The sequence below is a fragment of the Pseudomonas sp. 18173 genome, from assembly GCF_050432945.1.
Lineage (GTDB): Bacteria > Pseudomonadota > Gammaproteobacteria > Pseudomonadales > Pseudomonadaceae > Aquipseudomonas.
In genome coordinates, this window is the sequence record NZ_JBKFTN010000029.1 from 1 (window position 1) to 55,839 (window position 55,839).

Here is a 55,839-nt window from a genome sequence, read left to right on the forward strand (position 1 = left end):
ACTGCTGTCCGGTGCCTACACCATGGACCAGCATTTCCAGACCGCCCCCTTCGAACAGAATATGCCGGTGCTGCTGGCCTTGCTCGGCGTGTGGTACGGCAACTTCTGGGGCGCGCAAAGCCACGCGATCCTGCCGTATGACCACTACCTGCGTAACATCACCAAGCACTTGCAACAGCTGGACATGGAATCCAACGGCAAGAGCGTGCGCCAGGACGGCAAACCCGTGTCCACCGACACCGGCCCGGTTATCTGGGGTGGCGTTGGCTGTAACGGCCAGCACGCTTATCACCAGCTGCTGCACCAGGGCACCCAGTTGATCCCGGCGGACTTCATTGTGCCGATCGTCAGCTTCAACCCGGTGTCCGACCACCACCAGTGGCTGTACGCCAACTGCCTGTCGCAAAGCCAGGCGCTGATGCTCGGCAAGACCCTGCCGGAAGCCCAGGCCGAGTTGCGTGACAAAGGCATGAGCGAAGCGGACGTGCAGAAGCTTGCGCCGCACAAGGTGATCCCGGGCAACCGTCCGAGCAACACCCTGGTGGTCGAGCGCATCAGCCCGCGTCGCCTCGGCGCACTGGTGGCGATGTACGAACACAAGGTTTTCGTGCAGAGCGTGGTCTGGGGCATCAACGCCTTCGACCAGTGGGGCGTGGAGCTGGGCAAAGAGCTGGGCAAAGGTGTCTACAACCGCCTGGTCGGCAGCGAAGAAACCCCGGCCGAGGACGCCTCGACCCAAGGGCTGATCAACTATTTCCGCGGCCGTCACCGCGGATAAGCTGAAAAAGCCTGCTACCAACTGAGGGAGCGAGCCTGCTCGCTCCCTCAGTTGTTTTGTGTACGACTTGAACCCATTGGTCACTCGGCGCATCTTTATCCTTGTCGCAAAACAAGCATAAGGAACCGTCATGTTCGATATCAGCACGTTCCCCAAAGCCGATGCCGTCCGCCGGGCTGCACAACTGAGTCAAGACGACTACCACCGCCTGTACCGCGAATCCATCGAACACCCCAGTACGTTCTGGGCCGAACAGGCCACGCGTTTTCTCGACTGGAGCAAACCGTGGGACACCGTCCAGCGCTACAACCTGAAAACCGGTGAAGCCAGCTGGTTTGCCGGCGCAAAATTGAACGTCAGCGTCAACTGCATCGACCGCCACCTGGAGAAACGCGGCGATCAGGTTGCCATCATCTGGGAAGGCGACGACCCTGCCGAATCCACGCAAATCACCTACAAAAAACTCCATCACTACGTCTGCCGCCTGGCCAACGTGCTCAAAAGCCGTGGCGTGAAGAAAGGCGATCGGGTCTGCATCTACATGCCCATGATCCCCGAAGCAGCCTATGCAATGCTCGCCTGCACGCGCATCGGCGCTGTGCATTCGGTGGTGTTCGGCGGATTCTCCCCGGACTCGCTGCGTGACCGGATCCTCGACGCCGACTGCCGCACCGTGATCACCGCCGACGAAGGCGTGCGCGGCGGTAAATTCGTGCCGCTCAAAAACAACGTCGACAAGGCCCTGCAAAGTTGTCCAGGCGTCAGCAGCGTGATCGTGGTCGAGCGTACCCAGAACCAGGTGAATTGGGTTGAAGGCCGCGACCTCTGGTATCACCAGGCGCTGCGCGACGTCGGCGACGATTGCCCACCCGAACCAATGGACGCCGAAGACCCGCTGTTCATCCTCTACACCTCCGGCAGCACCGGCAAACCCAAAGGCGTGCTGCACACCACCGGCGGTTACCTGCTACAAGCGGCGATGACCTTCAAATACGTGCTCGACTACCGCGACGGCGAAATCTTCTGGTGCACCGCCGACGTCGGCTGGGTCACCGGCCACAGCTACATCGTGTACGGCCCGCTGGCCAACGGCGCAACCACGCTGATCTTCGAAGGCATGCCGAGCTACCCGAGCACGTCGCGTTTCTGGCAAGTGATCGACAAACACAAGGTGAACATCTTCTACACCGCCCCCACCGCCCTGCGCGCCCTGATGCGCGAAGGTCCCGAGCCGTTGAAGGAAACGTCGCGCCAAAGCATCAGATTGCTCGGTACCGTTGGCGAACCGATCAACCCGGAAGCGTGGGAGTGGTACTTCCATGAGGTCGGCGAAGAGCGCTGCCCGATCGTCGATACCTGGTGGCAGACCGAAACGGGCGGCATCATGCTCAGCCCCCTGGTCAGCGCACAGCGGATAAAACCCGGTTGCGCCACGCAACCGATGTTCGGTGTGCAACCGGTGCTGCTCGACGAGCTGGGCAAGGAAATCAAAGGTGCCGGCAGCGGTGTACTCGCCATAAAATCCAGCTGGCCTGCACAGATCCGCAGCGTCTATCGCGACCCGCAACGCATGATCGACACCTATTTCAAGCCGTATCCCGGTTATTACTTCACTGGCGACGGCGCGCGGCGCGATGAAGATGGCGATTACTGGATCACCGGGCGAATCGACGATGTGATCAATGTGTCCGGCCACCGCATCGGCACCGCCGAAGTGGAAAGCGCCCTGGTACTGCACGAAAGCATCGCCGAGGCCGCTGCAGTCGGTTACCCCCACGACATCAAGGGCCAGGGCATCTATGTCTTCGTCACGCCCATGAACGGCGTCGAAACCAACGATGAACTGAAGAAGCAATTGCTGGCCCTCGTCAGCCAGGAAATCGGCAGCTTCGCCAAGCCGGATTTGATCCAGTGGGCACCGGCCTTGCCGAAAACCCGCTCAGGAAAGATCATGCGGCGCATTCTGCGCAAGATCGCCTGCAATGAGCTCGATAGCCTGGGCGACACATCGACACTGGCTGACCCGAGCGTGGTACAAGGCTTGATCGATAAACGCCTGAATCAATAACGTGCTGGCTTTTGTAGGAGCGAGCTGGCTCGCGATGAACTCCGACACACCGCGTTTACTCAGGAAACACGCGTTATCGTTAACGTCCATCGCGAGCAGGCTCGCTCCTACAGAAAATTACAGAGTGACCATGGAATTCATCCGCACCCGCATCGAAACCCAGATCATGAGCCTGAGCGGTTTGTCCCTGGGCAAACTCGACCTGGAAAACCCCAAGGGCGACCCCGGGCTGTTCGGGCCAGACTCGGTGAGCTGGCAAGTCCATGGCGATTTCAGCAGCATGCTGATCGGTGGCATCGCCGCCCTGATGCTGCAGGCCCTGCACCCGCTGGCATTGGCCGGGGTCTGGGATCATTCGAATTTTCGCGAAGACATGCTCGGCCGCCTGCGCCGCACCGGGCAGTTCATCTCCGGCACCACTTTCGGTTCCCGACAGGATGCCGAGTGGCTGATCGAAAAAGTCCGCACCATCCATCTGCAGGTTACCGGCACGGCGCCAGATGGACGCCCCTACGCCGCCAGCGATCCCGAATTGCTGACGTGGGTGCACGTGGCAGAAGTCAGCAACTTCCTCGCCGCGCACGTGCGCTACCGCAACCCTCATCTTTCACACGCCGACCAGGATCGCTATTACGCCGAAATCGCCTTGGTCGCCGAACGCCTGGGCGCCCGGGATGTGCCACGTTCACGACGGCAAGTTGCCGACTACCTCAAGCGCATCCGTCCACAACTGCTGTGCGACGAGCGCAGTCGAGAAGTCCTGCGCCTGCTGCTGAACGCCCCCTCTCCCAGTCGCCTGGCCAAGCCTTTCGGCAGTTTGATGATGCAGGCCGGGATCGATCTGCTGCCGGACTGGGCCAGTGACATGCTCGGCGTCAGCCAGAACCCGCTGCAACGCAAGCTGATCCGCGCCAGCGTCAATCGCAGCGCGCCGATGCTGCGCTGGGCGGTGCGTAATGGATCGGTTCAACGCGCTAAGCGAAGGATGGGCCTGTAGGAGCGAGCTTGCTCGCGAAAAACGCCTGGAACATGCGATCACTCAGACAACACACGTTATCGTTGTCGACCATCGCGAGCTCGCTCCAGGTTGCGCTCCAAGCTGTTAAACTCCCGCGCCCAATTCCTCCTGCAAGGCGCCCAGCATGTCTTCCTTGAATCAGGCGCTGCGCGCCGCCCTCGATCAACGCCAGGACCTGCTCGCCGAACTGCACCAGCAAGGTACCGATTGCTATCGCCTGTTCCACGGCAGCCAGGAAGGCGCCGGTGGCCTGACCATCGACCGCTACGGCCCGCAATTGCTGGTGCAAAGTTTCCACCAGCCGCTGGAACGCGAGACGCTGCTGCAACTGCACGAAGCAATCAATCAGCACCTGGGTTTTGACACCCTGCTGGTCTACAACGACCGCTCCCGTGGCAACTCGCGCATCGATCGCGAAGACATCGTCTACCGCGCCGACGAAGCCGCCCTGCAAGACCTGGTTGGTCACGAATGGGGCCTGAACTATCGGGTACGTGGTCGCCATGCCGGACAAGACCCGCTGCTGTTCCTCGACTTGCGCAACACTCGGGGCTGGGTCAAGGACCACAGCAAACACAAAAGCGTCCTGAACCTGTTCGCCTACACCTGTGGTGTCGGCCTCAGCGCCGCCGCCGGCGGCGCGCGCGAGGTCTGCAACCTGGACTTCGCCGAAGGCAACCTGGCGGTCGGTCGGGAGAACGGCTTACTCAACCCGCAGTTGCCGACCATGGAATTTATCCAGTCCGATTACTTCCCGGCCATTCGCCAACTGGCCGGCCTGCCGATCAGCCAGCGCCGCGGGCAAAAACTGCCAGGCTATCAGCGCCTGGAACAGCGCCAGTACGACTTGGTGCTGCTGGACCCGCCAGCCTGGGCCAAGAGCGCCTTCGGCACTGTCGATCTGCTGCGCGACTACCAGAGCCTGCTCAAGCCGGCCCTGCTGACCACCGCCGACAACGGCGTGCTGATCTGCTGCAACAACCTGGCGAAGGTCAGCATGGACGACTGGCGCGAGCAGGTATTGCGTTGTGCAGAGAAGGCCGGGCGGCCGGTGCGTGAGTGGACCGTGATGAAGCCCGGTGCCGACTTCCCGTCGATGGATCAGCAACCACCGCTGAAAACCCTGATTCTGCAGCTCTGATCACCGTGGGATAAATCTGAAATTTACTGAACAGGCCGATCACTTCGGAACCGGAAACGCGTGCCATACTCCAAGGCACTCCGATCCAGACAGATGAAGCCGCACATGTACAAAGGATTGATTCGCGCCATCGGCGCCTTGTTGACTGCTCTGGCCCTCTACAGCTTGCTGGGCTTTCTGATTTTACCGGGGGTGGCGTTGCGCGTTGCCAACCAGCAACTGGCCAACTACGCCACCACCCCCGCCACGATCCAGCGGATCGAATTCAATCCGTTTAGCCTTGAACTGACCCTTTGGGGCTTGAATATCGGCGAGCCCGGCAAGGAGCAGGTCGGTTTCGAACGCCTGTACGCCAATCTGCAATTCGACAGCCTGTGGACAAAAACCGTGCACTTGTCTGATGTCGAACTGGACAAGCCCAAGACCGAAATCCTGTTCAGCAAGGACGGCAAACTCAATCTGCTGGGGCTGTTCAATCTGCCAGCGAGCGAATCCACACCCGCCGACCCGAATGCCAAGCCGTTCCCGATGCGCATCGAACGGATCAAACTGGCGGGCGGCGTCGTGCACTTTGAAGATGCCCGCCCCAGCGAGCCCATCGAGTTTCTCTACGACAAACTCGACTTCGAGCTGAAGAACCTCAGCACCTTGCCAGAAGACAGCGCCAACATGACCCTGATGGCCGTCGGCCCGTACGGTGGGCAGATCGACTGGACCGGTAACTTCAGCCTGATTCCGTTCGCCTCCGAAGGTAAGCTGAAAATCACCGATGGCAAGATGAAAGCCTTCTGGCCCTATGTGCGCGATGCCGTACCACTGGACCTCGAAAACGGCGTCATGAGCATCAGCACCGACTACAAGCTCAGCCTGGCCAAGGAAACCGAGCTGCTGTTGAGCAATCTGGCGGTCAACATTGCCCCCTTCGCGATCAAGGCCCCGGATGGCCGGCCGTTGGCGAAGCTTGAACGCCTGGACGTCAGCGAAACCACAGTGGACCTGGCCAGACAGCAAGTGGTGGTCGGCAAGATCCGCAGCAACAAGCTGGAAACCTGGGCCGCGCTGGAATCGGACGGCCAACTCGACTGGCAGAAACTCTTCGCCAGCCAACCGTCAAAAGTCTCCGCCAAAGCCAAGGCGGATGCCGAACCGGCCAGTGCTCCGGCGGCCGCAGACTCACCGAAGCCTGAACCGGCCGCGCCAGGCAAACCCTGGCAGGTGCTGCTCAAGGATGTGCAGTTGCGCAATTACCAGGTACATCTGGCTGACCGCAAGGCACAACCTGCAGTCGCCCTGGACCTGAGCCCGCTGAACCTCGACCTGCAAAATTTCGACAGCCTCAACGGCTCGCCCTTTACCCTCAAGCTCGATACCGGGGTGGGCAAGCAAGGCAAGATCATCGCCGACGGCGAGGTCAACCTGGCCCCGGTCAGCGCCCGACTGAAGGTACAGACCAAGGACATCGACCTGCGGGTTGCCCAGTCCTACATCACGCCATTCATTCGCCTGGAACTGCGCAGCGGCATGCTCGGCAGCGATCTGGCGGTCAATCTGAAAAGCACCGAGCCTTTGGCGTTCAACGTCACCGGCCGCGCCCAGGTCGATCAGTTGCATACCCTGGACACCCTGAAAACCCGCGATTTCCTCAAGTGGCAACAGGTCGTGGTCGAAGGCCTCAACTATCAGCACGGGGACAGCCTGTCGATCGACAAGGTCAACCTGTTCCAGCCCTATGCCCGCTTCATGATCAACGATGATCGCACCACCAACATCGATGACCTGCTGATTCCGCAGCCGCCGGACTCCGGGGCAAAACCGGCAGCGAACAAACCAGCCAGCAACGAAAAACCGCTGGGCATCCATATCGGTGGCATTTTCATCAATGATGGTTCGGCCAACTTCGCCGACTTCAGCCTGACCCCGAACTTCGCCACCGCCATCCAGCAACTCAACGGGCAGATCGGCACCATCGACAGCCGCCAGCCGAAACCGGCCGGTGTCGACGTCAAGGGCAAGGTCGATCGCTACGCACCGGTGACCATCAAGGGCGCCGTCAATCCGTTCGACCCGATGGCCAGCCTCGACATCGCCACCAGCTTCAAACGCGTGGAACTGACCACGCTGACGCCCTACTCCGGCAAGTTCGCCGGCTACCGAATCCGCAAGGGCCGGCTCAATCTCGACCTGCACTACCAGATCACCAAGGGCCAGCTCAAAGCCGAAAACAAAGTGGTGGTCGAACAGCTGCAACTGGGTGAAAAAGTCGACAGCCCGGATGCCGTGAGCCTGCCGCTGAAGCTGGCCATTGCCTTGCTCAAGGACGTCGACGGCAAGATCTCCATCGAACTGCCGGTGACCGGCGACCTGAACAACCCCCAGTTCAGTGTCATGCCGATTATCTGGCAGACCCTGCGCAACCTGATCGTCAAGGCCGCGGCAGCACCGTTCAAGCTCATAGGCGGGCTGATCAACGGCGGTGGCGCGGAGGATCTGGGCAGTGTGTCGTTCGCAGCGGGTTCCAGCGACCTGAGCAAGGACGCCGAAGGCGCTTTGGACAAACTGTCCAAAGCGCTCAAGGAACGCCCGGCACTGCGCCTGGAAATCGAAGGCACCGCCGCCCAGAGCAGCGATGGCCCGTTGATCGCCGAACAACGCCTGGAACGTGAATATCAGTACAACTACTACAAAATGCTCCAGCGCCGCGGCGACAAGGTCCCGGCCCAGGCGTCGTTGCTGGACGTGCCGGACGGGGAAAAAGGCCCGCTGCTCGAAGGTATCTACCGCACCCGCCTGAAAACCCAGCCCCCTGCCGAATGGAAGGATCTGGGCAAGGAAGAGCGCACCGCGAAAATGCGTGCCGAGGTGATCAAGTTCTGGAGCACCAGTGACGTGCTGTTGCGTCAATTGGGCCAGGAACGCGCCAGCAGCATCAAGGATTACCTGGTCGACAAGGGCCAACTGGAAGATGACCGGGTGTATTTCGTCGACGCCAATCTGGGCGAGGCGCAAAGTGACGGCAGCGTGGTGACACCGATGCATCTGGATGCCGAGTGATGATTCAGCGGCTGCTGACGGGCCTGATTCTGGCGCTGGCCGCCAGTCAGGCCTGGGCGGCCGATACCCTGCGTTGTGGCAGCCAGTTGATCAGCGTTGGTGATCGCTCGAGCGAGGTCTTGCACAAATGCGGTGAACCGGTCAGTCGCGATTTGCTGGGCTACAAACGCAGTGCAGACCGGCGCGAGGAGTTTCAGGTCGAGGAATGGACCTACGGACCGAATGGCGGCATGTATCAATACTTGCGGTTCGAAGGAAATCGGCTGAAACAGATCACCAGTAAACGTGGCAACTAATCAGGCACACCTCCACAATGGATTTGCAGCCCTGCAAATAGAACAGGCCCCGGCAAAAATGCGCGGGGCCTGTAGTGGCCAGATTCCGTCTGGCCGTTCGCATGAACTCTCAGGTTGCAACAGACGTATGACTCGGCCCGTCTGTCGCGCCCTCTCCCGGTCCAGGCGAGAAGCCTGCCTTATTCGGCTTTGAGGCCGTCAGCGGAGACCGCCTTGACGCCTTTGATTTTCTTGGTGATCGCCACGGCGGTGGATTTCTGAGCTTCGGTAACCGCGACCGTCGACGACAGCGATACAACCCCTTGGTTGGTTTCAACTTTGATGTCGGTACCTGGAATGCCTTTTTCGGTCATCAGGTCACTTTTAACTTTGGTGGTGATCCAGGTATCGGAAGTAGCTTCTTTAGCCTTGGTCATTTCACCCGCCGCCAGGGTCATTGGTGCCTGGGTGGCTTGAGTGGTCTGGGCGAATGCCGCGTTTGCCATGGTCAGAGTCAGCGCGGTAGCAGTAGCGGCAGCGATAGCGAACTTCTTCATACGAGTAACTCCTGTTTTTCTGAAAAGTCTGCCGGATGTCTTGTTGGCAGGGTTACCTAAAATATAGCGAACGCTGTGCCAACTTTGATGAAGACAATAAAACCTTATGAATCAATAAGTTATAAATTTAGCTGATTTCCGGAATCATGCAAAATGCACGAGGGGCGCAAACTCTGCGTGCAAGTTGCGGGTTTATGAAAAGTTCCTAAGATCCTGAATTTCTAAGCTTTCTCCGAAGCTTTTGACGACTGGTCGAACCCCGCAATGGCGGTAATGATCCTCTGTAGGAGCGAGCTTGCTCCGGGCGGCGTTCCGACGATGGATTCAAGAGCGCTGCGTTTAGTCAGTAAACACGCGGCATCGTTAACGACCATCGCGAGCAAGCTCGCTCCTACAGAATCCTTGACTCAACAGCATTGGAGCAATGGCGGGGATTTGATTCAGCTATTCATGTCGCGGAACCGGAACACCCTTTCGGCAAGTAATCATGGGAAACGGTGCTTCTGCACGACCAGCCTTTGGTTTCGTCCCGTGTCAGGATGACGGTCTTGCCCAGGACTTCTCCCGGGGCATTCTGCAAGGTACAAACCATTGATCCCGCACCACCTGGAGCGTTAGCCGTCACCGCCAGGGCGCAGTGGGTAGTCGATGACGCGCCGGCAGGCGCCACGTTGGCAATTGTCGGGGTGTCCCCCTGATTGATCACATCCTCGAACGGCACCTTCATCGCAGTCAGCTCGGCGAGCGCCGCCGTGACCTTGGCCCGAGCCTGGTATTTGGAATACATCGGCAGGCCCAGTGTTGTCAGGATCCCGATGATCGCCACCACGACGAGTAACTCGATCAGGGTAAAACCTTTTTGATTCATAGACAGGCTCCATGCATGAGTCGAAAGCTCATGACCTGCGCCTTGGCAGCACAGCCTGTGCCAAGGCAAAAATCCCCTGCTGGCGGGGGCCGAGGCGCCTGCAAAGCCCTTTCCTACTGCCAGGATCAGCACTAACTGACGTTTTTTGTCACCTCCCCCTTTCTGGTTTGGCTCCGTCGTTTGACTAGGCTATAAGAGCAACTCAACCGGATTACCCAGGACTGAACATGGCGGTCAAGGCAGCGAAAATCAGCGTGTATGCATGGGAAGGCGTCGACCGCAAAGGCACCAGGGTAACCGGTGAGCTCAGCGCGCAAAACCCGGCGCTGCTCAAGGCGAAGCTGCGCAAGCAAGGCATCAATCCCGGCAAGGTTCGCAAAAAAAACCATCCGGTTTTCAACATGGGCAAGCGCATCAGCCCCCAGGACATTGCCCTGTTCACCCGACAAATGGCGACGATGATGAGGGCCGGCGTACCGTTATTGCAGTCGTTCGACATCATCGGCGAAGGCTTCGACAACCCGGCCATGCGCCAACTGGTGGACGAACTGAAACAGGAAGTCGCGGCCGGCAGCAGTTTCGCCACCGCCCTGCGCAAGAAAACCCGGTATTTCGATGAACTGTATTGCAACCTGGTGGATGCCGGCGAGCAGGCCGGCGCCCTCGACACCCTTTTGGAGCGGGTCGCGACCTACAAGGAAAAAAGCGAGAGCCTCAAGGCCAGGATCAAAAAAGCCATGACCTACCCGCTGGTGGTGGTGTTCGTCGCGGCGATTGTCACCGGGATTCTGCTGGTCAATGTCGTACCGCAGTTCGAGTCGGTGTTCAAAGGCTTTGGCGCCGAACTGCCGGCCTTCACCGTGATGGTCATTGGCCTGTCGCAATTCATGCAGACCTGGTGGTGGACGGTTCTTGGCGTGCTGATCGCCATTACCTTCGGCGTGCGCCACGCCCTCGGGACATCGCCGGCCTTTCGTGACCGGATGGACACCTGGCTGCTGAAACTGCCGTTGGTGGGTACGTTGATGTACAAGTCCGCCGTGGCGCGGTTCGCCCGTACACTGTCGACTACTTTCGCTGCCGGCGTGCCGCTGCTGGAGGCCCTGGAATCAGTGGCCGGTGCGACCGGCAATAGCGTGTTCAAGCGTGCCGTGCTGCGCATCCGGCAAGACGTTTCGACCGGCATGCAATTGAATTTCGCCATGCGCACCTCTGGCGTATTTCCGAACATGGCCATACAGATGACCGCCATCGGCGAAGAGTCCGGCACCCTCGACGATATGCTCGACAAAGTCGCGGGGTTCTACGAAGACGATGTCGATAACATGGTCGATAACCTCACCAGCCTGATGGAGCCGTTCATCATGGTGGTGCTGGGTGTTATCGTCGGAGGACTGGTAGTTGCCATGTACCTGCCCATCTTCCAACTCGGCTCAGCGATCTGACATGCCCTTGAATGAAATCCTGATTCACTATCCGCTGGCCTTCGTTCTTCTCGCAGGTATCACCGGCCTGCTGGTCGGCAGTTTCCTCAATGTGGTGATCTGGCGCCTGCCGAAAATGCTCGAACGCGATTGGCGTGTGCAGGCCCATGACATTCTCGGGCTGCCCGGCGAAACGCCTGTGCCGACCTATAACCTGCTGCTGCCCCACTCCCAGTGCCCGCATTGCGGCCACCGGATCCGCGCCTGGGAAAACATCCCGCTGCTCAGTTATGTGTTTTTGCGCGGGCGCTGTTCAGCCTGCGCGGAAGCGATCAGCCCGCGCTATCCGTTGATCGAGCTGGCCTGTGGCGCGCTGTCGGCGTTTGTGGCCTGGCACTTCGGCTTCGGCTGGCCAGCGTGCCTGATGCTGGTCCTGAGTTGGGGGTTGCTGGCGATGAGCCTGATCGATGCCGAACATCAGATATTGCCGGACGTACTGGTGCTGCCGTTGATATGGCTGGGGTTGATCGTCAACAGCTTCAGCCTGTTCGTGTCGTTGCACGAGGCGCTTTGGGGGGCAATCGCCGGCTACAGCGTATTGTGGGCGGTGTTCTGGCTGTTCAAGCTGATCACGGGCAAGGACGGCATGGGCTACGGTGATTTCAAGCTGCTGGCGATGCTGGGCGCCTGGGGTGGCTGGCAGATTTTGCCACTGACCATCCTGCTGTCCTCGCTGGTGGGGGCCATTATCGGGTTGATGGTGCTGCGCTGGCGCCATGCAAAAACCTCGACGCCGATCCCTTTCGGTCCCTATCTGGCCATTGCCGGCTGGATTGCGTTGCTCTGGGGTGGTCAAATAACCGACCTTTATTGGCAGTTTGTCGGTTTGAAATGAATAGCCCTGTGGAAAAACCCTGGATTCTCGGCCTGACCGGCGGCATCGGCAGTGGCAAAAGTGCGGCCGCCCAGCACTTCATCGATCTTGGCGTGCATGTGGTCGATGCCGATCATGCCGCTCGCTGGGTCGTTGAGCCTGGCCGCCCGGCGCTGGCACAGATCGCCCGGCACTTCGGCCCGGGCGTGTTGCAGAGCGACGGGCAACTGGACCGTGCAGCGCTGCGTACATTGATCTTCGAAGTGCCTGAAGAACGCCGCTGGCTGGAGGCCCTCCTGCATCCATTGATCGGCGAGGAAATCGCTCATCACCTGGCGCTGGCAAAATCGCCTTATGCGATTCTGGTTTCGCCGCTGCTGATCGAGTCCGGGCAATACGCCATGACTCAACGAGTATTGGTAATCGATGCCCCGGAACAGTTGCAGATTGAACGCACCCTGCAACGTGACCAGACCAGCGAACAGCAAGTCCAGGCGATCCTGAAGGCCCAGTCCAGTCGCCAGGATCGCGTGAGCCATGCCGACGACGTCGTGGTCAATGATCGCGACCTTGCCTGGCTGCACAGCGAGGTCGAACGCCTGCATCACTTTTATCTTACTTTGCGTGGAGGCCAGTCATGAGCCAACCAACAACCGTTGAATGCCCAACCTGTGGCGCCCCCGTGGAATGGACCGCCGAGAGCAAATTCCGGCCATTTTGCTCCGACCGCTGCAAACTGATCGACCTGGGTGCCTGGGCGTCCGAAGAACACAAGATACCAGTGGCTCCCGATGCCGAGGATGAACTGTTCAGTGGCGATTTCGACCCGCGTCACTGATTCCGACGGTGGCGATTCCAGGTTTTGATGGGGATCAGGACTTGGGATCGTCGTCCTTCCAGGGAGCCGAGAGGTAGCGTGTGCGATTGAACGTCTCCAGCCACTCCGGACAGAACACCACCAGCGCACTGACGATCATGCCGTTGATAAACGCCTCGGGGAAAATGATCAGCCACAGGTAACCGACAAAATCCTCGAGCCAATACGGCATCTCGAAACGCTCGTCGAACCACAGCAACCACAGCCCCAGCAGCAGGCACAGCAAGGTCGACAGCGCGGCGGCAAAGAATCCGGAAACGAATATGTACACGAAGGGATTTCGCGGCTGTGCACGCTCCACCAGAATCGCGCAGCATTCGGTGACCAGCACCGGCAGCGCTATGAACAACGCACCATTGACCCCGACCGCCACCAGGTCCTGTCGGCCGAGCAACACCAGCCCCGTTTGTGCAACCAACCCGCCGACCAGTGCCAGCGGCCAGTCCAGCAACAGGGTCACCGCCGTCATGCCGATGAGGTGATAAGACACGCCGGTATCGAAATCCTGCCGCACCAGCCACAGCAGAAACAGCGCAAACACCGTTCCAAACAACAGATGCTGACGACGGCTGTCGGTGAACAGCTCAACCCACGGCGCGCGACAGACCGCCCAGATCAAAACCGGCAGGTAAATCAGCCAGCCGACTGACAGTGTTTCCGGTGACAGCAACTCTGCGCCGATCACCTGAGCAATCCTCTGTCCTTCACCGCAAACTCCCTGGTTGTTCAGGCCCGATACCTGGCAGTCTACTACGGCGATGAAGTCGCTCCAGCCGATGCAAAGCTTTCTGCTTGTCGCAATTGAACGCTAAGCTTGGGCCTATGGATGACTCAGATTATTTACGCCTGCTGACCATCGCGGCCGAGCAAGCCAACGCGTTCCTGTCCAATGCCCGCAAATGGGAGCGTGAGCGTTGGGTTTGCCAGCGCCTGCTGCAAGGCTTGAACATTCCCTATCGTGCCGATGAATTCACCCCCGCCGGGGAACCACCGGATGTGTTGTTTCGCGATGCCAGTTTCGAGGTGTTCTTCGTGCTCGACGAGGGCCGGCGCCTCAACGATGAATGGCGCGACGAATTGCAACGCCGACGCAGCGCGTTTTCCCTGAGCCAGCTGGTGCGCCGCGAGGCCAAGCCACGACGCATCCCTGCCAACGAATTCTTGCTGCGATTGGCGCCGACCTTGCGCAAAAAGGCGCACAACTACAAAGAGCGCGGCATGGATCTGGGGGAGCTGGACATCATTGCCTTCGCCAGCCTCAAGCGCGAAGTGCTGGACCTCAACAGCCATTTCCCGCCGCCGACCGAATACCTGCGCCAGGGCTGGCGTTCGCTGTCATTGGTCGGGCCGACATTTGCCCGCGTGCTGTTCGCTCACCCCGATGCGCCGGACTTCTTGCGCAGCAACCTGGGGCGCAGCATTGTTTTTGATGTCGGGATCAGCCTGTGAGCCCGTTGCAGGAGCTGATCGCCGAGGTGCCGCAACAAGGTCGCGTGCGCTGGATCGGCGTGCGCCCGCAATCACGTGCGCCGATGCTTGAGCTCGAGGCCGTGGAAGCGCGCCTCGAGGCCGGCCTGACCGGCGACCACGCCCGCCCCGGCGTGCGCAATGCGCGGCAGGTCACGCTGATTCAGTGGGAACACCTGGCGGTGATCAGCTCGTTGATGGGCCGTGCCCACGATCATCCGGTCCGGCCTGAAGATCTACGGCGCAATCTCGTTATCAGTGGCATCAATCTGTTCAGCCTCAAGGGTCGCCGCTTCCGGATTGGCCAGGCAACGTTCGAAACCACCGGCTGGTGCCAGCCTTGTGCGCGTCTGGAAAGCAACCTGGGCATCGGCACCTTTCAGGCCGTGCGCGGACATGGCGGAATCACTGCCCGAGTGTTACAAAGTGGAATCATTCGCCTGGACGATACGGTGAGCGTCGAGCCCCTGCCGGACAGCGGCTATGCTCCGTTCAACGTTCGTTAACTCAGCCTGTAGCTTCTGCACCTTTAGCTACGTCTACCTGACGAGGCCTTTATGACCAGCCGCCTGAACCCAGACGACCAAAAGCATGTCGAAGAGTACCTGCAGTTGTCCCAGCACCAAGTCGAGCGCCGGCCTTTCCGGCCGTGGATGCTCCTTGTACTGGTCTTGGCAGTGACCATTGGCCTTGGCCTGTTGAGCCGACTTATCAGTTACCTGACGCTATGAGCTGCCTTGCGCTCGCTCGGGTAATTGCACCGATTTCCTTTAGCCTTGCGAGTTATCCCCATGTCCCATCGTATTGTCATTGTCGGCGGCGGCGCCGGCGGTCTGGAGTTGGCTACCCGTCTGGGTAAGACTCTGGGCAAGCGTGGCACGGCCAGTGTGATGCTGGTCGACGCGAACCTGACCCACATCTGGAAACCGTTGTTGCACGAAGTGGCGGCCGGTTCCCTGAACTCTTCCGAAGACGAACTCAACTATGTCGCCCAAGCCAAATGGAACCACTTCGAGTTCCAGCTGGGGCGCATGAGCGGGCTCGATCGCGCGAACAAAAAAATCCAGCTGGCGGCTACCTATGACGAAGCCGGCCTGGAACTGGTGCCAGCCCGCGAAGTGCCTTACGACTCGCTGGTGATCTCCGTCGGCAGCACCACCAACGATTTCGGCACCCAGGGCGCTGCGCAACACTGTCTGTTCCTCGACACCCGTAAACAGGCCGAGCGTTTCCACCAGCAACTGCTCAATCACTACTTGCGCGCCCACGCCGGTCAGACCGACACCGTCGAGCAAATCAGCGTGGCCATCGTCGGTGCCGGTGCCACCGGGGTCGAACTGGCCGCCGAGCTGCACAACGCCGCCCATGAACTGGCGGCCTATGGCCTGGACCGGATCAAGCCGGAAAACATGCACATCACCCTGATCGAAGCCGGGCCACGCGTCCTGCCGGCGCTGCCAGAGCGAATTGGCGGACCTGTGCATAAAACCCTGGAGAAACTCGGGGTCAACGTCATGACCAATGCAGCAGTCAGCGAAGTGACGGCCGACAGCCTGATCACCGCCGACGGCAACGTAATCAAGGCCAGCCTGAAAGTCTGGGCCGCGGGGATTCGCGCACCGGGTTTCCTCAAGGACATCGATGGCCTGGAAACCAACCGCATCAATCAGCTGCAAGTGCTGCCGACCCTGCAAACCACCCGTGACGAGAACATCTTCGCCTTCGGTGACTGCGCCGCCTGCCCTCAACCGGGCAGCGACCGCAATGTACCGCCACGTGCCCAGGCTGCTCACCAGCAGGCTTCGTTGCTGGCCAAATCGCTGAAACTGCGCATCGAAGGCAAGGCACTGCCGGAGTACAAGTACACCGACTACGGCTCGCTGATTTCGCTGTCGCGCTTTTCGGCTGTGGGTAACTTGATGGGCAACCTCACCGGCAGCGTGATGCTCGAAGGCTGGCTGGCGCGGATGTTCTATGTGTCGCTGTACCGCATGCACCAGATGGCGCTGTACGGGCCGTTCCGCACGGCGATGCTGATGTTGGGCAGCAAGATCGGACGCGGTACCGAGCCACGCCTCAAACTGCACTGATAAGGCGTGCTTTCTGTAGGAGCGAGCTTGCTCGCGAAGATCGTTAACGAAAACGCAGCGTTTCTGGTTTAACGCGGCGCTCTCAGGTTCTTCGCGAGCAAGCTCGCTCCTACAATTGAGCCGCGGCAAGCAATTAACGGGCAAAAAAAAATCCCCGTATCTTTCGATACGAGGATTTTTAATATGGTCGGGGTAAGGGGATTCGAACTCCTGACATCCTGCTCCCAAAGCAGGCGCGCTACCGGACTGCGCTATACCCCGGTAAAAAAAAGGCACCTTCGAAAGGCGCCTTCTGCGAACAGAGCTTTTGGCGTCTGATCTTAAGATTCGATTCCAGTGTTAACTGGTTTCAAAAATGGTGGGTCGTGTGGGATTCGAACCTACGACCAATTGGTTAAAAGCCAACTGCTCTACCAACTGAGCTAACGACCCAAAAATGGTCGGGGTAAGGGGATTCGAACTCCTGACATCCTGCTCCCAAAGCAGGCGCGCTACCGGACTGCGCTATACCCCGGTTTGAAATTGGCTCCGTGACCAGGACTCGAACCTGGGACCCAATGATTAACAGTCATTTGCTCTACCGACTGAGCTATCACGGAACTACACATTTCAATTTACAACTTTGAAGCTTTACAGCGTTCTCTTCAACCCTGTTCGCATCGCTGCGTTCGTGTGTCTGAGGCGCGCTATTCTACAATCTTCAGAACCTCTGTCAACCCCCTAAATTGCTTTCAAGTTAATGATTTGCAACTTATTTTGGATTCCTGCCTGGTGGGCGGAAACCCTGGCGGGTGACTTACTGCGGGGCGCACTTTACAAGCCTTTTCCTTTGAGTTCAACAGCCTAACGAAAAAAAGGCCTCGTTATGCGAGGCCTTTTCAATTTTGTTGCCGATCTGGATCAGACGAAGACGATTTCGTCGTTTTCCACCACGCCGTGAGCGGTATCGCCCGGCATGAATCGACCGGACAGGATCAGCTGTGCCAGCGGGTTCTCGATCCAGCGCTGGATCGCTCGTTTGAGCGGCCGTGCGCCGTATACCGGGTCATATCCAACAGCGATCAGCTTGTCCATGGCTTCAGGGCTGAGTTCAAGCTTCAGCTCCCGCTCGGTCAGGCGGCTGCGCAGACGACCCAACTGGATCTCGGTAATGCCAGCGATCTGATCCCGCGCCAATGGCTCGAAGATCACCACTTCGTCGACCCGGTTGATGAACTCCGGCCGGAAGTGGCTGGAAATCGCATCCATCACCGCTGCACGCTGCGCCTCACGATCACCGACCAGTTCCTGGATCTGCACCGACCCCAGGTTGGAGGTCATGACAATCACGGTGTTCTTGAAGTCCACCGTGCGGCCATGGCTATCAGTCAGGCGACCGTCTTCGAGCACTTGCAGCAAGATGTTGAACACATCCGGGTGCGCTTTCTCGACCTCGTCCATGAGGATCACCGAATACGGCTTGCGACGCACCGCCTCGGTCAGGTAACCGCCCTCCTCATAGCCCACGTAGCCCGGTGGCGCACCGATCAGGCGAGCCACGGAGTGCTTCTCCATGAACTCGGACATGTCGATCCGCACCATCGCCTCTTCAGTATCAAAGAGGAATTCGGCCAGCGCCTTGCACAGCTCGGTTTTACCGACACCGGTCGGGCCGAGGAACATGAACGAGCCGCTCGGGCGATTCGGGTCGGACAACCCGGCTCGCGAACGCCGCACCGCGTTGGAAACCGCCACGACCGCTTCGTCCTGGCCGATCACACGCTGATGCAACAGGCTTTCCATCTTCATCAGTTTTTCGCGCTCGCCTTCGAGCATCTTCGACACGGGAATACCGGTCCACTTCGATACGACTTCGGCGATTTCTTCCTCAGTCACCTTGCTGCGCAGCAACTGGTTTTCAGCTTTGCCATGCTGGTCGACCATTTGCAGACTGCGTTCCAGGTCCGGGATCACCCCGTACTGCAACTCGGCCATGCGGTTCAGGTCGCCTTTGCGGCGGGCCGCTTCCAGCTCCTGACGGGACTGCTCGATTTTCTGCTGGATCTGCGCAGAACCCTGGACTTCGGCTTTTTCCGAATTCCAGATTTCTTCAAGATCCGAGTACTCACGCTCATGACGAGCGATTTCGTCCTGCAGTTTTTCCAGACGCTTTTTCGCCGCGTCGTCGCTTTCTTTCTTCAGCGCCTGGGATTCCACCTTCAGCTGAATAAGGCGACGCTCCAGACGGTCCAGCACTTCCGGTTTGGAGTCGATCTCCATGCGGATGCGGCTGGCCGCCTCATCGATCAGGTCGATGGCTTTGTCCGGCAACTGCCGGTCAGTGATGTAACGATGACTGAGTTTGGCCGCGGCAATGATCGCGCCGTCGGTGATCGCCACCTTGTGGTGAACCTCATAACGTTCCTTGAGGCCACGCAGGATGGCGATGGTGTCTTCTTCGCTCGGTTCATCCACCAGCACTTTCTGGAAACGTCGCTCCAGAGCGGCGTCCTTCTCTATGTATTGGCGGTACTCGTTGAGCGTCGTGGCGCCCACGCAGTGCAGCTCACCGCGGGCCAGGGCTGGCTTGAGCATGTTGCCCGCATCCATCGAGCCTTCGCCCTTGCCGGCGCCGACCATGGTGTGCAGTTCGTCGATGAACAGAATGATCTGCCCTTCCTGCTTCGACAGTTCATTGAGCAACGCCTTGAGCCGCTCTTCAAACTCACCGCGATACTTGGCACCGGCAATCAGCGCCCCCATGTCCAGGGACAGCAGGCGCTTGCCCTTGAGGCCATCCGGCACTTCGCCATTGATGATGCGCTGGGCCAGGCCTTCGGCGATGGCGGTTTTACCCACGCCAGGCTCACCGATCAGCACCGGATTGTTCTTGGTACGCCGTTGCAGCACCTGGATGGTCCGGCGAATTTCATCGTCACGACCGATCACCGGATCGAGCTTGCCGTCTTCGGCGCGCTTGGTCAGGTCGACAGTGTATTTATCCAGGGCCTGCCGCGCCTCTTCGTGGTTAGGGTCGTTGACGGCCTCGCCACCGCGCAGGTTGTTGATCGCATTTTCCAGGGCTTTCTTGCTCACACCCTGGCCGAGCAACAGTTTGCCGAGCTTGCTGTTCTCGTCCATGGCGGCAAGCAGCACCAGCTCGCTGGAGATGAACTGGTCGCCTTTCTGCTGAGCCAGACGGTCGGCCTGGTTGAGCAGACGCGCCAGATCCTGCGACATGTTCACGTCGCCGGTCGGGTTCTGGATTTTCGGTAGCTGGTCGAGCTCTTTGGTCAGCTCTTTACGCAGGCTGTTGACGTCGAAGCCCACCTGCATCAGCAGGGGCTTGATCGAGCCGCCCTGCTGTTCGAGCAAGGCTTGCATCAAGTGCGCCGGTTCAATGGCCGGATGATCGTGGCCGACAGCCAGGGATTGGGCATCGGACAACGCTAACTGCAATTTGCTGGTTAAACGGTCTATACGCATGGGTCACCTTCCTTTTGAGCAGGCCGGACCTATAAAACATCCTGAATGAAGAAACCTGCCAGATAACACAATAGATGCGGTCGATTCTGGGAGTTTCAAGCGTCGTGACGTTGATGCAGGTCAGGCAAGTCTAGCGTTCGAGCCAGATAAGGGAGGCAAACCGACCAGTGCGAGGCGCACGGCGATAAGAAAAGAAGCGCGGATCGGTCACGGTACAGAATCCACCACCGTAAACAGCGGTTACACCGCGAGCTGCCAGACGCAGACGCGCCAGCGTATAGATGTCGGCCATGAACTTGCCGGCGTTTTGACTTGGCACGAATGCCTGGGCTGCTTCGGGCAATTGTTCGACGAAGGTTTCGCGCACTTCCGGGCCAACTTCAAACGCTTGCGGACCAATGGCCGGACCAAGCCAGACCAGTACTTCGGCAGGTGGCACGGCCAGACTGTCGAGGGTCGCTTCCAGCACACCCGCCGCGAGTCCGCGCCAACCGGCGTGAGCCGCTGCTACCCGGGTACCGGCACGGTCGCAAAACAATACCGGCAGACAATCGGCGGTCATTGCCGCGCAGGCGATGCCAGGCGTTGCCGTCCAACTGGCGTCGGCAGTCATCACCCGGCTCGGGTCCGCATCCGCCACGACAATGCCGTGGACCTGCTGCAGCCAGGCCGGCTGAATGGAGAAGTATTCGGTAAGACGACGGCGATTTTCGGCAACAGCTTCAGGACTGTCATCGACATGATCGCCAAGATTGAGGCTGTCGAACGGCGCCACACTGACGCCGCCCGCACGGGTGGTGACACAGGCCTTGACCCCGGCCGGCGCGGGCCAGTCAGGAATCAGCCAGTCACTCATCCGATGAACGCCTCGCGGTCTTGCTTGAGCAGGGTCAGCAGCCAGACGAAGTCTTCCGGCAACGGCGATTCCCAGCTCATGCGCTGACCGGTGGTCGGATGATCCAGTTCCAGGAACCGCGCATGCAGCGCCTGACGCGGGAAGTTCTTCAGCGACTCGACCATGGTCGGGTTAGCGGCCGGCGGGATACGGAAACGACCGCCATAGGCAGGATCTCCGACCAACGGGTAGTTGATGTGCGCCATGTGCACGCGAATCTGGTGCGTACGACCGGTTTCCAGCTTTACCCGCACGTGAGTGTGGGAACGGAAACGCTCCAGCACGCGGTAATGGCTGACGGCTTGCTTGCCACCTTCCATCACGGCCATGCGCTGACGCTGCTGGCCGTGGCGACCGATCGGCGCGTTGATCTTGCCACCGGCTGTCACCACACCAATCACGATGCATTCATAGATGCGGCTGACGCTGCGGCTCTGCAATTGAGTTACCAGCTGCGTCTGCGCCTGAATGGTCTTGGCCACCACCATCAGACCGGTGGTGTCCTTGTCCAGGCGATGCACGATACCGGCGCGGGGCACATTGATGATGTCCGGCACGTGGTGCAGCAAGGCGTTGAGCAAGGTGCCGTCGGCGTGACCGGCAGCCGGGTGCACCACCAGGCCCGCAGGCTTGTTGATCACCAGGATATCGTCGTCTTCGTAGACGATGTCCAGGGCAATGTCTTGAGCGACCCATTCGCCCTGAGCTTCCTGCTCGGCAGTCAGCTCAAGGATGGAGCCGCCGTGGACGATGTCTCGCGGGCGGATAACCGCCCCATCCACAGTCAGGCGGCCGTCTTTGATCCAGGCGGAAAGGCGCGAGCGCGAGTGCTCAGCGAATAATTGTGCGGCGACTTGATCGAGGCGTTGGCCGCCCAATTCGGACGGCACCTCTGCGCGAAGTTCAATTTTATCGGACATGCTCAGACTAGGCGTCGGCACAGCCTTTGGTTTCGGCTGCGCGCTTGTGGTTAAATACGGCGTCTTTTGCCCCGAGGCTATTCAACGGGGCACTCATCATAACAGGACGGCCACGCCCAAGACAGCGGCCGTCATAGGGACGCAAGCCGCCATGCAAGTGAAACACCTGCTGCTGATCGCCATCCTCGCATTGACCGCTGCTTGCTCATCGAAGGAAGTCGTAGACGAAAACCTCAGTGAAGTCGAGCTGTACCAACAGGCTCAAAAAGACCTGGACAACAGTAGCTACACCAGTGCCATCGCCAAGCTGAAGGCTCTGGAATCGCGTTATCCGTTCGGTCGCTATGCCGATCAGGCACAACTCGAACTCATCTACGCCAACTACAAGAACACCGAGCCAGAGGCGGCAAAATCCGCTGCGGAGCGCTTCATTCGCCTGCATCCACAGCATCCGAACGTCGATTACGCCTACTACCTCAAGGGCCTGACTTCTTTCGATCAGGACGTCGGCCTGCTGGCGCGCTTCCTGCCGCTGGACATGACCAAGCGTGACCCGGGCGCTGCCCGCGACTCCTATAACGAGTTCGCCCAGCTGACCAGCCGCTTCCCGAACAGCCGCTACGCGCCAGACGCCAAGCAGCGCATGATCTATCTGCGCAACCTGCTGGCGGCCTACGAAATTCACGTGGCCGACTACTACCTGACCCGTCAGGCCTATGTCGCCGCCGCGAACCGCGGTCGCTACGTGGTGGAAAACTTCCAGGAAACCCCTTCGGTCGGCGACGGCCTGGCAGTGATGACCGAAGCCTACCAGCGCCTGCACCTGGACGACCTGGCCGCCACCAGCCTGGAAACCCTGAAGCTCAACTACCCGAACCACCCGACGCTGGTGGACGGTCAGTTCGTGCCGACCGTGGCCGAAGCCGACAACCGTTCGTGGCTGAGCAAGGCGACCCTGGGCCTGATCGAGTCCCGTCCGCCGCTGCCACCGGGTGAAACACGCGCCAACCAGGACGTGCAGAGGCAGTTCCAGGATGCCAAGGATGCAATCCCGGCCGAACTCAAGCCTAAAGACACCAATGGCGACGCGGTCGAAGAAGAAGATCACGAAGCGCAAGGCAACAACAGCGACCGTTCGTGGTTCAGCTACATGACCTTCGGCGTGTTCGACTGACACCCGGGTTGTGCAAAAAGGGAGACTTTCGAGTCTCCCTTTTTTATTTCAGCGATTTATTGCACTGTGCGCCTGACAGGTCCTTGGCTAAACTGCCGGATCATCCGCAGAAAAGCAGCTCACCATGCTTCGTTTATTGTTCTGGATCGCCCTGATCGCCGCTGCAGTATGGTTCTGGCGCAAGTTCAAGGGGCAGGCTTCAACGCCCAGGTCCCCTGCCGAGCGGGAAGCGGCGCCCATGGTCCGTTGCGCCCATTGCGGCGTTCACCTGCCCCGTGACCGCGCGCTGAGCCTCGACCAACGATGGTATTGCAGCCAGGCTCATCTCGAGCAAGACAAGGGCTCCAGTGGCCGCTGATGCGTCACCCGATATCGCGACCGATTGAGGACTATCGCGCGTACCCAAGGAACTGAAAGGCATCGATCGACGTCTGACGCAGATTATTCAAGACCACTCTCTGCGAATGAACCGGGTAATCGAAAACGTCCTGCAGCTGCAGCGCCGCGAGCAACTGTCGCCGCTACGGCTCGACCTGAAATCACTGGAAATACTCGATAACGATGCCCTCGCCCCCAAAACCCGGGGCCTGGGGCCTTATCTGTCCGGCAAGCCGGGCGAAAGCATGCTGTCGCGCCTAGACTTCAAGGCACGCCAGGAACGCGGCCGCTTTTGCATCACCCTTGCTCACGGACGGAACCCACGTTGAACACGAGACCCCGACAAAAAGTCCTGATCGTCGATGACGAACCGGACATTCGCGAACTCCTGGAAATCACCCTGGGAAGGATGAAACTGGAGACGTTCAACGCCCGCAACGTCGGCGAAGCGCAATCGCTGCTAAAACGCGAAACCTTCGATCTATGCCTGACCGACATGCAGTTGCCGGACGGTACCGGCCTGGAGCTGGTGCAGCACATCCAGCAACGCCACCCTCAGGTCCAGGTGGCAATGATCACCGCCTATGCCAGTCTCGAAACCGCGATCGATGTGCTCAAGGCCGGGGCATTCGACTTCCTGACCAAACCGGTGGACCTGACGCGCCTGCGTGAACTGGTCACCAGCGCCCTGCTGCTGCCTGCCCGCGGTGTTGGTATCGATCGCCGCCTGCTGGGCGACTCGTTGCCCATGCGCAACCTGCGTAAACACATCAGCAAACTGGCCAGCAGCCATGCAACCGTATACATCAGCGGAGAATCCGGCAGCGGCAAGGAGCTGGTCGCGCGCCTGATCCATGATCAAAGCCCCCGCGCCAACCAGCCGTTCATTGCGATCAACTGCGCGGCGATTCCTTCGGAACTGTTGGAGAGCGAGTTTTTCGGCCACCGCAAAGGCAGTTTCAGCGGCGCCATCGAAGACAAACCCGGTCTGTTCCAGACCGCTCACGGCGGCACCCTGCTCCTCGATGAAGTGGCTGACCTGCCACTGGCCATGCAGGTCAAACTGCTGCGCGCGATTCAGGAGAAAGCCGTACGCAGCGTCGGCGGGCAGCAGGAAGTGGCGGTGGATGTGCGCATTCTCTGTGCCACACACAAGGACCTTGGTGCCGAAGTCGCCGCCGGGCGATTTCGGCATGATCTTTACTACCGCTTGAACGTGATCGAACTCCGGGTGCCGCCCTTGCGCGAGCGTCGTGACGACATTGAAATGCTGGCCAGCCACATACTCAAGCGCCTGGCCGCCGACTCCGGTCAACCCGCGGCGAAACTCCACGCTCAAGCCCTCGATGCACTGAAAAGCTATCGCTTCCCGGGCAATGTGCGAGAACTGGAAAACATGCTCGAACGGGCGCACACCCTGTGTGAGAACAATCAGATCGAAGCCGGCGACCTGCGCCTGGCTGAAGGCAACTGCGGGGCTGAAGGCGGCCTGCCGGACCTGACCCTGATCGACAATCTGGAAGCCTACCTGGAAAACGTCGAACGCCAACTGCTGCTCCAGGCACTGGAAGAAACCCGCTGGAACCGCACGGCGGCGGCTCAGCGGTTGAATCTGTCATTCCGGTCGATGCGCTACCGGCTCAAGAAGCTGGGACTGGATTGAGTCCGCCAGTCAGAGCCGCCCGGCTGGCGCATAAGGCGCCGGATCGATAATTGGCGCACGCCCCAGCATCACATCGGCAAACAACTGGCAGGACGCCGGCGCCAGCACCAGCCCGTTACGGTAATGCCCGCAGTTGAGCCAGAGCCCGTCAAACCCCGGCACCGGGCCGATATAAGGAATGCCCTCGGGAGATCCGGGGCGCAATCCGGCCCAATGCCCCACCACTTCGGCATCGGCCAGCGCCGGGATCAATTCCACCGCGGACGCCTTCAGGCTCTCCAGCGCCGACCCGGTCGGTGTCTTGTCAAAGCCTTCATGCTCCAGCGTACTGCCGATCAGTATGTGCCCGTCACGCCGGGGAATCGCATAACGGCCCTTGGCCAGGACCATGCTTGGCAGGAAATCCGCCGCGCATTTGTAGAGAATCATCTGCCCTTTCACCGGTTCGACCGGCAGTGTCAGGTCAAGATGCTTGAGCAAGTCACCGCTCCAGGCCCCCGCCGTCAGGACGACTTGATCGCCAAGGACAGTACCTGTGGATGTCTGCACGCCGACCACTTTGTTGCCGTCACGAACAAACCCGCTGACTTCGCACTGCTCATGGATCGTCACGTTCGGCAGCGCCAGCAGCGCGGCCTTGAGCGACTTCACCAGGCGCGGATTACGCACATTGGCGACGTCGGCCATGTAGATCGCCCGGGAAAAACCACTGCCCAGCACCGGCACGGCGTCGTGCGCAGCCGAAATATCCACCGCACTCAACGGACGATGTTCCCGGGCAGCCCAGGCCAGCGCTTCAGCCTCGTCATCCAGATCCAGCCAGTACAGACCGGTGGTGTGCACTTCAGGATCAACGCCAGTGGCGGCAAACAAGCGCTCGCCCAGTTGCGGATAAAAATCCTGGGACCAATGAGCCAACGCAGTGACCGCCGGGCTGTAGCGCCACGGATAAAGCGGCGAAACGATGCCACCGCCAGCCCAGGACGACTCCTGGCCGACGCTCGAGCGATCCAGCAGCACAACGCTTTGCACTTCGGAGGCGAGATTGAAGGCCGTCAGCAACCCAATCACCCCACCGCCGACAATCACCACTTGCTGTTGCCTGGTCATGTTCTGATCCAATCGTTAAATAGACAGAGGGTGCAAAAGGCACCCGAAAAGGAAACTCAGCGCCCCCAGCAGTCTTTGCTGGTCAGGCCGGATTTTGCGTTGACCATGCCGAGGACACCGGTGTTGCTGATGGTCAGGTCGCCGCACTTGTCAGTGGCCATGCTCGTGCCAGCCTTGCGCACCGCTGTCAGCAGAAAGCTCTGGTCGGTCAGGGTCGGTGTGATGCTGTAGTAATCATTGCCGGCACTGAGGCCCGTCGCATCGGTGTAGACATTTTTCTGCGAGTAGAAGCGCTCCAGGATCTGCGCCTGCTCCGAGAGCAGACCGGCCACTTCTGCGCGACGGCCCTTGTTCAGGTACTCGGTGAAACTCGGGGCAGCAATGGTCATGACAATCCCGATGATCGCAATCACGATCATGATTTCGATCAGGGTAAAACCGCGGTTGGTACTACGCATGCCTCAACTCTCACTTACTGTATTTGTCGCCACATGATGCGACGGCTGCCGCCGGATTTTTCCATCCCCGGCGTATCGTCGCCAGTGGAATCGTTCACGGCCCCGCCATTGTCGCTGACGTCCTGGGTTGAATGCTCCCCAACAAAGATCACGCCATCGGACAGCGTGTCGAGGTTGTCGACCACGCCATCGTCGTTGCTGTCGAGCATCTTAACGCTGATCGCATCGGGCAACCTCAGGCAGACGGCTTTCAAGCCCTGATTGCTGTGGTAGAAACCGTACCAGTTGCCATTCGCCAGGCAGGCTGGCCGGTTCAGCGCCGGCGAATCCGGCGGTGTGGCAGCCTGCGCCGAAACCGACAGGTTCAGCGCGGCCACGAATCCGAACAGTTGTGGCCACGGCCTGAGATATCGCTCAGAACTTCGCATAGATGCTCTCCACCACGCTGCGCGAATGACCCGCGATGCCCACTGCCGTTACCCGATACAAGGTCGCCGGGGTTTTGATTGGCACGTTCACCGCATTTTGGCTGACACCGATGTTTTGCACGCCATAGAAACCATTGCCCGATGCAACCCAGGTCACTCCGGAAGTGGCATTGAAACCGGCAGCGGTAATGGTCGAAGACTCGGACGGCGGCGCACATTGGACGATGCCGCTACAAACGGGCAGCACATAGCTGTCCCGTCGTACTGCGCTCTCGCCCACCCGCAATGCGGCTTCGGCACCCTGAAACGACTGGTTGCCCAAGCCGACGCTCCCGGCCATTTTTTCCTGCAGGGTGGCGCTTTGCATCGATGAAAGACCTATCAGCGTCAGCAAGAGCAGGAACACCAGGCTGACCAACAGTGCCATGCCGCGCTGGGTGCAATATGTAACGGGAGAACGCTTCATTGGCACGCCCTCATGGCAAGCGGTTGCGCAGAGCGGCCACTGCGTTGAAGGTTTGATCGCTCACCCGGTGGTTCGGATCAGTGAGCGTCAGGCTCAGGCGAACGCTACGAATCAACGCGGGGTCCGGCGGGTTACTGCTGTAGCGCGAAGCCGCCAGGTCAGTGGCTGTGCTGGCCAGGCCGAAACTCACCTCAAAAGCGCTTACGCTGTCCACCAATACCTGCGCTGCTGCGGCCCCGCCCCTCAGATGCAGCTGGTTGTTGCTGAAGCTGTAGGTCAGTTGCCGTACCGCAAAGGCCAGTTGCCCTGCCACTGGCACCTGAGCGTCGCTGTAGGCCGTCGATTGGGTTCGACAATCGGAAAGCACGGTCCAGTCCGGCTTGCTGCCATTGCCGCCGACATCAGCCGTAACCAGCGTCAAACTGCGACTGCCATTGTCCCAACGGATCGGCGTTAGCCGACTGGCATTGAAATCACGGTTCTTGCTTGCATCAGTGATCGTTTCCAGGCACCCGAACATCCCGACCATGCGGATTTCCCGGATCAATTTGCTCAACACGAAACGTGCGTCTTCCTGCATGTTCGCGGCCGCATTCTGGCTGAGATAAGTGTTCTTGGCCGCAATGAAAACCTGCACCACGCCCAGCACCACGATCAGGCTCAATGCCAGGGCAATCAGCAACTCGACCAGGCCAAAGCCTCTGTTGCGGCGATTCACGGGATCACCACCGGATCAATGGCGGTGCGGCTGCTCAGGACAAAACTGCGCCGCGAGTCGGCAGCATTCGCAGCCCGTGAGTCATCCCAGGTAATGGTGATGGTGTACACCTGCTGATTGACGGTGACACTGCCCGTCGCAGTGGCGCCGAGCGAGCTGACAATGTTGGATTTGAAGTCGAACAGGTCCTGATCCCGGGCAACACCCGGATTGCCCGTAGCTGGCGGCGCGATGGTGTAGTCCGCAGCGGCATTGGCGCGAATGCGGTCCATCATGTCGTAGGCGATAAAACTGGCCTGACTGGTCATGCGCGCACTGTCGGTGTACTTCAGCGCATTGAGCTGAACCGCCGCGGCTCCCAGCAACCCCACACCCAGAATGACTAATGCCACCAGGACTTCGACCAGCGTCATGCCCTGCTGTGCGCCTTGCTTCCCTGCCCTCATCCGCAACTGCCACCCAATAGTATTCGTCCGTTCAAACACAGGGTAAGCGTCCTGTTTTGTGCTCCCCGCCCATAACTGATCACCACCTCTGACGACGGTGATGACAATCCGCCCATACTGTTGAAATCGATGGCAGACACGCCCGAGGTTAGCGTCAGAGTTGCGCCGCTGCTCATCGCCGGAACAACCCGCAATACATTGGCCAAAACGCCAGTACCGTCGTAAACCGCCAGCTCCCCACTCCAGATATCCCCACCGGCCGTCGGGCGCACCCGTGTGGTATTGCCCCGATCGATGGCTTCGAGGCGGGCAAAGTTCAGGGCTCGACGTAGATCAGCGATTTCAGTATCAGCCCTCGTTGTTTGCATCGAACGGGTAAACGCCGGGACAGCCAGTGTCAGCAGAATCAGAAGGATCGCGATCGCGACCAACAACTCGACCAGCGTGAAACCTTTTGTACGATGATCCATCGGGGGCCTTCTGTTTCCTTCGGCTATACCTGCTCTTGCACAGCGCGCCACGGAGGGAGATGTCATGCGCCAACAAGGCTTCAGCCTGATCGAACTGCTCATGGGACTGGCAATTACAGGAATTGTTCTGCACCTGGTCAGTCCGGCGTTCGCAACGCTGATCGAGTCGAACCAGAGAGGACAAGCGGCACAGGCGCTGTTCAGTGGTATTCGCACCGCCCGGACCGAAGCCATCGTGCGCAACCAGGCCGTGGTGATTCATGGCATCAATGGCGACTGGAGCCAGGGCTGGCGGATCATTCTGGACATCAGCGGCAAAGGCGATATGGACAGCGACAATCCACTGTTGGCCGAACGCCTGAACGGCGCACGCGTGTCGATTGTGGGGAACGGTCCGGTCGAAAGTTCTATCCGGTTCAGAGGCCAGGGCGAGTCAATGATTGGAGGGACATTGCACGTTTGCGCAATTCGCGAACCGGTGAGCCAACATCAAGTGGTATTGGCCCGGACCGGTCGCGTCAGCCTGCGCAGTGAAAAGGCTGAGCAGGCGTTATGCGAAGAAAGGCAGAAACTCAGAGCAACGAGCGAACGCGCAGTTCTTTAGGCATCGAGAACGTGATGTTCTCCTCGCGCCCGGCCAGCTCATCGGCACCCGTGGCACCCCAAGCCTGCAATTGCTGGATCACACCGCGCACCAGGACTTCCGGGGCAGAGGCGCCAGCGGTGATGCCGATACGCTCGACACCATCGAACCAGCTTTTTTGCAGGTCTTCGGCTCCATCGATCAGGTAGGCCGGAGTGGACATGCGTTCTGCCAATTCGCGCAAGCGATTGGAGTTGGAGCTGTTCGGGCTGCCAACCACCAGCACCACGTCGCACTCGTCGGCCAGTTGCTTGACCGCGTCCTGACGGTTTTGCGTGGCGTAGCAAATATCGTCCTTGCGCGGCCCACCGATAGCCGGGAAGCGCGAACGCAGGGCATCGATCACACGACTGGTATCGTCCATCGACAAGGTGGTCTGGGTCACGAAGGCGAGCTTTTCAGGGTTGTTCACCTGCAACGCCGCGACATCTTTCTCGTCTTCGACCAAGTAGATCGCGCCACCATTGCTGCCATCGTACTGGCCCATGGTGCCTTCGACTTCCGGGTGACCGGCGTGGCCGATGAGAATGCACTCACGACCGTCACGGCTGTAGCGCGCCACTTCGATGTGGACTTTGGTCACCAGCGGGCAGGTGGCATCGAACACTTTCAGTCCACGACCAGCCGCTTCGCTGCGCACGGCCTGGGAAACGCCGTGGGCACTGAAGATCACGATGACGTCGTCCGGTACCTGATCCAGCTCTTCGACGAAGATCGCACCACGGGAGCGCAGGTCTTCGACGACAAATTTGTTGTGGACCACTTCATGGCGCACATAGATCGGCGGCCCGAAGACTTCCAGGGCGCGGTTGACGATTTCGATCGCCCGGTCCACACCAGCGCAGAAGCCACGGGGATTGGCGAGTTTGATTTGCATGCTGTGCCTCGTGTCTTGCGCGCGAAAACATTGAAAAAAACAAACTGTGGGAGCGAGCCTGCTCGCTCCCACAGAGGACCTTATTCGGTCAGTTACAACGCTTTGACGGAAATGATTTCCACATCAAAGGTCAGCGTCTTGCCCGCCAGCGGGTGGTTGAAGTCGACGGTCACTTGCGCATCGTCGAACTCTTTGACCACGCCCGGCAACTCGGTATTGGCCGCATCGTTGAAGATCACCAGCAAGCCAGGCGACAGCTCCATGTCCTGGAACTGTGAGCGCGGGATGATCTGCACGTTTTGCGGGTTAGGCTGGCCGAAAGCGTTTTCCGGCTCGACGCTCAGTGTACGCTTGTCACCAGCCTTGAAGCCGAACAGCGCCACCTCGAAACCTGGCAACAGGTTGCCGTCACCGACCTTGAAGGTCGCCGGGGCTTTATCGAAGGTGCTGTCCACCGTGTCGCCGTTCTCCAGGCGCAATGCGAAATGCAAGGTGACTTCCGTGTTCTGGCCGATGCGTTGCTCAGCCAATACCTGTTCAGTCATGAACGGTTTCTCCGGTCTTTTTACTTTTGAACATATCCAGTGCCAGCATGACAGCGCCTACAGTGATTGCACTGTCGGCAAAGTTGAACGCCGGGAAATACCAGCGGTTCTGCCAGTGCACCAGAATGAAATCGATCACATGGCCCAGGGCAATGCGGTCATACAGATTGCCCAGCGCGCCGCCGAGCACCAGTGCCAGCGCAACCGCCAGCCAGGTCTCGTTACGCCCCAGACGCTTGAGCCACACCACCAGCACTGCGCTGACCACGACAGCGATCAACGCAAACAGCCAGCGCTGCCAGCCGGAGCTGTCAGCCAGGAAGCTGAACGCCGCCCCCGTGTTGTAGGCCAGGGTCCAGCTGAAGTAATCGGGGATGATCACGATCTGCTGGTACATCTGGAGCTTGCCTTCGAAGTAGAACTTGCTGGCCTGGTCGATGACCAGGACCAGCAAACTCAACCAGAGCCAGCTCAGCCGTCCGAAACGGCCAACGGCATTAGGCATAGTGACGGACCTCGCCGGCGCCGCTGATGTTATCCACGCAACGGCCGCAGATTTCCGGATGTTCCGGGTTCACGCCGACGTCTTCACGGCAGTGCCAGCAACGGGCGCACTTGGCGTGGCTCGATTTGACGATCTTGAGCTTCAGGCCGCTGACTTCGGTGACCACGGCATCGGCCGGTGCCTGCGCCAGTGGCGCAACGCTGGCGGTCGAAGTGATCAGCACGAAGCGCAGTTCGTTGCTCAGTTTGGCCAGGTCGGCGGTCAGCGCGTCTTCGGCGAACAGCGTCACTTCGGCCTGCAGGTTGCCACCGACAGCCTTGGCTGCACGCTGGATTTCCATTTCCTTGTTGACCGCAACCTTGACCGCCATGATCCGGTCCCAGTACGCACGATCCAGCTCGAAGCCTTCCGGCAGTTCGCTCAGGCCTTCGTACCAGGTGTTGAGCATGACGGACTCGTTACGCTCGCCCGGCAGGTACTGCCACAGTTCGTCGGCGGTGAACGCCAGGATCGGTGCGATCCAGCGCACCAGCGCCTCGGAGATGTGGAACAGCGCAGTCTGGCACGAACGACGGGCCTTGCTGTCGGCGCCGGTGGTGTACTGGCGATCCTTGATAATGTCGAGATAGAAACCGCCCAGCTCCTGCACGCAGAAGTTGTGGATCTTCGAGTACACGTTCCAGAAGCGGTATTCGCCGTAGTGCTCTTGCAGCTCGCGTTGCAGCAGCAGGGTACGGTCCACGGCCCAACGGTCCAGTGCCAGCATTTCTTCGGCCGGCAGCAGGTCGGTGGCCGGGTTGAAGCCGGTCAGGTTGGAAAGCAGGAAACGCGCGGTGTTACGGATACGCCGGTAGGCGTCCGCACTGCGTTGCAGGATCTGCTCGGAAACCGCCATTTCACCCGAATAATCGGTCGAGGCTACCCACAGACGCATGATGTCGGCGCCCAGGGTGTCGTTGACTTTCTGCGGCGCGATCACGTTGCCCAGGGACTTGGACATCTTGCGGCCGGACTCGTCGACGGTGAAGCCGTGAGTCAGCAGTTCGCGATACGGTGCGTGGTTGTCGATGGCGCAACCGGTCAGCAGCGACGAGTGGAACCAGCCACGGTGCTGGTCCGAGCCTTCCAGGTACAGGTCGGCGCGCGGGCCGGTCTCGTGGCCCATCGGGTGCGAACCACGCAGGACGTGCCAGTGGGTGGTGCCCGAGTCGAACCAGACGTCCAGGGTGTCGCTGATCTTGTCGTACTGCGGCGCTTCAGCGCCCAGCAGTTCGGCGGCATCCAGCTTGAACCAGGCCTCGATGCCTTCGACTTCGACGCGCTTGGCGACTTCTTCCATCAGCTCGACGGTGCGAGGGTGCAGCTCGCCGCTTTCCTTGTTCAGGAAGAACGGGATCGGCACGCCCCAGTTGCGCTGACGGGAGATGCACCAGTCCGGACGGTTGGCGATCATCGAGTGCAGGCGCGCCTGGCCCCAGGCCGGAACGAACTTGGTGTCTTCGATGGCCTTGAGCGAACGCTGGCGCAGGGTGTCGCCGGTGGTCGGCTGCTTGTCCATGCCGATGAACCACTGCGCGGTGGCGCGATAGATCAGCGGGGTCTTGTGGCGCCAGCAGTGCATGTAGCTGTGTTCGATGACGGTGGTGTGCAGCAGCGCACCGACTTCGGTCAGCTTGTCGACGATGGCCGGGTTGGCCTTCCAGATGAACTGGCCGCCGAAGAACTCCAGCGACGGTACGTAAACGCCATTGCTTTGTACCGGGTTGAGGATGTCATCGTTGACCATGCCGTATTTCTTGCAGGTCACGAAGTCGTCCACGCCGTAGGCCGGAGCAGAGTGAACCACGCCGGTGCCGGCGCCCAGTTCAACGTAGTCGGCCAGGTAGACCGGCGACAGACGGTCGTAGAACGGGTGACGGAAGTTGATCAGTTCCAGCGCCGAGCCGTTGGCGGTAGCGATCACCGAGCCTTGCAGCGAATAACGCGCCAGGCACGACTCGACCAGCTCTTCAGCCAGCACCAGCAATTTGTCGCCGACGTCGACCAGGGCGTAGTTGAATTCCGGGTGAACGTTCAGCGCCTGGTTGGCCGGAATGGTCCACGGGGTGGTGGTCCAGATCACGATCGAAGCGGGCTTGGCCAGCGATGGCAGGCCGAAAGCGGCAGCCAGTTTGGCTTCATCGGCAATCGGGAACGCTACATCGATGGTCGAGGACTTCTTGTTCTCGTACTCGACTTCCGCTTCGGCCAGGGCCGAACCGCAGTCGAAGCACCAGTTCACGGGCTTCAAGCCCTTGAACACGAAACCGCCCTTGACGATCTCGGCCAAGGCGCGGATTTCACCGGCCTCGTTCTTGAAGTCCATGGTCTTGTACGGGTTGGCGAAGTCGCCCAGCACACCCAGGCGGATGAACTCGGACTTCTGCCCTTCGATCTGCTCGGTGGCATAGGCCCGGCACAGTTCGCGGGTCTTGTCCGCGCCCAGGTTCTTGCCGTGGGTCACTTCGACCTTGTGCTCGATCGGCAGGCCGTGGCAGTCCCAACCCGGAACATAAGGCGCGTCGAAGCCCGACAGGGTCTTCGAGCGGATGATCATGTCCTTGAGAATCTTGTTCAGTGCGTGACCGATGTGAATCGTGCCGTTGGCGTACGGAGGACCGTCGTGCAATACGAACTTCGGACGATCCTTGCCAATCTCGCGCAACTTTCCGTACAGGCCAATACTGTCCCAGCGCTGCAGAATCTGCGGTTCGCGCTGTGGCAGGCCGGCCTTCATTGGGAAGGCGGTGTCCGGAAGGTTTAGCGTGGCTTTATAGTCGGTCATTTAAGGCTCTTCATTAGCGATGGGCGCTAGGTGCGGCTAGTGCACGGGCGGCGGCGACATCCGCGTTGATCGCCGTTTTCAGCGCCTCCAGAGAGGCGAAACGCTGCTCTTCACGCAGCTTGTGGTGGAAAACCACCGTCAAACGCCGGTCATACAGATCGCCGGCAAAATCTAAAAGATGCACTTCCAGGTGGGCTTTGCCATCACCTTGGACCGTGGGCCGCACGCCGATATTGGCGACGCCGGGCCAGGTCTTGCCGTCGATCTCGATATCCACCTGGTAAACCCCGGTGAACGGCACGCGACGACGCTTGAGTTGTATGTTGGCGGTGGGTGTACCCAACTGCCGGGCGAGCTTCTGACCATGCAATACGCGACCGGCGATCCGGTACGGTCGCCCGAGCAGGCGTTCGGCCAGGGCGAAATCTGCGGCGGCCAGGGCATTGCGGACCTGCGTGCTGCTGACCCGGATGCCATCGAGCTCGACGGTTTGCGCCGCTTCGACGGTAAACCCCTGACGGATGCCGGCCTGTTGCAGGAAATCGAAATCCCCCGCGCGGTCACAGCCGAAGCGGAAGTCGTCACCGACCTCCAGGTGCTGGACGCCAAGGCCATCGACCAGAATGGTATCGACGAACTCGCTGGCGCTGAGCTTGCTCAGGCGCTGGTTGAAAGCCAGGCACAGGACACGGTCGACGCCTTCGGCGGCCAGCAATTGCAACTTGTCCCGCAGACGGGCCAGACGGGCCGGCGCAGTTTCCGGAGCAAAGAACTCTCGCGGTTGCGGCTCGAAAATCACCACGCAACTGGGCACGCCCAACTCGAGCGCACGCTCACGCAGCCGCGCCAGGATAGCCTGGTGGCCACGGTGTACACCGTCAAAGTTGCCAATAGTGGCGACACAGCCCCGATGCTGGGGGCGCAGATTTTGGAGGCCTCGAACCAGCTGCATAACGCGCTTCTTGCTCATAAAGTGGTCGATTATAACCACACCCGGCGGCCGACGACAGGCAACACCGTAACCCAAAGTGATCGAGCCGACAAAATCGCCGGCTCGCCCGTGTTTATCGAGGCCAGAACCTCAGCCCAGCGCCTTGCGATTGAAGTCGCGCAAACGGAAGCCCATCAACACTAACATGCCGAAATAAGCCACCACACCGGCAACGACCAAGGCCCCCAGACGCAGGAAACGTTCAAGCATCTGCCCCTCACCCCAGGCCGGCATGAAATGCATCCCTGCCAGCAATACGCCAGACATCACCGCGACCGCAATCACCAGCTTGAAGCCGAACTTTGCCCATCCCGGTTGCGGCTGGTACATCTGCTGTTTACGCAGCTGATAGAAGAGCAACCCTGCATTGAGGCAGGCGCCAGCGCTGATGGCGAGCGCCAGTCCCGCATGAGCCAGCGGACCGATCAGCATCAGGTTGAACAACTGAGTGACGACCAGCGTGAAAATCGCGATTTTTACCGGCGTGCGGATGTTCTGTTGCGCATAAAAGCCCGGCGCCAGCACTTTGATCACGATAATCCCGAGCAAACCGACGGAATAGGCGATCAACGCGCGCTGGGTCATCGCCGCATCATGGGCATCGAACTGACCGTACTGGAACAGCGAAACCGTCAGCGGCTCGGCCAGAATCCCCAGCGCCAGGGCGCAAGGCAATACCAGCACGAAGCACAGGCGCAGGCCCCAGTCGAGGATGCGCGAGTATTCGTGACGATCCTTGTTGGCGTAGGTCTTGGCCAGGGTCGGCAACAGGATCGTCCCCAGCGCGACACCCAGCACGCCGGACGGCAGCTCCATCAAACGGTCGGCGTAATACATCCACGACACGGAGCCGGCAACCAGGAACGAAGCGAAGATAGTATTGATGATCAGCGAAATCTGGCTCACCGAGACACCGAGGATTGCCGGCAGCATTTGCTTCATCACCCGCCAGACCCCCGTGTCGCGCAGGTTCAGGCGCGGCAGCACCAGCATGCCGATCTTTTTCAGGTGCGGCAGCTGATAGAGCAACTGCGCCAGGCCGCCAGCCAGTACCGCCCAGCCCAGCGCCATGACGGGCGGATCGAAATACGGCGTCAGAAACACCGAAAAGATGATCATGCTGACGTTCAACAGGGTCGGCACGAAGGCAGGCACCGAAAAACGGTTCCAGGTGTTGAGGATCGCACCCGCCAGCGACGACAGGGAAATCAGCAGGATGTAAGGAAAGGTCACCCGTAACAGACTGGAAGTGAGCTCGAATTTTTCCGGGGTATTGGTGAATCCCGGTGCCGTCACCCAGATGACCCAGGGTGCGGCTAGCATGCCCAACACCGTGACCAGCGCCAGCACCAGCGTCAGCAGGCCCGAGACATAGGCAATGAATGTGCGGGTCGCCTCTTCACCCTTCTGGCTTTTGTATTCGGCAAGAATCGGCACGAATGCCTGGGAAAACGCCCCCTCGGCAAAGATCCGCCGCAGCAGGTTGGGCAATTTGAAGGCGATAAAAAAGGCGTCAGTCGCCATTCCCGCGCCGAATGTGCGCGCAATGAGAGTGTCTCGAACAAATCCCAGAATCCGGGAAAGCATCGTGATAGAGCTGACGGCGGCCAACGATTTGAGCAGATTCATGGAAAGAGTTTGTGCCTGTCGATAAACAGCAGGCGAACTACGCGCCCACTTATGCGATACTCCGCGCCGCAACAGCACAGAGCCAAAGCTCGCGAGTTTACAGGTCAAGCGCCGGAAATAAATATCCCGCCTCTTTAGATCGACCACTCAGCGGAACGCATCAACCGCCCTTGACAACACATCAACTCATCGGCATGATTCGCGGCCTATTTTGTTTGCTATTTCCTAAAAAGTCTTTCGAGGAGCTCGACGGTGGCCAACTCACCTTCCGCCAAAAAACGTGCAAAACAGGCTGAGAAGCGTCGCAGCCACAACGCCAGCCTGCGTTCCATGGTTCGTACCTACATCAAGAATGTAGTTAAAGCCATTGACGCAAAAGACGCTGCCAAAGCTCAAGCCGCTTACGTTCTGGCTGTGCCAGTTATCGACCGTATGGCCGATAAAGGCATCATCCACAAGAACAAGGCCGCTCGCCATAAGAGCCGCCTGAATGGCCACGTCAAGGCCCTGAACGTTGCCGCTGCTGCCTAAGCGATACGCTCATTAAAAAACCGACCTCAGGGTCGGTTTTTTATTGCCTGCGATTTACCACACACAAAACTGTGGGAGCGAGCCTGCTCGCGAAGGCGGCGTATCAGATGACATCAATGCCAACTGACACCCCCTCCTTCGCGAGCAGGCTCGCTCCCACACTTATATTTCGCTAGCTTACTGAGCGCTCGCCCACGGCAAGATCGGAATCGCCGTCACCGCATTCTGCGGGCTACCCTCGATCAAGCGATCGCTATACACCAGGTACACCAGCGTATTGCGCTTCTTGTCGAGGAAACGCACCACTTGCATGGTCTTGAACACCAGGGACGTGCGCTCCTTGAACACCTCGTCGCCATCCTTGAGCTCACCCTTGAAGCTGATTGGCCCGACCTGCCGGCAAGCAATGGACGCTTCGGCACGATCCTCGGCCAAACCAAGACCACCCTTCACCCCACCGGTCTTGGCGCGCGACAGGTAGCAGGTCACACCCTCCACCTTGGGATCATCGAATGCCTCGACCACAATCCGGTCATTTGGCCCGACAAACTTGAACACCGTCGACACCTGACCGATCTCTTCGGCCGACGCCAATAGCGGCATTGCCAGCAGCAACCCCAATAATCCTTTTGCCACGCGCATTCAGGTATTCCTTCAAACCAGAATCAGGTTATCGCGGTGAACCAGTTCCGGTTCCGCCATATAACCCAACAGACCGACAATCGCGTCGGACGACTGACCGATGATTTTTTGCGCTTCCAGCGCACTGTAGTTGGCCAGGCCACGGGCAATCTCACGACCATCCGGCGCCACGCAGACCACCATTTCACCGCGACGGAAGCTGCCCTGCACCAACTTGACCCCAACCGGCAGCAAGCTTTTGTTGCCCTGGGACAACGCGGTCACGGCACCTGCATCCAGCACCAGGGTGCCACGGGTTTGCAGATGACCGGCCAGCCACTGCTTGCGTGCCGCCAGCATGCCGCGCTCCGGCGAAAGCAAGGTGCCAATGCGCTCGCCCGCCTTGAGTCGATCCAGCACGCGCTCAAGCCGCCCACCAACGATGATGGTGTGAGCACCGGAACGGGCCGCCAGTCGTGCAGCGCGCAGCTTGGTCTGCATGCCGCCGCGCCCCAGCGCCCCGCCCGTACCGCCTGCCACCGCGTCGAGCGCCGGATCATCGGCTCGCGCCTCGTAAATCAGCCTGGCATCCGGGTTGTTGCGCGGATCAGCGTCGAACATGCCGTCGCGGTCCGTGAGAATCACCAGCAAATCCGCCTCGACCAGGTTCGCCACCAGCGCCGCCAGGGTGTCGTTGTCGCCGAAACGGATTTCGTCGGTGACCACGGTATCGTTCTCGTTGATCACCGGAATGACCTTGAGCTCGACCAGCGCACGCAAGGTACTGCGGGCATTCAGGTAGCGCTTGCGGTCGGACAGGTCGTCATGGGTCAGGAGAATCTGCGCGGTATGCCGGCCATGCTCGGCAAAGCTCGACTCCCAGGCCTGCACCAACCCCATCTGACCGATTGCAGCAGCGGCCTGCAGCTCGTGCATCGCACTGGGTCGCGAGGTCCAGCCCAGACGGCTCATACCGGCCGCCACCGCCCCGGAGGACACCAGCACCAGCTCGACACCCGCCTCATGCAAGGCCACCATCTGCTCAACCCAGACACCCATTGCCGCGCGATCCAGGCCCTTGCCGTCCGCCGTCAGCAAAGCGCTGCCGATCTTCACGACCCAACGCTGCGCACCTGTCACCTTGCTCCGCATCATCTTCAACCTTAGCTTGAGGGCAGCGCGACCTGGCACTGCCCGTGACATTATTCGTGGTTATTCGTGACCAACGATCGATTTCCAGATACCAAAACGCCGCTCGATTGAGCGGCGCTTAAGTTTATCGCAACGAATCAGTCACGCACGTAAATGATTTCCGGACCGTCTTCGTCATCCACGTCTTCTTCGTCCCAATCATCGTCGCCGATGTCATGGACCGACTTCACGCCGCTGCGACGCAGGGCACGCTTGTCATCCAGCGCCTGCAGTTGCGCGCGAGCTTCGTCTTCGATGCGCTGATCGAGATCGGCCAGCTCTTCCTTGTAGGCCGGGTCATTGGCCAGGCGATCAGCACGATCTTCCATGTAACGCATGATGTCGTGACACAGACGCTCGGTACCGAGCTTGGAGATAGCCGAGATCACGTAGACCGGACCAGTCCATTCCAGGCGATCAACGATTTCCTTGACGCGAGCATCGTGCTCTTCATCAAGGATCTGGTCGCACTTGTTCAGGACCAGCCAGCGATCACGCTCCGCCAGGGACGGGCTGAACTTGATCAGTTCGTTGACGATCACTTCAGCGGCATCCGGTGCGCTGGCGTCATCCAGCGGCGCCATGTCCACGAGGTGCAGCAGCAGACGCGTACGCGCCAGGTGCTTGAGGAAGCGAATGCCCAGACCAGCGCCTTCGGAAGCACCCTCGATCAAGCCCGGAATATCGGCAATGACGAAGCTCTTCCAGCGATCGACGCTGACCACACCCAGGTTCGGCACCAGCGTGGTGAACGGATAGTCGGCAACTTTCGGCTTGGCAGCCGAAACCGAACGGATAAAGGTACTTTTACCGGCGTTCGGCAAACCCAGCAGACCGACGTCAGCCAGTACTTTCATTTCCAGCTTCAGGTCGCGCTGCTCACCCGGCTTGCCCGGAGTGGTCTGGCGCGGCGCACGGTTGGTACTGGATTTGAAACGGGTGTTGCCCAGACCGTGCCAACCGCCCTGCACCACCATCAATTTCTGACCGGCCTTGGTCAGGTCGCCGATGACTTCCTGAGTCGCGGAGTCGATCACCGTGGTGCCGACCGGAACGCGCAGGATCAGGTCTTCACCCTTCTTGCCGGTGCAGTCGGTGCTGCCGCCGTTGGAGCCACGCTCGGCATCGAAGTGCCGGGTGTAACGGTAGTCCACCAGGGTGTTGAGGTTTTCGTCGGCCATCATGTAGATGGAACCGCCATCACCACCATCACCGCCGTTTGGACCGCCGTTTTCGATAAATTTTTCCCGACGGAAACTCATGGCGCCGTTGCCGCCGTCACCAGCCTTTACTCGAATCGATACTTCATCAACAAACTTCATAACAAACGCCTCTCGCCATACGGACGAGCCGAAAAACAATCAAGACATAAGACTCTTGCAAAAATGAGCGCAGCGACCCCAAACCACGACACCTACATCGTACGCCGACAGCCCATACAAACAGCTTTGCAAGAGACTCACCCCACAAACGAAAAAGCCCCGTCGCGAGACAGGGCTTTTCCAGCGATCGCGCAATTAAGCTGCGACTACGCTCACGTAACGACGACCGAAGGCGCCTTTTACTTCGAACTTGATCACGCCTTCGACTTTAGCGAAGAGGGTGTGATCTTTACCCATGCCAACGCCGTAGCCAGCGTGGAATTGGGTGCCGCGCTGACGCACGATGATGTTGCCTGCTTTGATAGCCTGGCCGCCATACATCTTCACGCCAAGGCGTTTGGCTTCTGAGTCGCGACCGTTACGGGTACTACCACCAGCTTTTTTGTGTGCCATGAGTTCAATTCTCCTAGTGAGGAATTAGGCTGAAATTAAGCCTGAATACCGGTGATTTTGATCTCGGTGTACCACTGGCGGTGGCCCATACGCTTCATGTGGTGCTTACGGCGACGGAACTTGATGATGCGGACTTTATCGTGACGACCTTGGGAGATCACTTCAGCCACAACGGTAGCGCCAGCAACAACTGGAGCGCCGATATTCACGTCGTCACCGTTGGCAACCAACAGAACGCGATCAAAGGTAACGGATTCGCCGGTAGCGACTTCCAGTTTTTCGATCTTCAGGTATTCACCTGGGGCGACTTTGTACTGCTTGCCGCCAGTAACGATTACTGCATAAGACATGGTATTTCTCCGATAATCCTGCTCACCCAGCTCTTTATAAGAAGAGGTATTGGCTGGCATGGCTGCATGGGGCTGGAGGCCCGCTTGCAATTGCGTAAGGCAGGTGCTGCCCAGGAAGTTCAGGGTGCGCGATTGTACGCAAGCCACGCCAGCCTTGCAAGGGGCCGTCTATCGCGCCTTGACACCTGCAGGCGTGGGTCCTAGCATGCCGCGCAACCCTTCTGGAGCAACTGTCGCTGATGCAACCCCAAGCTTTCTACCGCGCGGTGGCGGACGATTTTAGCGCCGTCGACGGCATCATCAAGAAGCAGCTGACTTCCCGAGTGCCGCTGGTATCGAAAATCGGCGATTACATCACCTCGGCCGGCGGCAAACGCCTGCGTCCTTTATTGGTGTTGCTGTGTGGCAAGGCCCTGGGCCGTGAAGGCGACGACCTGCGCCTGCTGGCCGCCACCATCGAGTTCCTGCACACCGCTACCCTGCTGCATGACGACGTGGTCGACATGTCCGGCATGCGCCGAGGCCGCTCGACCGCCAACGCCATGTGGGGCAACGCGCCAAGCGTGCTGGTCGGTGATTTCCTGTATTCACGCTCCTTCGAAATGATGGTCGAGCTGGGCTCCATGCCAGTGATGAAGATCCTTTCGCAAGCCACGCGCATCATCGCCGAAGGCGAAGTGTTGCAGCTATCGAAGGTCCGCGACGCCAGCACCACCGAAGAAACCTACATGGAGGTCATCCGCGGCAAGACCGCGATGCTCTTCGAAGCCTCGACCCACAGTGCCGCGGCCCTGTGCGAAGCCACGTCGGAGCAGGCCGAAGCGCTGCGTACGTTCGGCGATCACCTGGGAGTGGCCTTCCAGCTGGTCGACGACCTGCTGGATTACAAAGGCGACGCCGAAACCCTGGGCAAGAACGTCGGTGACGATCTGGCCGAAGGCAAGCCGACCCTGCCGCTGATCTACACCATGCGTGAAGGTACGCCGGAGCAGGCCGCCCTGGTACGCAAGGCGATCCAGAAAGGCGGAATCGAAGACCTGGAAAGCATCCGCGAAGCCGTGGAAGCCTCGGGCTCGCTGGAGTACACCGCGCAATTGGCCCGAGATTATGTGGCCCGCGCGATCAAGTGCCTCGAAGCGCTGCCTGCCAGCGAATACCGCGATGCACTGGTTGAACTGAGTGAGTTCGCGGTAGCCCGCACGCACTGATCCGCCTCCGTACTGTAGGAGCGAGCCTGCTCGCGAAGGACGTTAACGAAAACGCGGGTATCCAGGATAAACGCGGCGTCCTTGAGTTTTTCGCGAGCAGGCTCGCTCCTACAGGTTTCCGGCACCGCCCCCTCCCCGCCTAAAACCCTATATAATGTGCGCTTTTTAGCGATCCTGAATCCAAGGAGCCTTAGTGAGCACGTTGCCACCCTGCCCAAAATGCAATTCCGAATACACCTATGAAGACGGCGCCCAGCTGATCTGCCCCGAGTGCGCCCACGAATGGTCCGCCAACGGTGAAGCCGAAGCGGCGTCCGATGACGCAGTGAAAAAGGATTCGGTCGGCAATGTCCTGCAGGACGGCGATACCATCACCGTGATCAAGGACCTCAAGGTCAAGGGCACGTCCTTGGTGGTCAAGGTCGGCACCAAGGTCAAGAACATCCGCCTGTGCGATGGCGATCACGACATCGATTGCAAGATTGACGGCATTGGCCCGATGAAACTCAAGTCCGAGTTCGTCAGAAAAGTCTGATTGTGCTGCATCCCATCCCGCGCCTGCCGTGGGATGGCGCTTCGCCCTCCCCGCGTCACCCAATAATCCCTCGCAATAGCCAATCGCCAGTCGTCTTGACCTGACGCAATCTTTACCCGGAAAGAAGCGCAAACCGCCAATAGGCCCTTGCTATTTTGCGAATAGGAATTATTCTCATAAATCCCTCGATGGAGATGAGAACCATGACTTATTTGATCGATGCCTGGCTGGACCGACCACACCCTTACCTCAGGATCCTGCATCGGGAAACCGGGGAAGTCTGTGCCGTACTGGAAGAGGAAGCCTTGAACGAGCTGCAGGATCAGGGTGACCTGGACCTCAATGGCTTGAGTTCCAGCGAGCCGGTGGTGCTCAAGGAAGTGGTGCGCAATCTGTTCCTGTTCTGCTATGCCCGGGCGTTGCGCCCACACAGTGAACTGCACCACAAGATCGAAATATGAAATACACCACAAAACACTGTAGGAGCGAGCCTGCTCGCGATGAACTCAAACACACCGCGTTCATTCAGGATGGCCGCGTTATCGTTAACGCCCATCGCGAGCAAGCTCGCTCCTGCAGGTAATCAGCGGGTATTACAGAACGTCGAGCAGTTCGACGTCGAACACCAGTACGCTGTGCGGCGGGATGCCGCCAACGCCTTGAGCGCCGTAAGCCAGCTCGCTCGGCACGTACAGGCGCCATTTGCTGCCGGCGTTCATCAGTTGCAGGGCTTCGGTCCAGCCGGCGATCACGCCGCCAACCGGGAATTCTGCAGGCTGGCCGCGCTCGTAGGAGCTGTCGAACACAGTGCCGTCGATCAGGGTGCCGTGGTAGTGAGTACGCACGGTGTCTTCACGGGATGGCTTGGCGCCTTCGCCAGCGGTCAGCACTTCGAACTGCAGGCCGGACGCCAGAGTGGTGATGCCTTCACGCTTGGCGTTTTCAGCCAGGAAGGCCAGGCCTTCGCCAGCCGCCGCTTCAGCCTTGGCTGCAGCTTCGGCTTGCATGATTTCGCGGATGACTTTGAAGCTGGCGGACATTTCTTCCTGACCCACACGGCTTGGCTTGCCGGCGAATGCGTCGGTCAGGCCTGCCAGGATCGCGTCCAGGCTTACGCCCGGTGGCGGGTTGTCGCGCAGTTGGTCGCCCAGCTGACGGCCAATACCGTAGCTGACGCGGGTTTCGTCGGTGGACAGATTTACTTCGGACATGACACTGCTCCGCTGTGCGGACGGCTCGGGAACTTGCCATGCGTGCACAGCGCGTCCCGGAGCGCCCGGAACCAAAAGGGCCAGCAGACTAGCACAGATGTCATGCCATTGATGAGGGACGTCAGGCGATCGGCACCTTCAGGTTTTCCTCCACCTCGGCAACCAGCCCGCACATCTCGTCATGCACGACCGTGTGCACGAGGTTGAAGTGCAACTTGGGAAAGGAGCGCAGCACATCACGGGCATGCTCCACCGAGCGCAACTGCATCGTATGCCCTGGCGTATCGATCAGGGGATACGCCGCTCCGTGCATGCGCGCTTCAAGCAGGTAGATGCCGCCCTCCATGGAGATCAGGTTCAGCTCATCGACCTTCCCGGCGACGGCATACGCATTCAACTCTTGCAGGTTCATGAGCGCACCTCACGCAGTAGCGAGCCTCTTTACAGGGATAAGCTTCGGCGCTTCAAAGCACAAGCCACTGGCCAGACCGTTTGTCTGTTATTGCAGGAGGTTGTGGCGAGCGAGCTTGCTCGCCACAAGGGAGCTGTTCCGGATCAGTGCTTGGTGACTTTATCCAGGTAACCCATGGCGAATGCCGAGACCACGAAGGTCATGTGGATGATCACGTACCACTGCAGATGCTCAGGATCGACGTTCTTGGCGTCCATGAAGATGCGTAGCAAGTGAATGGAGGAGATTGCCACGATCGACGCAGCCACCTTCATTTTCAGCGACGACGAATCCATGGTGCCCAGCCAGTTGAGCTTCTCCTTGCTATCGTCGATGTCCAGTTGCGAGACGAAGTTCTCGTAGCCGGAAATCATCACCATCACCAGCAAGCCGCCCACCAGCGCCATGTCGATCAGCGACAACAGCACCAGGATCAAGTCCGACTCTGCCATCGAAAACACATTCGGGATAACGTGGAAGACTTCCTGGAAGAATTTCAGCGCCAGCGCCAGCAACCCGAGGGACAAGCCGAAATAGATCGGCGCCAGCAGCCAGCGCGAGGCGTACATTGTATTTTCGATAAAGCGTTCCATTGAATCTCACACGTTGGTTTGGAAATGGGCGCGAGTATACCAGCCGCCCGTCCATAGCCAGAAACCGTCGAAAAATCCGCCACCTGCGCCTGTGTATCAAAATTTTTCTGCTAGTGTCCAAATCATTGACTGCTCAGTGATGTCGGACAGGAAGACTGGAAATGGATGTGCGATTGCCTTTGACGAGTGCCGGTATTTGCCTGGCGCTGCTGCTGAGCGGCTGCTCACCCAGCGATGAAAAACGCCAGGTCAGCCTCGAAGAAAAAACCGCGCAGTTCGAAAAGTCGCTGGACGCCATCCAGGATCCGAAACTCAAGGATGCCGTGTCGGAACTGGGCGGCTCACTGCTGCTGCTCGAGCGCGCACGACTCAAGCTCGACAGTAAACCGGTGGAAACCGAATACGGCGAAGACGCCCTCGCCATGCTCAAGCACTACCCGACCCCGCAGGCTTTGGTCGACACCTATATCAACGGGTTGTTCGTGCTGCAAAAGGACTCAGGTTCCGACTACCTGACCGATCTGCAACCGGTGTTCCCGTTCACGTTCAGCGTGCCTGCCGCGTTTTTGTTTCCCCATGGCCTGGAATGGCAGTCAGTCACCCTGAGCAATAAACGAGTGATTCCATTCCAGCCGGAATGGTCGGAAACCGACCCCGGCATTCAACTCAGCCCATCGAGCTCCAACCTGACCAACCCCGATGACCTGACCGTGGCCTACCCCTTCATCGAAGGCCTCGACATCGACAGAAAGCAGCAACCGCGACCGGTGAGCCTGCAAGGCAAAGTCGAAGTCATCGCGCCACGCCGCCTCTACAGCTTCGACCTGACGAAAAAGGACATAGGCCAGACTCGCACCAATGACACCCTGAGCGTCACCCTGCTCACATTGGCGAACAACTACGCGGAAATCGAATACAACAACAGCGCACCGCCGGCCTCGGAAGTCCGTGAAACCCCGCTGAACCCGCTGATCGTCCAGGCCAAGGACAGCACCGGGCAATTCATCTCGCGTGCCGGCTCAATCAACGAAACCGCGGTGCAAATTGCCTTCTATCAGCAGCAACTGGCCAAGATGCAGCAACAGAAGAGCTGGAGCGAGGCACTGGAAAAACAACTCGACGAAGAGCAGCGCAACTTTGAGAAACAGCAGGCTCGACATTATTCGAAGGTGTACTTCAACGGGACAATCGAAACCCTCGAAGTCAGCATGCTGGATTTCTCCGCCGTCACCGTCACCCGAAAGGACCTCGACCTGCCGGTCCGGCGCTTCGACGCCGATACCACGGACAAGTCCATCCAGCCCTTGAACCTGTCCGTGGTGGTCTACGACGACCAGGCGGCGAGTTGGCTGAAAGGGGCAACGCTGACTGAGGATCAACTGAAAAAGAACGTCAGCATCAGTCAGTCGGTCGACGACCCCAGTGCTGCGCGAATCGAATTCACTCATCTGCGCAGCTTCAACGATGAGCTGCTCGGTACATCGTTCGACCCCGGGGAAAGCCCGGTGAGTTTCTTCACCGAGGACACTCGCGGCAAGCGTGACGAGCCGATCGAACTGCCGCCCGAGGCGTACCAGATCGATCCCCTGCGCGGCACCATCACTTACGATCTGAATCTGTTTCCGCAAACGCCGGCGTATGCCGTGGGCTCGATGCCGCTGTTCCTGGCCACGGTCGACAAAAACACCGTGGATGCCCGTCAACTGCCCAAAGGGCTCGAGCTCAAGGACAATGCACTGGTGGTGGACCTGAAGGCATTTCCCGCCCCGGACTGGCGCTTTTTCGCCAAGGACGACAGCGGTAACTACTTGAAGGAGATTCTATCGGTCAGCCATGGCCCGAGCGCACAGGGTCCTGCGCAGTTCGCCGTGCATTACTTCTACGGGCAGCCTACACGCCTGGAAACCTATCAGCGCACCGACCTCGCCACCGTGCAATATGGTTTCGAGGTCAAACTCGACAAGGCCGACATGACGCGCCTCGATCAATAGTGCGACTCAGTGCTCGGGGTGAAACTCGAAGCCGCCCACGTTTCGGCAGCGCCCCCCGTTGATTTCACGCAGTTGGGCTTGCAGATGCAGGCACCAGATTTGCGGATCGTCGGCCAACTCGTAGCCGTGCAAGGTCAGGCTTTCAACGATGGTGTCGAGGATTGATTCAGCGACGACCGGCCCATGAAACGGGCCTTGGGCCTTGATGGCCGAAGGTTGTTCGCCAGCCATTCCGGCGGCGAACAGCAGGGTCCACATGCCCGTATCTCCCGCCAAAGGACGGATGGAACACTCGATACGGGTCACAAGACCCAGGCATTGACGGGTGAGGCAGAGGTTGCGCGACATGGCGGCGACCCTCGGTAGATCCGGTATTCAGCCCCCGCGGGAAGGCTGTTTCGATCCTGTGATTACTCTCGATATCCCTGAGCAGAGAATAGAAGAAAAGTCTGGCTTGCAGGCCGGGCGAAACCGAAAGGCGCCGAATGGTCATAGTGTGAATATTGACGTCATTTCGACGACGCTTTTCGACACCCACCACAAAAAACTGTGGGAGCGAGCCTGCTCGCGAAGGCGGTCGAACATTCAACATATTGGTCGAATGAAAGTCCGCTATCGCGAGCAGGCTCACTCCCACAGTAGAGCGACACAGCTCAATTCACAGGTGCATCACGCCGGCTTGGTTTCCGCCAAAGCCTCCTGCGCCAACTCCTTCTCGGCTTCTTTCAGATCCTCTTCGCTGATCATTTCCGCGATAACCCGCAGGCGCTCCACAACCCGCGCGTTTACGCTGCCTTCAGGGAATTCACCATTCTCGTCCGGCTCGCCGGCCGGCTCGCCAACCAGCAGACTCAAGGCTTCGTCGGCCTGACGGACCGCATAGACATGGAACTGCCCTGCCCGCACCGCCGCCAGCACCTTCTCGTCGAGCATCAGCGTGGCGACGTTGGCATGAGGAATGATTGCCCCCTGCTCACCGGTCAACCCACGGGCTTCACACAGGCGGAAGAAGCCCTCGATCTTCTCGTTGACGCCACCGACCGCCTGCACTTCGCCGAACTGGTTGATTGAACCGGTGATGGCAAAGCACTGCTTGAGCGGGGTTTTCGACAAGGCCGAGATCAGGGTGCAGGCCTCGCCCAGGGAAGCGCTGTCGCCATCGACATAACCGTAGGATTGCTCCAGGGCGATGCTTGCCGAAATCGCCAGCGGAAACTCCTGGGCGTAACGGCTGCCCAGATAACCGGTAAGGATCATCACGCCTTTGGAGTGGATCGGCTGGCCGAGGTTGACCTCGCGCTCGATGTCGACAATACCGCTGCCGCCCGGGTACACCGTGGCGGAAATCCGTGCCGGTATACCAAAGGCCGAGTCGCCGACTTCCAGCACGGTCAAGCCGTTGCACTTGCCGACCGCCGCGCCAGCGGTGTCGATCAGGATGATCCCGGCCAGCATGTCATCGAGAATCCGTGCCGAAACCCGCCCGGTCCGCGTGGCCTTGGCCTTGAGCGCGCGTTCGATGTGCCCCGCATCGGTCATTTCATCACCGGCCAGATGGCGGATGAAGTCCGCCTCGCTGACCAGTTGGAACAAGTCGCCGATACGCGCCGACAAGCGCCCCTGGTGTTCGGCCAGACGGGCACTGTAAGTCGCCAGGCGTGCCACCGCATCAGCGGTCAGCGGTGCCATGCCCTCTTCGGACGTACGGGTTTTGAGCAACTGGGCGAACTGCTCCAGGCTCTCGTCGACCATCGGAATGTCTTCGTCGAAATCCACCAGGACGCGGAACATCTCCTGGAAGTCCGGATCGAGGTCTTGCAGCGTGTAATACAGCTGACGGGCACCAATGATGACGACTTTGACCTGCAACGGAATGTGTTGCGGAGTCAGGGTCACGGTGGCCAGGCGGCCCAGTTCACCCAGCGGTGATTCCATTTTCAGCTTGCGCGATTGCAGGGCGCGTTTCAGCGCGTCCCACACGAACGGCTCGCTGAGCATCTTGTCCGCTTCCAGGATCAGGAACCCACCGTTGGCCCGGTGCAAGGCCCCCGGCCGCAGTTGGCGGTAGGTGGTATACAGCGCACCCTGGTCGGTGCTGTATTCGATACGGCCGAAGAGGTTTTCGTAGGTCGGGTGCGGCTCGAACACCACAGGCGCACCGCCGCTGGCCGAGTGACCGACCACCAGGCTCGGCGCGTATTGCTCTTCCAGCAATTTGCGGGCGACAGCGTCAGTCTTGCTGTCGTCCACCAGTTGCTCGACCACGGTCTTGAGCAAATACACCTGAATGGCTTGCAGATAGCCGCATACCGCCGCGTTCTCGGCGTACTTCTCCGACAATGGCGACAACAATGGCTGCAAGGCCAGGGTGATGGTTTCTTCGTTCAGATGACGCAACTGGTTGCTCGACTCACGCTTCCATTGCGGCAGGCTGGCGAGTTCCTCGTTCAGGCGCTCCTCCAGGGCCGAAATATCCTCGTGAAAGCGCTCGCGCTCGGCTTCCGGCAACTGGGCGAATTCAGCTTCGTCCAACGCCTTGCCATCGCCCATCGGAGTGAAGGCGATGTTGCTGGCGTCGCGGTACAGCGCGACGTCCTTTTCCAGCGCCAGGCGCTCGATGACGTCCAGGGCCTTGTCGTAGCGCTGGTTGAAGGCGCGGTCGATGCTGCTTTTCTTCTGCTGGTAGGACGGATGCTCGAAGACCGCCGGAAACGTCGCCAGCAGGTTGTCGATCAAACCGTTGATGTCTGCGATGAAGGCGCCAGCGCTGCCCGACGGCAGCTCCAGTGCGCGCGGCTCGCGGGGCTCATCGAAATTGTTGACGTAGACCCAGTCTGCCGGGGTCTGCAGGCGCTTGCCTTCGGCCTTGAGGTAGCGTTTGACGAACGAGAACCGGCCAGTGCCGGGCTCACCCATGACAAATACGTTGTAACCGGGGCGTGGCATGGCCACACCGAACTGCAAGGCTTCGACTGCACGTTCCTGGCCAAGCACACCGCGAAAGGGCTCCAGATCATTGGTGGTAGAGAAGCTGAACTGTTCAGCGGAAAACGGACGGGTCAGCGCTTCGGGCGCTAGACGCAAGCTGGCAGCAACAGGATCAGGCATCGGGCTTCCTTAACAATCAGGCGGGGCGGATGACATCATTCTGGCGCTGCCCATGCCCGACTGGCAAGGAGCGCCGCAGACCTGAGCATCGTCAATCCGCCAAGCCCAGGCGGGCCGGGCGTTCGCTGCCGTTTTCCAGGAATGTTTTGCAAAAAATCACGGAACCCCGTGATCGTGCCTAAACTCCAAACTGCGCGGCTGGACTAATGCCCGGCCCACTGGCACCAGACGGGCCAGACCCCTTGTCCATTGGAATGCACATAAGAGAACAAAGCTATGAAACGGATTCTTCTCGGTACTCTCTTCACCGCTGTATCCATCAACGCCATGGCCCAGGCGCCGGGCGGCCCGGATTGCGGCTGGGGCAACATGCTGTTCGAAGGCCAGCGTGGCACTCCAGCTCACTTCATGGCATCCACCACCAACGGCACCTCCGGCAACGCAACCTTCGGCATGACCTCCGGCACCAACGGTTGCGCGACCAATGCGTCGCTGACCTATGGCGGCAAATCCTGGTTTGCCATGAATGGCATGATGAACGAGCTGTCCGAAGACATGGCTAAAGGTCAGGGTGAAGCGCTGACCACCTATGCCGTGGTACTGGGCGTGGCGCCGGAAGACCGTGCGCACTTCGCCGCCGTCACTCACGAGCACTTCCAGCAGATCTTCAGCAAGGCTGACGTAACTGCCGAAGACGTGCATACCAATACCCTGGCCGTGCTCAAAGCCGACCCTCGCCTGGCCAAGTACGCCACCCAGGCATAAGCTCGACCCGACCCGCTTCCCTCGGGAAGCGGGATTTGTTTTTGGACCTGCCCCTCCTCGGGTAATGTCGCTGACTGTAGGAGCTGGCTTGCCAGCGATGGTCGTTAACGATTACGCGTGTTTACTGGATAAGCACAGCGCCTTTGAAACCATCGCTGGCAAGCCAGCTCCTACAGGTAAAAGACATCCACCCCGTTGGGACTTCATTTTTTCCTGTTCAAGTTGCCACCTATGCTCAAACGCCTTGCCTGGCTGGCGCTGTGTGTCTGCGCCCCGCTGTCCGCCGCGCCTCATATCGACCCACAACGTTTGCAGCAACTGGCCAACGACCCTTTCTGGATTTCCCTGGGCCATTACGAAACCGCCAAGCTCGGCGGCTGGCGCAGCTATGTCAGCGACAGGAAATTCTTCCTCGCCGCTGACGGCAACGAACATCCGGAGCATGAACTGGCGGCGACGGTACAAGCCTTGTACGCCCCGGCCAGTGCCGGTGAAACACACGCTCAATGCGTCTACCCTGCCCGTACCCGCTGGCTGAAAGAGCAGCTCGACCTGACCGGCCTGCCAACGCCGGACTGCGCCGGGTTCAAGCAATGGTTCAAGGACGTCTCACCGGACAGTGCGGTGATGATCTTCCCGGCAGCCTATCTGAACAGCCCGTCCTCGATGTTTGGCCACACGCTGCTGCGCATCGATCAGGCCGAAGTGAAGAGCGACAAGACTTCGCTGCTCAGTTACGCGATCAACTTCGGCGCCTATATCGAGGGCTCGGACAACAGCATCCTTTATGCCTGGAAAGGCCTGATGGGTGGTTACCCCGGCTTGTTCGCGATGGTGCCCTACCAGGAAAAACTCTCGGAATACCGCAGCCTGGAAAACCGCGACCTGTGGGAATACCGGTTGAACCTGACCCGACAGGAAACCGCGCGCATGGTCGAGCACGTCTGGGAGCTGAAGCAGATCAGGTTCGACTATTTCTTTTTCGACGAAAACTGCTCATACCGATTACTGGAACTGCTGCAGGTGGCCCGCCCGGGCCTGCGCCTGACCGAACAATTCCCGCTCACGGCCATCCCGACCGACACTGTCAAAGCGGTAAAAAGCGCCGGGCTGGTGGAGTCCATCCAGTATCGTCCGTCCCGGGAGCGCGAGCTGCTCAGTCGCGCCGAGCCGCTGAACCCGGAGGAACAGCAATGGGTGCTGAAAGTCAGCGCCGATCAGGGCCAATTGCAGACCCCGGCGTTCAAGGCACAACCGCGCGAGCGCCAGGCACTGATCATCGATGCGGCCTATCGACTGGAGCGTTATCGCGCCAATGGCCAGGAACGCGACCCGGCGCGCGCCCAACGCAGCTTCGAACTGCTGCGGGCAATCAACCAGAACCCGGCGCCGGAGCTGGACATCGCGCAACCCGGTCTGCCTGAAGACGGTCACGAGTCCCGGACCTGGCAGCTCGGCCTCGGCACCCGGGGTGACAAAGCCTTTGGCGAGTACGGCCTGCGCATGGCTTATCACGACCTCAATGACAACAGCGAAAGCTTTCCACTGGGCGCGCAGATCGAAATCCTGCAATTGAAACTGCGCCAGTACGAAGGCAATGACTGGCAAGTGCAGCAACTGGACCTGGCGACCATTCGCTCCCTGACCCCGCGTAACCAATTGCTGCAACCGCTGTCATGGCAAGTCACCGGTGGCCTGGAGCGAGTGCCGGGCAAGCACGATGACCAGACCTTGGTCAGCCACGTCAACGGCGGTGGCGGCGGGACCTGGCAACTGGGCGATGACCTGCTCGGATTTGCCCTGGGAACCGTGCGTATCGAGCACAACAATGACTTCGCTGCCTTCGTCGCGCCGGCCGCTGGCTTCAACAATGGTGTGTTGTGGAAAAACCCGCTGGGCAACCTGAGCCTGGAAGCCAAGGGGGATTTCTTCACCAATGGTGAAGTGCGTCGTAGCCTGAGCCTGAATCAGCAATGGGAAATGTCCCGCAATCTCGGACTGCGCTTGAGTGCCCGGCGCGAGTTCAGCCATTTGGCGACGCCCGAGAACGAAGTGCTGCTTGAGGTCAAGTGGTATCACTACTGACCCGAAAGCACCGCAGTTCCCTGTGGGAGCGAGCCTGCTCGCGATGGCGGTGTGTCAGCCCCAAAAATGTTGGCTGACACTACGTTTTCGCGAGCAGGCTCGCTCCCACATGGGTTGCTTAGTGCTCGACGAAATGCATGCACACCTTTCACAACCACCCGGCCAATCCACTTCTAGACTTTCCTTATGAGCCGCGTATCGGTCGGCGCCGGGCGCAACAGCCATCTGAAGGAACGGGACAAAGCCTGGCGGCAGCAAAAAGATCAGGACGCCGCCCGGGCCTGCCACTCGCCGTAAGTCGCTTTCAGACATCCAGTGAAACCAGATGCCTGCGACCATGATCCAAACCCTATGCCGGGAGAATTCCATGAGCCGTGCCTTCGTCCATGAAGATAACGCCGCCACGCAAACCGATCAGCCTGTCGAACGGCAGGTCAGCGCGCAGACCAATTACGTCACGCCGCAAGGCCTCAGCCTGTTGCAGGCCAAGGTCGCCGAACTGCAGGCCCTGCACACTGAACAATCGGCAAAAGGCGACGAGGCCGACAAGCAGCGCCTGGTGGATCTCGAACGTGATTTGCGTTACTTCAAGCAGCGTCTGGGCAGCGCTCAGGTGGTACCCGCCGCGACTTCGAGCGAGAAAGTGCAATTCGGCAGTTGGGTGACCTATGCCGATGAACACGACACCGAACGCCGGGTACAACTGGTAGGCGAAGATCAGGCCGATGCCGCCCACGGCCTGATCAATTGGGGTTCACCGCTGGGCCGGGCGCTGCTCGGCGCACGACTCAACGATGAGGTGCTGTGGCAGCGCCCTGCTGGCGATCAAGTGATTGAAGTGATCCGCATCGAACCGTCTTAAACCACGCCTTGGGCCAACATTGCATCGGCGACTTTGACGAAGCCTGCGATGTTCGCGCCCTTGACGTAGTTGATTCGTCCGTTCTCTTCACCGTAGTGCACGCAGGCGTGGTGGATCGACTGCATGATCGCGTGCAGCTTGCTGTCCACCTCACCTGCGGTCCACGACAGACGCATGGCATTCTGCGACATCTCCAGTCCGCTCACGGCCACGCCACCGGCGTTGGATGCCTTGCCCGGGGCGAACAGAATGCCGGCCTCGATGAAGATATCCACAGCCTCCAGCGTGGTCGGCATGTTCGCGCCTTCGGCCACGCATACGCAGCCGTTGCGCAGCAGAGTGTGCGCAGCTTCGGCATCAAGTTCGTTCTGCGTGGCGCATGGCAGCGCGATGTCGCACGGCAGCGACCATGGGTGCTGGCCGGCGCGGAACTCCAGGCCAAACGCCGCCGCCAACTCGCTGATCCGCCCGCGCTTGACGTTTTTCAGGTCCAGCAACGCCAGCCACTGATCTTCGCTCAGGCCGGCTTCGCAATACAGCGTGCCTTCGGAGTCGGACAGGGAAATCACTTTGCCCCCCAGGTCCATGACCTTGCGCGCTGCGTACTGGGCAACGTTGCCGGAACCGGAGATCGCCACGCGCTTGCCTTCAACGCTCTGATCACGGCGCTTGAGCATTTCTTCGGCGAAGTACACGCAACCGAAACCGGTGGCTTCCGGGCGAATCAGGCTGCCGCCATAGCTTGGGCCTTTGCCGGTCAGCACACTGGTGAACTGGTTGCTCAGGCGCTTGTACTGACCGAACAGGAAACCGATTTCCCGCGCACCGACGCCGATGTCCCCGGCCGGCACGTCAACGTCCGCACCGATGTGGCGATACAGCTCGCTCATGAAGGCCTGGCAGAAGCGCATGACCTCGGCATCGCTCTTGCCCTTCGGATCGAAGTCCGAACCGCCCTTGCCGCCCCCCATGGGCAATGAAGTCAGGGAGTTCTTGAAGGTCTGTTCGAAGGCGAGGAATTTCAGCACGCCCATGTTCACCGACGGATGGAAACGCAGGCCGCCCTTGTACGGGCCGATGGCGCTGTTCATCTGGATGCGGAACCCGCGATTGACCTGGACCTTGCCCTGATCGTCGACCCACGACACGCGAAACACCACCGCCCGCTCCGGCTCGCAGATGCGTTCCAGAATGCCCGAGGTCAGGTAATGCGGGTTGGCTTCAAGAAACGGCCACAGGGTACGCAGGACCTCTTCGACAGCCTGGTGAAATTCGGGTTGATCCGGGTCGCGTTTTTTCAGGCGCGCAAGGAAGGATTCGACGGATTCGATCATGGAAAAGTCTCGGCAAATTTATTGTCGTTGGAGGAGATTGAGCCGGACTGTAACAAACGATTCGCGCACAAGAACAGCGCAAAATGTCGCACTTATGAAATTAAATGGTGCACAGGATATAAATTAACCTGGTTT

General features: G+C 59.6%; 55 protein-coding genes, 4 tRNA genes and 2 pseudogenes. 27 read left to right on the forward strand and 34 right to left on the reverse strand.

Translation table 11 applies throughout. From position 1 onward, the window contains the following. The 6 genes and pseudogenes from ACLD1X_RS25445 to ACLD1X_RS25470 all read left to right on the forward strand — a co-directional run. Nucleotides 1-778, forward strand: a pseudogene (locus ACLD1X_RS25445) (glucose-6-phosphate isomerase); the annotation flags it as partial. A 130-nt stretch (nucleotides 779-908) separates the two neighbouring features. Next, complete coding sequence (gene acs / locus ACLD1X_RS25450) at nucleotides 909-2,846, forward strand: acetate--CoA ligase (protein ID WP_429372479.1); 1,938 nt, start codon at nucleotides 909-911, stop codon at nucleotides 2,844-2,846. Nucleotides 2,847-2,976: 130 nt separating this feature from the next. Further along, entirely contained in the window at nucleotides 2,977-3,843 is an 867-nt protein-coding gene (locus ACLD1X_RS25455; protein WP_429372481.1) for an oxygenase MpaB family protein, read from the forward strand. Between the two features lie 145 nt (nucleotides 3,844-3,988). Further along, nucleotides 3,989-5,005: a class I SAM-dependent rRNA methyltransferase gene (locus ACLD1X_RS25460; protein ID WP_429372483.1), complete on the forward strand. Its 1,017-nt coding sequence runs from the start codon at nucleotides 3,989-3,991 to the stop codon at nucleotides 5,003-5,005. Between the two features lie 93 nt (nucleotides 5,006-5,098). Beyond that, entirely contained in the window at nucleotides 5,099-8,056 is a 2,958-nt protein-coding gene (locus ACLD1X_RS25465; protein ID WP_429372485.1) for a DUF748 domain-containing protein, read from the forward strand. Then, the gene (locus tag ACLD1X_RS25470) at nucleotides 8,056-8,352 is read left to right on the forward strand and encodes a DUF2845 domain-containing protein (protein ID WP_429372487.1); all 297 of its coding nucleotides are present in this window, start codon (nucleotides 8,056-8,058) and stop codon (nucleotides 8,350-8,352) included. The genes ACLD1X_RS25465 and ACLD1X_RS25470 overlap by 1 nt, the downstream gene beginning before the upstream one ends. 179 nt (nucleotides 8,353-8,531) lie before the next feature. Here the strand turns inward: ACLD1X_RS25470 and ACLD1X_RS25475 are convergent, their stop codons facing one another. Together ACLD1X_RS25475 and ACLD1X_RS25480 are read right to left on the reverse strand one after the other, a co-directional pair. Then, complete coding sequence (locus ACLD1X_RS25475) at nucleotides 8,532-8,888, reverse strand: BON domain-containing protein (RefSeq protein ID WP_429372489.1); 357 nt, start codon at nucleotides 8,886-8,888, stop codon at nucleotides 8,532-8,534. A gap of 448 nt (nucleotides 8,889-9,336) precedes the next feature. After that, nucleotides 9,337-9,756, reverse strand: a complete 420-nt coding sequence (locus tag ACLD1X_RS25480) for a pilin (RefSeq protein WP_429372491.1) — start codon at nucleotides 9,754-9,756, stop codon at nucleotides 9,337-9,339. Nucleotides 9,757-9,983: 227 nt separating this feature from the next. Here ACLD1X_RS25480 and ACLD1X_RS25485 point away from each other — a divergent pair, with 227 nt between their 5' ends. The 4 genes from ACLD1X_RS25485 to yacG are packed head-to-tail and all read left to right on the forward strand — an operon-like array spanning nucleotide 9,984 to nucleotide 12,892. Then, nucleotides 9,984-11,201, forward strand: a complete 1,218-nt coding sequence (locus ACLD1X_RS25485; protein ID WP_429372493.1) for a type II secretion system F family protein — start codon at nucleotides 9,984-9,986, stop codon at nucleotides 11,199-11,201. A 1-nt stretch (nucleotide 11,202) separates the two neighbouring features. Further along, nucleotides 11,203-12,075: a prepilin peptidase gene (locus tag ACLD1X_RS25490; RefSeq protein ID WP_429372495.1), complete on the forward strand. Its 873-nt coding sequence runs from the start codon at nucleotides 11,203-11,205 to the stop codon at nucleotides 12,073-12,075. Then, a complete protein-coding gene (gene coaE / locus ACLD1X_RS25495) occupies nucleotides 12,072-12,695 on the forward strand; it encodes a dephospho-CoA kinase (protein WP_429372497.1) in 624 nt (207 codons plus the stop codon). Before ACLD1X_RS25490 ends, coaE begins: the two co-directional genes overlap by 4 nt. Then, nucleotides 12,692-12,892: a DNA gyrase inhibitor YacG gene (gene yacG / locus ACLD1X_RS25500; RefSeq protein WP_008022439.1), complete on the forward strand. Its 201-nt coding sequence runs from the start codon at nucleotides 12,692-12,694 to the stop codon at nucleotides 12,890-12,892. Before coaE ends, yacG begins: the two co-directional genes overlap by 4 nt. 34 nt (nucleotides 12,893-12,926) lie before the next feature. Here yacG and ACLD1X_RS25505 read toward each other — a convergent pair whose 3' ends face one another. Then, entirely contained in the window at nucleotides 12,927-13,616 is a 690-nt protein-coding gene (locus tag ACLD1X_RS25505) for an energy-coupling factor ABC transporter permease (protein ID WP_429372500.1), read from the reverse strand. A gap of 137 nt (nucleotides 13,617-13,753) precedes the next feature. Between ACLD1X_RS25505 and ACLD1X_RS25510 the strand changes: the two genes are divergently transcribed. The 4 genes from ACLD1X_RS25510 to ACLD1X_RS25525 are packed head-to-tail and all read left to right on the forward strand — an operon-like array spanning nucleotide 13,754 to nucleotide 16,488. Then, complete coding sequence (locus ACLD1X_RS25510; RefSeq protein ID WP_057400461.1) at nucleotides 13,754-14,380, forward strand: DUF1780 domain-containing protein; 627 nt, start codon at nucleotides 13,754-13,756, stop codon at nucleotides 14,378-14,380. Further along, entirely contained in the window at nucleotides 14,377-14,904 is a 528-nt protein-coding gene (locus tag ACLD1X_RS25515; protein ID WP_429372502.1) for an MOSC domain-containing protein, read from the forward strand. Before ACLD1X_RS25510 ends, ACLD1X_RS25515 begins: the two co-directional genes overlap by 4 nt. Before the next feature lie 51 nt (nucleotides 14,905-14,955). Then, nucleotides 14,956-15,129 carry a DUF3094 domain-containing protein gene (locus tag ACLD1X_RS25520; RefSeq protein ID WP_007970531.1) on the forward strand — a complete coding sequence of 58 codons (174 nt, stop codon included), beginning with the start codon at nucleotides 14,956-14,958 and terminating at the stop codon, nucleotides 15,127-15,129. 60 nt (nucleotides 15,130-15,189) lie between these two features. Further along, nucleotides 15,190-16,488, forward strand: coding sequence for an NAD(P)/FAD-dependent oxidoreductase (locus ACLD1X_RS25525; protein ID WP_429372505.1), 1,299 nt, complete (start codon nucleotides 15,190-15,192; stop codon nucleotides 16,486-16,488). A 184-nt stretch (nucleotides 16,489-16,672) separates the two neighbouring features. On the opposite strand, the gene ACLD1X_RS25530 is transcribed toward ACLD1X_RS25525, so the two are convergent. From ACLD1X_RS25530 to rluD, 7 genes are all read right to left on the reverse strand, one after another. After that, a tRNA-Pro gene (locus tag ACLD1X_RS25530) sits at nucleotides 16,673-16,749 on the reverse strand. A gap of 95 nt (nucleotides 16,750-16,844) precedes the next feature. Next, nucleotides 16,845-16,920: transfer RNA gene (locus ACLD1X_RS25535), tRNA-Lys, on the reverse strand. Between the two features lie 5 nt (nucleotides 16,921-16,925). Then, nucleotides 16,926-17,002 (reverse strand) — tRNA-Pro (locus ACLD1X_RS25540). 9 nt (nucleotides 17,003-17,011) lie between these two features. Then, a tRNA-Asn gene (locus ACLD1X_RS25545) sits at nucleotides 17,012-17,087 on the reverse strand. Between the two features lie 301 nt (nucleotides 17,088-17,388). Then, on the reverse strand, nucleotides 17,389-19,953 hold the full coding sequence (gene clpB, locus ACLD1X_RS25550; RefSeq protein ID WP_429372507.1) for an ATP-dependent chaperone ClpB: 2,565 nt from the start codon (nucleotides 19,951-19,953) through the stop codon (nucleotides 17,389-17,391). A 130-nt stretch (nucleotides 19,954-20,083) separates the two neighbouring features. After that, nucleotides 20,084-20,809 (reverse strand): peptidoglycan editing factor PgeF, encoded by a 726-nt coding sequence (pgeF, locus tag ACLD1X_RS25555; RefSeq protein WP_429372509.1) that lies wholly within the window; start codon nucleotides 20,807-20,809, stop codon nucleotides 20,084-20,086. Further along, nucleotides 20,806-21,768 carry a 23S rRNA pseudouridine(1911/1915/1917) synthase RluD gene (gene rluD, locus ACLD1X_RS25560; RefSeq protein ID WP_429372511.1) on the reverse strand — a complete coding sequence of 321 codons (963 nt, stop codon included), beginning with the start codon at nucleotides 21,766-21,768 and terminating at the stop codon, nucleotides 20,806-20,808. Before rluD ends, pgeF begins: the two co-directional genes overlap by 4 nt. A 151-nt stretch (nucleotides 21,769-21,919) precedes the next feature. Between rluD and ACLD1X_RS25565 the strand changes: the two genes are divergently transcribed. The 4 genes and pseudogenes from ACLD1X_RS25565 (at nucleotide 21,920) to ACLD1X_RS25580 (ending at nucleotide 24,983) form a co-directional block, all read left to right on the forward strand. Further along, complete coding sequence (locus ACLD1X_RS25565) at nucleotides 21,920-22,942, forward strand: outer membrane protein assembly factor BamD (protein WP_429372513.1); 1,023 nt, start codon at nucleotides 21,920-21,922, stop codon at nucleotides 22,940-22,942. 124 nt (nucleotides 22,943-23,066) lie between these two features. Beyond that, nucleotides 23,067-23,300, forward strand: coding sequence for a PP0621 family protein (locus ACLD1X_RS25570; protein WP_429372515.1), 234 nt, complete (start codon nucleotides 23,067-23,069; stop codon nucleotides 23,298-23,300). A gap of 46 nt (nucleotides 23,301-23,346) precedes the next feature. Then, a pseudogene (locus ACLD1X_RS25575) lies at nucleotides 23,347-23,649 on the forward strand (hypothetical protein); the annotation flags it as partial. Continuing rightward, a complete protein-coding gene (locus ACLD1X_RS25580; protein ID WP_429372516.1) occupies nucleotides 23,646-24,983 on the forward strand; it encodes a sigma-54-dependent transcriptional regulator in 1,338 nt (445 codons plus the stop codon). The pseudogene ACLD1X_RS25575 and the gene ACLD1X_RS25580, both read left to right, overlap by 4 nt. A 9-nt stretch (nucleotides 24,984-24,992) precedes the next feature. On the opposite strand, the gene thiO is transcribed toward ACLD1X_RS25580, so the two are convergent. The 7 genes from thiO to ACLD1X_RS25615 are packed head-to-tail and all read right to left on the reverse strand — an operon-like array spanning nucleotide 24,993 to nucleotide 29,079. Continuing rightward, on the reverse strand, nucleotides 24,993-26,093 hold the full coding sequence (gene thiO, locus ACLD1X_RS25585) for a glycine oxidase ThiO (RefSeq protein ID WP_429372518.1): 1,101 nt from the start codon (nucleotides 26,091-26,093) through the stop codon (nucleotides 24,993-24,995). Between the two features lie 56 nt (nucleotides 26,094-26,149). Continuing rightward, entirely contained in the window at nucleotides 26,150-26,551 is a 402-nt protein-coding gene (locus ACLD1X_RS25590; protein WP_429372520.1) for a type IV pilin protein, read from the reverse strand. A gap of 14 nt (nucleotides 26,552-26,565) precedes the next feature. Next, a complete protein-coding gene (locus ACLD1X_RS25595; RefSeq protein WP_429372522.1) occupies nucleotides 26,566-26,979 on the reverse strand; it encodes a hypothetical protein in 414 nt (137 codons plus the stop codon). Then, nucleotides 26,966-27,445 carry a pilus assembly PilX family protein gene (locus ACLD1X_RS25600; RefSeq protein WP_429372524.1) on the reverse strand — a complete coding sequence of 160 codons (480 nt, stop codon included), beginning with the start codon at nucleotides 27,443-27,445 and terminating at the stop codon, nucleotides 26,966-26,968. The genes ACLD1X_RS25595 and ACLD1X_RS25600 overlap by 14 nt, the downstream gene beginning before the upstream one ends. Before the next feature lie 10 nt (nucleotides 27,446-27,455). Then, on the reverse strand, nucleotides 27,456-28,163 hold the full coding sequence (locus tag ACLD1X_RS25605) for a PilW family protein (protein ID WP_429372526.1): 708 nt from the start codon (nucleotides 28,161-28,163) through the stop codon (nucleotides 27,456-27,458). After that, a complete protein-coding gene (pilV, locus tag ACLD1X_RS25610; RefSeq protein ID WP_429372528.1) occupies nucleotides 28,160-28,609 on the reverse strand; it encodes a type IV pilus modification protein PilV in 450 nt (149 codons plus the stop codon). Before pilV ends, ACLD1X_RS25605 begins: the two co-directional genes overlap by 4 nt. Further along, nucleotides 28,606-29,079, reverse strand: a complete 474-nt coding sequence (locus ACLD1X_RS25615; RefSeq protein WP_429372530.1) for a GspH/FimT family pseudopilin — start codon at nucleotides 29,077-29,079, stop codon at nucleotides 28,606-28,608. The genes pilV and ACLD1X_RS25615 overlap by 4 nt, the downstream gene beginning before the upstream one ends. A 64-nt stretch (nucleotides 29,080-29,143) precedes the next feature. Between ACLD1X_RS25615 and ACLD1X_RS25620 the strand changes: the two genes are divergently transcribed. Further along, a complete protein-coding gene (locus tag ACLD1X_RS25620) occupies nucleotides 29,144-29,683 on the forward strand; it encodes a GspH/FimT family pseudopilin (protein ID WP_429372532.1) in 540 nt (179 codons plus the stop codon). On the opposite strand, the gene ispH is transcribed toward ACLD1X_RS25620, so the two are convergent. From ispH to murJ, 6 genes are all read right to left on the reverse strand, one after another. Continuing rightward, on the reverse strand, nucleotides 29,652-30,599 hold the full coding sequence (gene ispH / locus ACLD1X_RS25625; protein WP_102701727.1) for a 4-hydroxy-3-methylbut-2-enyl diphosphate reductase: 948 nt from the start codon (nucleotides 30,597-30,599) through the stop codon (nucleotides 29,652-29,654). The genes ACLD1X_RS25620 and ispH overlap by 32 nt on opposite strands. Before the next feature lie 92 nt (nucleotides 30,600-30,691). Further along, complete coding sequence (gene fkpB, locus ACLD1X_RS25630) at nucleotides 30,692-31,129, reverse strand: FKBP-type peptidyl-prolyl cis-trans isomerase (RefSeq protein WP_429372576.1); 438 nt, start codon at nucleotides 31,127-31,129, stop codon at nucleotides 30,692-30,694. 7 nt (nucleotides 31,130-31,136) lie between these two features. After that, on the reverse strand, nucleotides 31,137-31,649 hold the full coding sequence (gene lspA, locus ACLD1X_RS25635) for a signal peptidase II (RefSeq protein ID WP_007970932.1): 513 nt from the start codon (nucleotides 31,647-31,649) through the stop codon (nucleotides 31,137-31,139). Further along, a complete protein-coding gene (gene ileS / locus ACLD1X_RS25640) occupies nucleotides 31,642-34,473 on the reverse strand; it encodes an isoleucine--tRNA ligase (RefSeq protein ID WP_429372535.1) in 2,832 nt (943 codons plus the stop codon). Before ileS ends, lspA begins: the two co-directional genes overlap by 8 nt. Nucleotides 34,474-34,486: 13 nt before the next feature. Then, a complete protein-coding gene (gene ribF, locus ACLD1X_RS25645; RefSeq protein WP_429372537.1) occupies nucleotides 34,487-35,425 on the reverse strand; it encodes a bifunctional riboflavin kinase/FAD synthetase in 939 nt (312 codons plus the stop codon). A 129-nt stretch (nucleotides 35,426-35,554) separates the two neighbouring features. After that, nucleotides 35,555-37,093 (reverse strand): murein biosynthesis integral membrane protein MurJ, encoded by a 1,539-nt coding sequence (gene murJ, locus ACLD1X_RS25650; RefSeq protein WP_429372539.1) that lies wholly within the window; start codon nucleotides 37,091-37,093, stop codon nucleotides 35,555-35,557. Between the two features lie 252 nt (nucleotides 37,094-37,345). On the opposite strand from murJ, the gene rpsT reads away from it, so the two are divergent. Next, on the forward strand, nucleotides 37,346-37,624 hold the full coding sequence (gene rpsT, locus ACLD1X_RS25655; protein ID WP_007970922.1) for a 30S ribosomal protein S20: 279 nt from the start codon (nucleotides 37,346-37,348) through the stop codon (nucleotides 37,622-37,624). Between the two features lie 177 nt (nucleotides 37,625-37,801). On the opposite strand, the gene ACLD1X_RS25660 is transcribed toward rpsT, so the two are convergent. The 5 genes from ACLD1X_RS25660 to rplU all read right to left on the reverse strand — a co-directional run bounded on the left by ACLD1X_RS25660 (nucleotide 37,802) and on the right by rplU (nucleotide 41,561). After that, entirely contained in the window at nucleotides 37,802-38,266 is a 465-nt protein-coding gene (locus ACLD1X_RS25660) for a CreA family protein (RefSeq protein WP_274074534.1), read from the reverse strand. A 12-nt stretch (nucleotides 38,267-38,278) separates the two neighbouring features. Beyond that, entirely contained in the window at nucleotides 38,279-39,397 is a 1,119-nt protein-coding gene (proB, locus tag ACLD1X_RS25665; protein WP_429372578.1) for a glutamate 5-kinase, read from the reverse strand. Between the two features lie 137 nt (nucleotides 39,398-39,534). Continuing rightward, nucleotides 39,535-40,758 carry an Obg family GTPase CgtA gene (gene cgtA / locus ACLD1X_RS25670; protein WP_008052064.1) on the reverse strand — a complete coding sequence of 408 codons (1,224 nt, stop codon included), beginning with the start codon at nucleotides 40,756-40,758 and terminating at the stop codon, nucleotides 39,535-39,537. A 195-nt stretch (nucleotides 40,759-40,953) separates the two neighbouring features. Next, nucleotides 40,954-41,211 (reverse strand): 50S ribosomal protein L27, encoded by a 258-nt coding sequence (gene rpmA / locus ACLD1X_RS25675; RefSeq protein ID WP_003281574.1) that lies wholly within the window; start codon nucleotides 41,209-41,211, stop codon nucleotides 40,954-40,956. 35 nt (nucleotides 41,212-41,246) lie between these two features. Further along, entirely contained in the window at nucleotides 41,247-41,561 is a 315-nt protein-coding gene (rplU, locus tag ACLD1X_RS25680) for a 50S ribosomal protein L21 (protein ID WP_007950961.1), read from the reverse strand. A gap of 239 nt (nucleotides 41,562-41,800) precedes the next feature. Between rplU and ACLD1X_RS25685 the strand changes: the two genes are divergently transcribed. From ACLD1X_RS25685 to ACLD1X_RS25695, 3 genes are all read left to right on the forward strand, one after another. Next, nucleotides 41,801-42,769, forward strand: coding sequence for a polyprenyl synthetase family protein (locus ACLD1X_RS25685; protein WP_429372545.1), 969 nt, complete (start codon nucleotides 41,801-41,803; stop codon nucleotides 42,767-42,769). 193 nt (nucleotides 42,770-42,962) lie between these two features. Then, complete coding sequence (locus ACLD1X_RS25690; RefSeq protein ID WP_008022504.1) at nucleotides 42,963-43,304, forward strand: zinc ribbon domain-containing protein YjdM; 342 nt, start codon at nucleotides 42,963-42,965, stop codon at nucleotides 43,302-43,304. 203 nt (nucleotides 43,305-43,507) lie between these two features. Beyond that, nucleotides 43,508-43,765: a hypothetical protein gene (locus ACLD1X_RS25695; protein WP_429372547.1), complete on the forward strand. Its 258-nt coding sequence runs from the start codon at nucleotides 43,508-43,510 to the stop codon at nucleotides 43,763-43,765. Between the two features lie 132 nt (nucleotides 43,766-43,897). Here ACLD1X_RS25695 and ACLD1X_RS25700 read toward each other — a convergent pair whose 3' ends face one another. The 3 genes from ACLD1X_RS25700 to ACLD1X_RS25710 form a co-directional block, all read right to left on the reverse strand. Next, nucleotides 43,898-44,515, reverse strand: a complete 618-nt coding sequence (locus ACLD1X_RS25700) for an FKBP-type peptidyl-prolyl cis-trans isomerase (RefSeq protein WP_007970907.1) — start codon at nucleotides 44,513-44,515, stop codon at nucleotides 43,898-43,900. Between the two features lie 121 nt (nucleotides 44,516-44,636). After that, nucleotides 44,637-44,927, reverse strand: coding sequence for a DUF6482 family protein (locus tag ACLD1X_RS25705; protein ID WP_429372550.1), 291 nt, complete (start codon nucleotides 44,925-44,927; stop codon nucleotides 44,637-44,639). A gap of 143 nt (nucleotides 44,928-45,070) precedes the next feature. Continuing rightward, nucleotides 45,071-45,559, reverse strand: a complete 489-nt coding sequence (locus ACLD1X_RS25710) for a TIGR00645 family protein (protein ID WP_007990463.1) — start codon at nucleotides 45,557-45,559, stop codon at nucleotides 45,071-45,073. Between the two features lie 161 nt (nucleotides 45,560-45,720). On the opposite strand from ACLD1X_RS25710, the gene ACLD1X_RS25715 reads away from it, so the two are divergent. Continuing rightward, nucleotides 45,721-47,550 carry a hypothetical protein gene (locus ACLD1X_RS25715; protein WP_429372552.1) on the forward strand — a complete coding sequence of 610 codons (1,830 nt, stop codon included), beginning with the start codon at nucleotides 45,721-45,723 and terminating at the stop codon, nucleotides 47,548-47,550. Between the two features lie 6 nt (nucleotides 47,551-47,556). On the opposite strand, the gene ACLD1X_RS25720 is transcribed toward ACLD1X_RS25715, so the two are convergent. Together ACLD1X_RS25720 and ACLD1X_RS25725 are read right to left on the reverse strand one after the other, a co-directional pair. Further along, nucleotides 47,557-47,898 (reverse strand): hypothetical protein, encoded by a 342-nt coding sequence (locus tag ACLD1X_RS25720; protein WP_429372554.1) that lies wholly within the window; start codon nucleotides 47,896-47,898, stop codon nucleotides 47,557-47,559. 321 nt (nucleotides 47,899-48,219) lie between these two features. Beyond that, the gene (locus ACLD1X_RS25725; RefSeq protein ID WP_429372556.1) at nucleotides 48,220-50,658 is read right to left on the reverse strand and encodes a Lon protease family protein; all 2,439 of its coding nucleotides are present in this window, start codon (nucleotides 50,656-50,658) and stop codon (nucleotides 48,220-48,222) included. Between the two features lie 276 nt (nucleotides 50,659-50,934). Here ACLD1X_RS25725 and ACLD1X_RS25730 point away from each other — a divergent pair, with 276 nt between their 5' ends. The 3 genes from ACLD1X_RS25730 (at nucleotide 50,935) to ACLD1X_RS25740 (ending at nucleotide 54,370) form a co-directional block, all read left to right on the forward strand. Continuing rightward, nucleotides 50,935-51,423 (forward strand): DUF3015 domain-containing protein, encoded by a 489-nt coding sequence (locus ACLD1X_RS25730; protein ID WP_223454785.1) that lies wholly within the window; start codon nucleotides 50,935-50,937, stop codon nucleotides 51,421-51,423. Nucleotides 51,424-51,654: 231 nt separating this feature from the next. After that, entirely contained in the window at nucleotides 51,655-53,508 is a 1,854-nt protein-coding gene (locus ACLD1X_RS25735; protein ID WP_429372559.1) for a DUF4105 domain-containing protein, read from the forward strand. Between the two features lie 367 nt (nucleotides 53,509-53,875). Then, nucleotides 53,876-54,370, forward strand: a complete 495-nt coding sequence (locus ACLD1X_RS25740; RefSeq protein WP_429372561.1) for a GreA/GreB family elongation factor — start codon at nucleotides 53,876-53,878, stop codon at nucleotides 54,368-54,370. On the opposite strand, the gene gdhA is transcribed toward ACLD1X_RS25740, so the two are convergent. Continuing rightward, entirely contained in the window at nucleotides 54,367-55,704 is a 1,338-nt protein-coding gene (gene gdhA, locus ACLD1X_RS25745) for an NADP-specific glutamate dehydrogenase (RefSeq protein ID WP_429372563.1), read from the reverse strand. The genes ACLD1X_RS25740 and gdhA overlap by 4 nt on opposite strands. Nucleotides 55,705-55,839 lie beyond the last annotated feature (135 nt).

Bases quoted from the DNA above. Each gene is read 5' to 3' on its own strand.
- acs (WP_429372479.1), top strand. From the start codon at position 909: ATGTTCGATATCAGCACGTTCCCCAAAGCCGATGCCGTCCGCCGGGCT.
- ACLD1X_RS25455 (WP_429372481.1), top strand. From the start codon at position 2,977: ATGGAATTCATCCGCACCCGCATCGAAACCCAGATCATGAGCCTGAGC.
- ACLD1X_RS25460 (WP_429372483.1), top strand. From the start codon at position 3,989: ATGTCTTCCTTGAATCAGGCGCTGCGCGCCGCCCTCGATCAACGCCAG.
- ACLD1X_RS25465 (WP_429372485.1), top strand. From the start codon at position 5,099: ATGAAGCCGCACATGTACAAAGGATTGATTCGCGCCATCGGCGCCTTG.
- ACLD1X_RS25470 (WP_429372487.1), top strand. From the start codon at position 8,056: ATGATTCAGCGGCTGCTGACGGGCCTGATTCTGGCGCTGGCCGCCAGT.
- ACLD1X_RS25475 (WP_429372489.1), bottom strand. From the start codon at position 8,888: ATGAAGAAGTTCGCTATCGCTGCCGCTACTGCTACCGCGCTGACTCTG.
- ACLD1X_RS25480 (WP_429372491.1), bottom strand. From the start codon at position 9,756: ATGAATCAAAAAGGTTTTACCCTGATCGAGTTACTCGTCGTGGTGGCG.
- ACLD1X_RS25485 (WP_429372493.1), top strand. From the start codon at position 9,984: ATGGCGGTCAAGGCAGCGAAAATCAGCGTGTATGCATGGGAAGGCGTC.
- ACLD1X_RS25490 (WP_429372495.1), top strand. From the start codon at position 11,203: ATGCCCTTGAATGAAATCCTGATTCACTATCCGCTGGCCTTCGTTCTT.
- coaE (WP_429372497.1), top strand. From the start codon at position 12,072: ATGAATAGCCCTGTGGAAAAACCCTGGATTCTCGGCCTGACCGGCGGC.
- yacG (WP_008022439.1), top strand. From the start codon at position 12,692: ATGAGCCAACCAACAACCGTTGAATGCCCAACCTGTGGCGCCCCCGTG.
- ACLD1X_RS25510 (WP_057400461.1), top strand. From the start codon at position 13,754: ATGGATGACTCAGATTATTTACGCCTGCTGACCATCGCGGCCGAGCAA.
- ACLD1X_RS25520 (WP_007970531.1), top strand. From the start codon at position 14,956: ATGACCAGCCGCCTGAACCCAGACGACCAAAAGCATGTCGAAGAGTAC.
- ACLD1X_RS25525 (WP_429372505.1), top strand. From the start codon at position 15,190: ATGTCCCATCGTATTGTCATTGTCGGCGGCGGCGCCGGCGGTCTGGAG.
- clpB (WP_429372507.1), bottom strand. From the start codon at position 19,953: ATGCGTATAGACCGTTTAACCAGCAAATTGCAGTTAGCGTTGTCCGAT.
- pgeF (WP_429372509.1), bottom strand. From the start codon at position 20,809: ATGAGTGACTGGCTGATTCCTGACTGGCCCGCGCCGGCCGGGGTCAAG.
- rluD (WP_429372511.1), bottom strand. From the start codon at position 21,768: ATGTCCGATAAAATTGAACTTCGCGCAGAGGTGCCGTCCGAATTGGGC.
- ACLD1X_RS25565 (WP_429372513.1), top strand. From the start codon at position 21,920: ATGCAAGTGAAACACCTGCTGCTGATCGCCATCCTCGCATTGACCGCT.
- ACLD1X_RS25570 (WP_429372515.1), top strand. From the start codon at position 23,067: ATGCTTCGTTTATTGTTCTGGATCGCCCTGATCGCCGCTGCAGTATGG.
- thiO (WP_429372518.1), bottom strand. From the start codon at position 26,093: ATGACCAGGCAACAGCAAGTGGTGATTGTCGGCGGTGGGGTGATTGGG.
- ACLD1X_RS25590 (WP_429372520.1), bottom strand. From the start codon at position 26,551: ATGCGTAGTACCAACCGCGGTTTTACCCTGATCGAAATCATGATCGTG.
- ACLD1X_RS25595 (WP_429372522.1), bottom strand. From the start codon at position 26,979: ATGCGAAGTTCTGAGCGATATCTCAGGCCGTGGCCACAACTGTTCGGA.
- ACLD1X_RS25600 (WP_429372524.1), bottom strand. From the start codon at position 27,445: ATGAAGCGTTCTCCCGTTACATATTGCACCCAGCGCGGCATGGCACTG.
- pilV (WP_429372528.1), bottom strand. From the start codon at position 28,609: ATGAGGGCAGGGAAGCAAGGCGCACAGCAGGGCATGACGCTGGTCGAA.
- ACLD1X_RS25615 (WP_429372530.1), bottom strand. From the start codon at position 29,079: ATGGATCATCGTACAAAAGGTTTCACGCTGGTCGAGTTGTTGGTCGCG.
- ACLD1X_RS25620 (WP_429372532.1), top strand. From the start codon at position 29,144: ATGCGCCAACAAGGCTTCAGCCTGATCGAACTGCTCATGGGACTGGCA.
- ispH (WP_102701727.1), bottom strand. From the start codon at position 30,599: ATGCAAATCAAACTCGCCAATCCCCGTGGCTTCTGCGCTGGTGTGGAC.
- lspA (WP_007970932.1), bottom strand. From the start codon at position 31,649: ATGCCTAATGCCGTTGGCCGTTTCGGACGGCTGAGCTGGCTCTGGTTG.
- ileS (WP_429372535.1), bottom strand. From the start codon at position 34,473: ATGACCGACTATAAAGCCACGCTAAACCTTCCGGACACCGCCTTCCCA.
- ribF (WP_429372537.1), bottom strand. From the start codon at position 35,425: ATGCAGCTGGTTCGAGGCCTCCAAAATCTGCGCCCCCAGCATCGGGGC.
- murJ (WP_429372539.1), bottom strand. From the start codon at position 37,093: ATGAATCTGCTCAAATCGTTGGCCGCCGTCAGCTCTATCACGATGCTT.
- ACLD1X_RS25660 (WP_274074534.1), bottom strand. From the start codon at position 38,266: ATGCGCGTGGCAAAAGGATTATTGGGGTTGCTGCTGGCAATGCCGCTA.
- proB (WP_429372578.1), bottom strand. From the start codon at position 39,397: ATGCGGAGCAAGGTGACAGGTGCGCAGCGTTGGGTCGTGAAGATCGGC.
- cgtA (WP_008052064.1), bottom strand. From the start codon at position 40,758: ATGAAGTTTGTTGATGAAGTATCGATTCGAGTAAAGGCTGGTGACGGC.
- rpmA (WP_003281574.1), bottom strand. From the start codon at position 41,211: ATGGCACACAAAAAAGCTGGTGGTAGTACCCGTAACGGTCGCGACTCA.
- rplU (WP_007950961.1), bottom strand. From the start codon at position 41,561: ATGTCTTATGCAGTAATCGTTACTGGCGGCAAGCAGTACAAAGTCGCC.
- ACLD1X_RS25685 (WP_429372545.1), top strand. From the start codon at position 41,801: ATGCAACCCCAAGCTTTCTACCGCGCGGTGGCGGACGATTTTAGCGCC.
- ACLD1X_RS25695 (WP_429372547.1), top strand. From the start codon at position 43,508: ATGACTTATTTGATCGATGCCTGGCTGGACCGACCACACCCTTACCTC.
- ACLD1X_RS25700 (WP_007970907.1), bottom strand. From the start codon at position 44,515: ATGTCCGAAGTAAATCTGTCCACCGACGAAACCCGCGTCAGCTACGGT.
- ACLD1X_RS25705 (WP_429372550.1), bottom strand. From the start codon at position 44,927: ATGAACCTGCAAGAGTTGAATGCGTATGCCGTCGCCGGGAAGGTCGAT.
- ACLD1X_RS25710 (WP_007990463.1), bottom strand. From the start codon at position 45,559: ATGGAACGCTTTATCGAAAATACAATGTACGCCTCGCGCTGGCTGCTG.
- ACLD1X_RS25715 (WP_429372552.1), top strand. From the start codon at position 45,721: ATGGATGTGCGATTGCCTTTGACGAGTGCCGGTATTTGCCTGGCGCTG.
- ACLD1X_RS25720 (WP_429372554.1), bottom strand. From the start codon at position 47,898: ATGTCGCGCAACCTCTGCCTCACCCGTCAATGCCTGGGTCTTGTGACC.
- ACLD1X_RS25725 (WP_429372556.1), bottom strand. From the start codon at position 50,658: ATGCCTGATCCTGTTGCTGCCAGCTTGCGTCTAGCGCCCGAAGCGCTG.
- ACLD1X_RS25730 (WP_223454785.1), top strand. From the start codon at position 50,935: ATGAAACGGATTCTTCTCGGTACTCTCTTCACCGCTGTATCCATCAAC.
- ACLD1X_RS25735 (WP_429372559.1), top strand. From the start codon at position 51,655: ATGCTCAAACGCCTTGCCTGGCTGGCGCTGTGTGTCTGCGCCCCGCTG.
- ACLD1X_RS25740 (WP_429372561.1), top strand. From the start codon at position 53,876: ATGAGCCGTGCCTTCGTCCATGAAGATAACGCCGCCACGCAAACCGAT.
- gdhA (WP_429372563.1), bottom strand. From the start codon at position 55,704: ATGATCGAATCCGTCGAATCCTTCCTTGCGCGCCTGAAAAAACGCGAC.